Source organism: Sinorhizobium fredii (assembly GCF_002944405.1).
In the GTDB taxonomy this organism is placed as follows: domain Bacteria; phylum Pseudomonadota; class Alphaproteobacteria; order Rhizobiales; family Rhizobiaceae; genus Sinorhizobium; species Sinorhizobium fredii_C.
Genome location: NZ_CP024310.1, coordinates 1,596,816 through 1,652,947, shown reverse-complemented (window position 1 = coordinate 1,652,947; position 56,132 = coordinate 1,596,816). Strand labels below are relative to the sequence as shown.

The window sequence follows — 56,132 nt, the reverse complement described above, 5'->3', positions numbered from 1 at the left end:
GTCGAGGCTCACTTCCAGCGGCCGCCCCTCCGCGCCGTCGAGAAATTCGCGCGGCAGCTCGGGCCCGAACGCATAGCCCGCATTGCCGAGCCGGTCGGCGAGGAAGAGCAGGAATGGCGCCTTGCCGCCCTCCTCGATGCGGCTGTCGAGCACCTCGACGCCGAGATGGATGGAGCCGATGGCGGCGATCACCGCGTCCCGGCTATAGCCGGCTTCCCGGGGCGGCAAGCCCGCGGCAAGGCGGAAGCCGATCTCCGCTTCGACACGCAGGCCGTTGCGCCAGCGAAAGGTAGCCGGCTCGGCGTCGGCGTGGGCCGCGATCGGCGAGAGACGGCCGGCGACGCTCATGCCTTCGGGCGAGCGGGCCACCTTGTATCCCGCGACGCCGTCCTCGGGCGCGACGAACGCGACCTGCACGGCGATAGCCTCGGCAATGGTCGCCGGCACCGGTAACTCTGCGGCCGCGATGCGGTCCTTTGCGGTTGCAAAGCGGTGGGCGAGATCGGCGGCATCGAAAAGTGTAGCGTGGGTCATGCGGGCATTCGTTTTGGGGGGAATGGTCAGGCGGCGGAACGGGCAGGGACGCCGGTCGATGCCCGGAGAATCAGGCGGCTTTCGAGCGGCGGCGGCGGCGGCGGCTGCCGGCCGGCAAGGCAGGCGAGCAGATAGTCCGCAGCCCGCCGGCCGATTTCGGCATTGTCGACGCGCATCGTCGTGAGCGGCGGATCGGTCTGTTCTGCCATCGCCACGTCGTCGAACCCCGTGATGGAGAGCTCTTCCGGCACGCTCATGCCGAGCGCGCGCGCCTCTATGAGCGCGCCGATCGCCAGCGCGTCGTTGCCGCAGACGACCGCCGTCGGCCGTGGACCCGCCGCTTCCATGATCGAGCGCAGGCTCTCGCGGCCGAAGGCGATGCTCGCCGGCCCCTCGCGCACATGCTGCGGCCTGAGCGCCACGCCTTCCTCCGCGAGTGCCGCGCGCAGGCCTTCGACGCGCGCCACGACCCGGTCGTTGTCGATCGACGGCTGATGGATCAGCGCGAAATCGCGATGGCCGAGCTCGAGCAGGTGGCGGGCGATCCGCCGGAAGGCGGCGGCGTTGTCGAAGCCGACGCTCGGGTGAGGGGAGCCGGGCCGATGTGAATAGGTGACCACATAGGGGACGCCGCGCGCCGCGATCGTTTCGAACAGGCCGGGGCGGTGGGACTCGCCCACGACGGCCAGCGCCTCCACGCCGCGCGCCAGCATGGTGCGGACCTGGTTGGCGGCCTGGTCGGCGTTGTAGTTCGAACAGCCGATCAGCACCGTAACGCCGTCTGCGGACAGGCGCGTCTGCAGGGCGCCGACCTGCGAAGCAAAGACGTCGTTGTCGAGGGTCGGAATGAGCACCCCGGCGAGCCAGGTGCGGCGGCTGGCGAGCGCCGCGCCGGCCGGATGCGGCATCCAGCCAAGCTCGGCCGCGGCCTTCAGCACCTTTTCGCGGATGTCCGGCGCGACCTTTTCCGGCGCATTGAAGGCGCGGGACACCGTGGCGGTTGAAACGCCCGCCAGCGCCGCAACGTCGAGAGCCCGGGCGCCCGTGTGTCCGTTCCGCTCTCTTCCTCCACGTCCCATGGGAATCGATCTCTCCTCAATCGATTAGCTATGTATACGGTTACATGCCCTTTTCCAACCCATTTACTTTCCATTTGACAGGCCGTCTGAAAGTGCTATGTAAGCGCTTACATTCTGATCGGCTGTCCGGAGGCGGTGATGTGCGGAGGCGCATGGCCGGGAGAGCCTTCATCGGAGGAGGAGCCATCTTGTTCGCGATCCGCAAATTCCTGCTGAACCCCGTGGAGTTCCTGCTGGCCCTTTGTCTGGCGGCGATGCTGGTTCTCGTCTTCGGCAATGTCGTGCTGCGCTATGCCTTCAACACCGGTATTTCCGTGTCGGAAGAGCTGTCGCGCCTGCTGTTTGTCTGGGTGGTCTTTCTCGGCGCCGCGGTGACGCTGTTCGAGCAGGCGCATCTCGGCGTCGATACGCTCATCCGCCGGCTCTCCCGCAAGGGCCGGCTCCTCTGCTTCGTCCTCTCCAACCTGCTGATGCTCTATACGACCTGGCTGGTCTTCTCCGGCACCTGGCAGCAGTTCGGCATCAATCTCGGCATGACGACGCCCGTCATGGGCATCTCGCAAGCCTGGTTCTTCGTGCCGGTGCTGATCTTCACGGGTTTCGCGGCCGCCTGGTTCTGCCTCTCGCTGCTGCGTTCGCTCACCGGCCGGATCAGCGACGAGGAACTGATCGGCGTCAAGGAATCGGAAGAGGATTTCGACATCGCGCAATTGCCGCCCGGCAGCGCGCCGCCGCGCTGAGGGTTCGCCGGTAGCCGTTTCAACGCGCCGGCGCTGGCGCTTCCGAAGGTCTGCAGCCTGAATCGGAGGGACGTGATCCCCGAGCAATAGGCGGTAAAGGTTGGTCCGCGATGACAATTCTGGTCTTCATCACCGCCCTTCTCGCCGCGATGGCGATCGGGATGCCGATTGCCTATGCGCTACTGATCTGCGGCGTGGCGCTGATGGTGCAGCTCGCCATGTTCGATCCGCAGATCCTCGCGCAGAACCTCGTCGGCGGCACGGACAGCTTCACGCTGCTCGCCGTGCCCTTCTTCATGCTGGCGGGAGAGGTGATGAATGCCGGCGGGCTGTCGAAGCGAATCGTGGCGCTGGCGCTGGCGCTGGTCGGGCATGTGCGCGGCGGGCTCGGCTATGTGGCGATCATCGCCGCTTGCGTGCTCTCGGCGCTCTCCGGCTCGGCGGTCGCCGATGCGGCTGCGCTCGGCGCGCTGCTCGTGCCGATGATGGTCAAGGCCGGTCACGACAAGGCGCGCTCCGCCGGCCTTGTCGCCTCGGCCTCGGTCATCGGACCGATCATCCCGCCGTCGATCGCCTTCATCCTGTTCGGCGTCACCGCCAACCTGTCGATCTCGAAGCTCTTTATGGCCGGCATCGCGCCGGGCCTGATGATCGGCGTCGGGCTTGCGGTCGCCTGGTGGCTTATGGTGCGCAAGGAGGAGATCGAACTCCGGCCGCGCGCCAGCGGTGCGGAGCGGCTGAAGGCGCTGCGCGAAAGCCTCTGGGCGCTGGGCCTGCCGGTGATCATCATCTTCGGCCTGAAATTCGGCCTCTTCACCCCGACCGAGGCCGCCGTCGTCGCTGCCGTCTATTCGATCCTGGTCGCCACCTGCATCTACCGCGAGCTCAGCCTCTCCCAGCTCTATGCCGTTTTCGTCTCCTCCGCCAAGGTCACGAGCGTTGTCATCTTCCTCGTAGCGGCCGCCCTCGTCTCGGCCTGGCTCATCACCATCGCCGACCTGCCGGGGCAGGTAATCGAGCTCCTGTCGCCGCTGATGGACAGCCCGAAGCTGCTGATGCTGGCGATCATGATCCTCGTCGTCATCGTCGGCACGGCGATGGACATGGCTCCGACCATCCTGATCCTCGCGCCGGTGCTGGTGCCGGTGGTGCAGGCAGCCGGCATCGACCCGATCTATTTCGGCGTGCTGTTCATCATCAACAATTCCATCGGCCTCGTCACCCCGCCGGTCGGCACGGTGCTGAACGTCGTCGCCGGCGTCTCCCGTCTCAACATGGAAACGGTGATCCGCGGCGTCACGCCCTTCATGGTCGCCCAGCTCGTCGTGCTGGGGCTGATGATCGCCTTCCCCGAACTCGTCACTTGGCCCGCCGCCTGGCTGGGACGCTGAATTCCAGAAAATCGCATTTTATCAAGGAGGAAACGACATGCGTAAGACTTTGATGGCCTTGATGACCGGCCTGATGCTGGCATCCGTCGCGCCGCTCTCGGCAAGCGCCGAGATCAACGAGCAGACCATCCGCTTCGCCAGCGCCGGCGCCGAAGGCTCGCCGCTCGTCATCGGCCAGCGCAAGTTCGCCGAGATCGTCAAGGAAAAGAGCGGCGGCAAGATCGACGTCAAGGTCTTCCCGGCCGGCATGCTCGGCGGGGACCTCCAGTCGGTGACGGCGCTGCAAGGCGGGCTCCTGCAGATGTCCGTGATGAATGCCGGCCTGATGGCAAGCCTTGCGCCCGACTTCGCCATCCTCGACCTGCCCTTCCTGTTCGAATCGACCAAGGAAGCCGACGCGGTGATGGACGGCGAGGTTGGCAAGACCTTCGCCAAGGAACTCGACGACAAGAACCTCGTCGTGCTCGCCTATTGGGAGCTCGGCTTCCGCAACCTCACCAACAGCCGCCGCCCCGTCGAGAAGGTCGACGACATCGAGGGACTGAAGATCCGCGTCGTGCAGTCGCCGATCTACCTGGAAATGTTCCAGGCGCTCGGCGCCAATGCGGTGCCGATGCCGTTCCCGGAAGTCTATACGGCGCTCGAGACCGGCACGGTGGACGGCCAGGAAAACCCGGCGCCGAGCATTCTGACGGCCAAGCTTAACGAGGTGCAGAAGTACATCACGCTGACGCGCCACACCTATAATCCGATGGTGCTGCTGTTCTCGAAGCCGCTCTGGGAAAAGCTCGACCAGGAGGAGAAGGATCTGTTGCAGGCCGCCGCCACCGAGGCTGCCGCCTTCCAGCGCCAGCTCTCCCGCAATGCCGACCAGAAGGCGGTCGACGCGCTTGCCGCCTCGGGCATGACGGTCACCAAGCTGCCGCCACAGGAAATCGCCCGCTTCCGCGAGAAGACCAAGCCGGTCGCGGAGAAATTCGCCGCCTCCGCCAATCCGGACCTCGTCAAGGCGCTCAACGAGACGATCGAGCGGGTGCGCTCCGCCAATTGAACTCCTGCCATCGCATGGGGCGTGAAGGCGCGCCCCATGCTGTCCCTTCCGAATAATTCGAGGCTCTCTGTCCATGTACACACCAAACCGCCTGAAGGCCCACCTTTCCGCCGGTCACGTCGCGTTCGGATGCTGGGTCGGCGGCGGCTCGCCGACCAATGCGGAAATCCTCGGCCATGCCGGCTTCGACTTCCTTCTCGTCGATCATGAGCATGGCGTCGGCGAGACCAGCGAGATCATCGACACGCTCCGCGCCATCGAAACGACGCCCTCGCCGGCGCTGGTGCGGGTCCCCTGGAACGATCATGTCTTTTTGAAGCGGGTGCTCGACGCCGGCGTGCAGTCGGTGATGATCCCCTCGGTCGACACGGCGGAAGCCGCACTTGCGGCGGTCCGCGCTTGCCGCTATCCGCCGCAAGGGATCCGCGGCTATGCGGCCGGTGTGGTGCGCGCCTCAACCTTCGGGCTGGAGCCCGGCTATATCCACAAGGCCAACGACAACATGCTGATCGCCGTGCAGATCGAGTCCTTCACGGCGGTCGACAACGCCGAGGCGATCGCGGCGACTGAGGGCGCCGACATCATCTTCATCGGCGTCAACGATCTCGCTGGCTCGATCGGCCGCCTCGAGCAGACCGGCCATCCGGAGGTGCGCGAACTGGTTGCCCGAGCCGAGAGGGCGATCCTCGCCTCAGGCAAGATCATGGGCACGGTGCCGAACGCCGGTGCCTCCGTCGGCGAACTGATCGACCGCGGCTATCGCATCATCGCCGGGCCCCACGACGTGGCGCTGCTGCGCGATGCCGGTCTGGCGGCGGTTGCCGAGTACCAAGCGTTGCGGCAGGCGGAGAAGGGCGGCCAACAGGCGGCCGCATCCTCGCACCTCAAGAAATCTTACTGACCGGGCCGCCCGCCGCGGGGCTCTTCCGTTCCAAGGGTCTTGGGGCCATCGAGGACCACCGGGATCGCCCCTCGGCTCGTGCCGGCCTCGGCGAGCGGCAAAGCGCTTTCGACCGCGCTTCGCCAGGGTTGGTGGGCGACCTCGAGGCCGATCCGATCGCCCGCCGCCGCGCGCGGCGCGTCGCTCCGGACGCCGGGAAGATTGCGGTAGATTTCCAGATAGTCGCGCGTCATCCGCTCCGCCGTGAAGCGGCGCTCGAACGCTCCCCGCACCCTCCGCCGGTCGAGGCTCAGGACCTCGTCCATCCTCGCGACGGCGTCCTCCACCCAGTCGACGAGAATTCCCGACAGGCCGTCTTCGATGACTTCCGGGGCGGAGCCGTAGCGGAAGCCGAGCACCGGCGTGCCGCAGGCCATGGCCTCAATCATCACCAAGCCGAAGGGCTCCGGCCAGTTGATCGGGAAGAGAAGGGCCGCGGCATTGCCCAGGAACTCCGGCTTCCGGCGTTCGTCGATCTCGCCGATGAACTCGACATTGGCATGGCTTGCCACCATCGGCTCGACCACACGTTCCCAGTAGGCGCGATCCGCCTTGTCGACCTTTGCCGCGATCTTCAGCGGCATGCCGGCCCGGGTGGCGATCTCGATGGCCCTCTCCGGGCCCTTCTCGGGTGAGATCCTGCCCAAAAAGGCCAGGTAGTTGCCGGCCGGCTTCTCGGTGAACGGCAGCACCGCGGCGTCGAGGCCATGATAGACGGTGCCCCTCCAGTTCACCGGCGGGATGGGCCGGCGTTGGTCGTCGGATATGGAGACGAGGGGTATATCGGTGAACAGCCGATAGAAGGGCTGGAGATCGGATAAATCGAGGCGCGTGTGCAGCGTCGTCACGGTGCGGTCGGCGAAATCCCTGACAAGGGGAAAATGCAGCAAATCGATATGGAAGTGCAGGACGTCGAACTCCTGCGCGCGGCGGCGCACCTCCTCGAGCATGACGACGTGATGGGGAAGGAAATCGGTCACGTCCGGGTTGAGCCTGAGGGCGACCTCCGAGCAGGGCACCAACTCGGCGGAGGTGAGCGAGTCGCCGCTCGCAAAGAGCGTGACGTCGTGGCCAAGCCTGACGAGTTCTTCGGTAAGGCAATGAACAATCCGCTCCGTTCCGCCGTAAAGCTTCGGCGGAACACGTTCTGCAAGCGGGGCGATCTGGGCAATTCTCATTGCTGAACTCCTGTAACGGAGCGAAGGCGGGGGTGGGGGCGTTCGCTCGAAAAGGGCAAGGTCAATCTCCTGCAACAATTGCCGAAAGCGGCTCTTGTTCCCGAAGGGCAGCCGCCGGCTGCCTGCGGCTGCAGACGCCGCCTTCGCCTCGCAGGTGAGTTGTGCCGAGCGCCCAGAGGACTGCGCGCCGCCGCGGGCGATCGGCGATCGGCTTCAGGCATGTGAGGTACGTCGAGCGGCCCGGACCGCCGCAATCGGAACCTTCCCCATCGAAGGGACGTTTGCAACGAAACTCCCGCGAAGGTTTCAAGAATGCCGAACGAGACAGATCGACCGACCGTTCTCATCACTGGCTCGAGTGGCTTTCTCGGACAGGCGATCGCTCACGGCCTCAAGGATCGCTACCGCGTCATCGGCCTGGACGTGGCAGCCCCGAAAGGCGCGGCGGACCGTCTCGAGACGATCGAGATAGACCTCACCTCCGACGACAGCATCAGGAAGGCCGTACAGGAAATCGGCAAGCGGAGCGGCGGCCGCGTCGCCTCGGTGATCCACCTCGCCGCCTATTACGATACGACCGGCAAGACCGACCCGAAATATGACGCGGTCAACGTCCAGGGGACGCGCCGGCTGCTTGCGGCGCTGAAGGAACTGGAGACCGAGCAGTTCGTCTTTTCCAGCACGCTGCTGGTACACGCGCCGAGCCCGGCGAAGGGCGCAAGGATCAACGAGGATGCGCCTCTCGAGCCTTCCTGGGCCTATCCACAGTCGAAGGCCGAGACGGAAGCTGTGATCGCTGGGGAGCGCGGGCAGATCAAGACGGTGATCCTCAGGCTTGCCGGCGTTTATGACGAGGATTGCAGGGCCACCTTCATCGCCCAGCAGATCGCCCGCATCTTCGAGCGGCTGCCGACCGCCTATCTGTTCACCGGCGATCTTCGGGCGGGGCAGCCCTATCTCCACAAGGACGACTTGGTCGAGGCCGTCGTGCGCACCGTCGACCGGCGCTGCGAATTGCCCGCCGAAAGCGTGATGCTGATCGGCGAGGAGGAAACGCTTTCCTATGGGGAATTGCAGAAGAGCATCGGCCGGCTTCTCCACGGCGAGGACTGGCGCACCTTCGTGCTCCCCAAGGGGCTCGCCAAGACCGGGTCATGGGTGCAGACGGAGGTGCTCGATCAGGAGAGCGACATCAGGCCGTGGATGATCGAGAACTCCGACGACCATTTCGAGATCGACATATCCCGCGCCCGCAACCTCATCGGCTGGGAGCCGAAACACCGCCTCTCCCGCACGCTGCCGGAGATGATCCGGCGGCTCAAGCGTGACCCGACTGACTGGTACAAGAAAAACAAGCTCGAGCCCTCCACCGTCGCCGCGTCGGAGCCAGAGATCGAGCAGGCGAAACGAAGGCTCGATAGGCCGCTGGAGCGCAGTCACGCTGAGGTCGAGGCCGCCGTCGAGCGGCAGCGGCTTTTCACCCTCTGGGCGCCGATGGCGAATGTCGCGCTGGGTCTGTGGCTCGTCGCCTCGCCGATGACGCTCGGCCTTTTCGATCCCGTCACCGTTCCGTCACCGCCCGCCCTCGGGCACGAGATCGCGGCGGCAGCTATCCGCAATGCGCGGCTTGGCATCAGCGAGATAATGTCAGGACTGCTGGTCGTTTTCTTTGCGCTACTCGGGATGTATCGCCGCTGGTCCTGGACACAATGGATCACCGCCGCACTCGGCGTCTGGATCATGCTGGCGCCACTCGTCTTCTGGACCACCAGCGCTGCCGCCTATGGCATCGACACGCTGGTCGGGCTGCTGATCCCGGTCCTCGCCGTGATGATCCCGCCAACGCCCGGCATCAGCAGCCGGGCGCTGGCGGCGGATGACGACCGACCGCTCGGCTGGAGCTATTCGCCTTCCGCCTTCACGCAGCGCATTCCCATCGTCGCGCTTGCCTTCGTCGGCCTGTTCGTCTCACGCTACCTCGCCGCCTATCAGATGGGGCATATCGATGGCCTTTGGGACCCGTTTTTCGGCGCGGGCGGAGCTCCCGTCCGCAACGGCAGCGAAGCGGTGGTGACGTCCTGGGTCTCGAAGGGCTTCCCGATCGCCGACGCCGGCTTCGGCGCCTTTGCCTATGGGCTCGACATCCTCGCCGGCGCGATCGGCGACCGGCGCCGCTGGCGCACGATGCCATGGATGGTGCTGCTCTTCGGCCTGCTGATTATCCCGCTTGGCGTGGTCAGCGTCTCTTTCATCATCATCCAGCCGCCGCTGATCGGCGCGCTCTGCACGCTCTGCATCGTCCAAGCGGCGGTCACCGTGGTGCTGATCCCTTATTCGATCGACGAGGTGCTGGCGGCCGTTCAATATCTCTGGCGGGCGACAAAGGCTGGCGAGCCGTTCTGGCGCACCTTCTGGATGGGCGGCCCCGCCCTGTCAGAAAACCAGTCGCCGGCGCCCGATCTCGACCGACCGGCCTCCGAGCTCATCAAGGAGTTCATTACCGGCGGGGTGAACTTCCCGTGGACGCTGGTAGCAGGCGTGGGTCTCGGCGCGATGCTGATGACGACGCCGCTGATCTTCGGCAGCTCTCCGCCGCTCTATTACAGCGATCATGTGGTCGGCTGCCTCGTCATCCTGGTCGCCGTCACGGCAATGGCCGAGGTGGCGCGTCCGGTACGTTTCCTCAATGTCGCGACCGGCGCCTGGGTGGCCGCCTCGCCGTTCGTGCTTTCGGGCGGCGGCATGGTTGCAAGCGTCGCGGATTTCTTGCTCGGCCTTGGCCTGATCGCCCTCAGCCTGCCGCGCGGAACGCGCAGCGAGGAACATTACGGAGGCTGGGATCGAGCGATCGTCTGAATGGCCTGTTAAAGCGGAATCTGGTGGGAACGGGAGATCTGGGGGGAAGGTGTGACGGGGCATCTCCCCCACAAGGAGGGAGATTGGCTGGAAACGCCGCTCTGCCCCAAGCCAGCGCGCCTATGCCGAACTCAAGGCACCTGCAAGCGCATGCATTGGCTATCGATGGCGGGAGGTTCCCACTTGCTGATCTCCCCACCTGTGGGGGAGATGTCCGGCAGGGCAGAGGGGGGTGCCTGCGACCGCCGCAGCAATGATTAGCGTATCGGGCCTTGCTTCAGCCCGCCCCTCGGATCGATGCGGGGGGGCAAGCTGAGGACCGGCTTACCCCGATCATGAGACGTCCGTCAGCCCGTCCAGGCGACGCGTGCCGTACCAGCCACCGAGCCAGGCGGCGGCGGCGCCGAGCAGCAGCGAGAAGAAGCCGAGAAATGCGCCGCTGGAGACGACGGTCGCGGCCGTGTCCGCCGCATCGGAGGCCTTCCTCCGCGCATCCTCGACGGCCGAACGGTAGGTCTGCTCGTACTCCTGGACGCGGGCGCGGGCCTGATCCGGCGGGATGTTCTGGGCCCGCGCAAGGGCATCGGCAGCACGGTTGCGGGCTTCCTCCGCCTGTGTCTCGTCGCCGGTGACGAGGGCGCGGATCGACGCAACGGCCGCATCGCGCATGGCAGCCGGATCATCGCCGCCGATCGTCTCGCGGATCTGCCCCTCGATGTCGGCGAAGGGATCGTCCGCCCCTGAAAGCGCTGGTGCCGCCGTCGTGGCAACCGTCGCAACGGTGCGCCCGGCGCCGCCGACCACCGAGGAGAGGCCGCTCAGTGCGCCCCCAAGCAGCGCGCCGACCGAGGTCGTCAGCAGATAGACGACGATCAGGGTGGTCACCGCCCAGGTCGTCAGCCCGTGATAGGCCCCGGTCGTCGTGCCGGACCGCCCCGACAGCCGGCTGGCCAGATAGCCGCCGGCAAAGGCCGAAATGATGCCGGAAAGAGCGAACCAGATGCCGCTCGCGATCGAGAAGGTGCCGGGACCGGGATTGTCGCCGCTGCCGGGATCGAAGGCCGCCGCGCCGAGGCCGACGCCGAGCAGGTTGAGGAGAAGCTGGACTGCCAGTGCCAGGGCGACGCCGGCGAATATTGCCGCCCAATCGAGCTTGCTGGGCGCTATGGCAACCAAGGACTCGGCAGGCGCCGTTGCGGGACTCGTGTAGAGTGGGTCGCTCATGAAAAAGCTCCCTTGTGTTTCAGGGTGTTATCACTCCAGCAACTAACCTGTCGAAACCCAATTCGTTCCCTTCCGTTCACAGCCGATTGCCGGCAAGCGTCTAGCGGTTAGCCAGCCAGAGGATAGCGGTGAGCAGGATGCTGACGATGAGGCCGCTCGTGATCGGGATATAGATCGAGAAATTTTCGCGCACGATCAGAATGTCGCCCGGCAACCTGCCGAAGCCGATGCGCGTCAGCCAGGGCCAGAGGATGCCGACGGCCACGATGACGAGGCCGATGATGATCAGGACACGGGACATCTGTCCCTGCCTCTTTCCGAGTGTGTAGCCTTCGCGGATCATACAAGGCTAGCCGCCGGCGGACCACGTTTTTGCCGTCATCCCTGCTTGTCACAGGGATCCAGCAGTGCCGCGTCCGCGACGCGGAAGAGTCTTTCAGCCCAAAGGCATGGGCTGGGATTCCTGTGACGAGCACAGGAATGATGGGAGAGGAGAGCCCTGCCTTACTGCAACCCACGCGCCTGTGTCAGTGGACGTGCAATAGCGGTCTACTTCTGCTCTTCGCTCGCCAGCCCGTATTTCTCGAACAGGCGCGACTGGGTGCCGTCGGCGATGACCTTGTCGAGGCTCTTCTGCATGCGGCCGATCAGCTCGTCCGGTACGGAAGGATTGCAGGCGATCGAGTAGATGTCCTCGGCAAGGACGACCGTCGATTCGATGGGCGCTCCGTCGCGCTTCAGCTTGTCGAAATATTTCTCCGAGATCGGCATCAGGTCGATGCGTCCGGTGAGCAGCTTCTTGAGCGTTAGTTCCAGGTCGGTGGCGAGATCGATGCGCGGGAAGCCGTTTTCCTCGAGGATCGTCTGGGTGAAGTCGTCGCGTTGGGTGCCGACCTTGAAGGCTTTCGCCTCGTCGAGCGTCTTCGGATCGACGGGCGAGCCGGCCTTGCGGATCAGCACCGTGCGGCTTTTCAGGAGAGGCTCGACCCATTTGAAGCGGCCGTGGCGCTCCTTGTTGTGGACGGTGGTGAAGACGCAATGCATCTCCTGGCTTTCGGCCAGGAAGAGCGCCCGGGCCCAGGGCATCATCTCCATCGTAAATTTTAAGCCTGCATCGTCCATGAGAAGCCGGACCTGCTCGACCGAAGCGCCCTTGTAGACCTCGCCTTCGCGGAAATTGAAGGGAGGGTAGGATTCGGTGACGAATTTCACGTCCGCCGACTGGGCGGCGAGCGGAAAGAGAAGGCTCATCAGGAAGAAGATCTGTTTCATCGTCAGTTCCCTGGCACGGCGAGCAGCAGCCGGTGCCCTGTTTGGTGTCCGGAAAGAATGGCGGCGACGGGCTGGGGATGCCCGAGGAAATATCCTTGCCCGCAGTTCACGTCCATGGAAAGGAGCGTGTTCAGCTGCTCGTCGGTCTCGATGCCTTCGGCGACGACCTGGCAATTCAGTTCCTTGGCGACCATTTGAATGCCGGCAATGAGCTTTCGCACCCGCCGGCGGACGGTGTCACTGTCATCGGTCAGCGAGCGGGTGAAGGCCTGGTCGATCTTGATGATGCTGACCGGGAAATGGACGAGATAGCTGAGCGAGGAATAGCCGGTACCGAAATCGTCGAGAGCGATTCTCATCCCGGCGCCGCTCAGCGCGCCGAGGACGTCGCGAATGTCGGGGCTGTGATGCATCAGCACCGCTTCGGTGATCTCGACGACGATGCGGGTGGGCGGAATCCCCCATTTCATCAGTATGGAACCTGCGGCGGCCGGCAGTCTCGGGGAGAATTGCAGCGGCGAGAAATTGACCGCCAGATAGCTGGTTTCCAGGCCCGGAATGGAGGAAAGGCGGGCGAGATGGGCCACGGCCTTTTCGAATATGCGCTCGCCGATCCGCAGAATCGCGCCGGTTTCTTCGGCGACCCGAATGATGTCCGCCGGCGGCAGGACGCCGTGTTCCGGATGGTTGAGGCGCATCAGCGCTTCGAAGCCGGCGACCTTCCCGAGTTTGAGGTCGACGATCGGCTGCAGATGGACGTCGAACCAGTCCTGCCTGAGCCCGTCCTCGATATAGGTCTCGATCTTCAGTCTTTCCTGCGCAAGGCTCGCGATCAGCGGATCGAAGAGTTTCGCGCCGTTCTTGCCATTGTGCTTGCGGGAATACATCGCCATGTCCGACTTCTGCAGCAGCTCGGCGGCGCTCTTCGCCTGAGCCGGATAGAGCGCGATGCCGATGCTGGCACTCAGCGATAGCGCGTTGCCGTCGACGACGACCGGCTCAGCGCAGGCGGCGGCGATGCGCTCGGAGATCTGCAGCGCGGCGTTCTCAGCCTTCGGTGCGGAGATCAGCACGACGAATTCGTCGCCGCCGAGGCGCCCGACCTTGTCCTTGCCGCGCAGTTGCGTGCGGATGCGGCAGGCGATCTGGCGCAGCACCTCGTCGCCGGCGGCATGGCCGAGATTGTCGTTGATCGGCTTGAAGCGGTCGAGGTCGATCAGCAGGCAGGCGAGTTCTCCGCCGTCCGCGGCCGCCTGGCGGATCGCCGCGTCGAGCGCCGTCTCGAAGCCGGGGCGGTTGAGGAGGCCGGTCAGATGATCGGTGATCGCCTGCACATGGTTGCGCTGTTCGGCGGTTTTCAATTCCGTGACATCGGTCATGACGGCCAGCGACAGCGTGTCGCCCGCCTCAAGGGCCTGCACCTCCTTGATCAGCACGTCGATCAGCCGTCCGTCGGCGCATCTGAACTTGACGGTGACTGAGGCGCCTTGCACGTCTTCACTCGCCTGGCGTTTGCGGTTTTCGTAGGCGGGCCGCGTCGCCGGGTCGAGAAAATCGGCGAAGGCGTGGCCGATGACACTTTCGCGATCGTAGCCGGTGGCGAGCAGCCAATAGTCGCTGACCGCCGTCAGGCGATCGTCGTCGTCGATGGAATAGAGCTTCGCCGGCGTGAGGTTGTAGAGGCGTGTCGTCTTCTGATGGGCGCGTTTGAGATCGTTTTCCTCCTGGGCGAGGCGCGCCTGCATCTCGTTGAAGTTGGCGGCCAGCATGCCCATTTCGTCCGCCGATACCCAGTCGACCATATGGCGGGACCCGAGCCGGCGCGTCGCCTCGATGGCGTGTGTCAGGCGGAGCAGCGGCCGCGTCACCATCAGACGGTTGCCCAGGATGGCCGCCGCGGTGATGATCACGATCGCAAATAGAAAGATGCCGACATAGACGGCATCGTCGAACTCGAAATCGGAGCGCAGGTCGCGCTGGCGCAGCGCGATTTCCAGGCTGCCGACCGTTTTGGTGCCATCGACCGAGCGGTAATGGACGGCGGTGGACAGGATCTCACCGGGCGGATCCCTGTCGCGGGAGCGCTCCGGCAGCCTGACGTCGAGCCCGCCGGCGACCTCGTGGACCCGGACCGAGACCACGGAACGGTCCGCGAGGATCGTGCCGGCGATCTGCCGGACGCTTTCCTCGTCGAAATCCCAGAGCGGCTTGCCGAGCGCCAGCGAGTTGGCCTTGAGCAGGACCTGGCCATGGTCAATGACGTCGCGATAGGCGCGCTCGTTCGAGAGATAGAAGAAAAGCGCGAATAGCGGGGCGATCAACAGCAGGAGAGCGCTGGAAACGATCAGTATGAAGCGGCTCTCTACCGAATGCGTATTCATCTCAATGCCCAGGACCACACCGCATCGAAGGCCGACGCGAGGTGCACCGCGGCCTTGCCCATTCCCGGTCCGATCTCCGCTCTGCGGCAGGCGCCGAAGCGCTCCGTCGCCGACCCGTCAGCCCTGCAACCGAGAACGAACCGGGCCCATGGTCCATTGAAAACATTAGACTTCCGTAAATAATGCGCCTCGCCGCTAGCCCAATCGCGCTGGAATATCCGAATTGCGCAGATGTCGGGGGCGTATTATCGAAATCGGGCTGGATTCTCGACGCCGGATGGCGGCCGGGGCGGCTTTGTGCGGCGTCCGGCCCAGCATCGACTGGACATGCTCGGCTTTGCGCGCACCGCGCGCCATGTCAAACTCGGCCGAATCGACAGGCGAAAGGACAGCACATGGCACAGGAAAAAGTGGCCCTTGTAACGGCAGGCGGCAGCGGCATGGGGGCGGCGGCGGCGCGGCGACTGGCTGCGGACGGCTATAAGGTCGCAGTTCTGTCCTCCTCCGGCAAGGGTGAGGCGCTCGCCAATGAACTTGGCGGCGTCGGGGTAACCGGCTCGAACCAGTCGAACGAGGACCTGAAGACGCTCGTTGATCTTGCCTTCTCGACCTGGGGTCGGATCGATGTGCTCGTCAACAGCGCCGGTCACGGGCCGCGCGCGCCGATCACCGAAATCAGCGACGAGGATTGGCACAGGGGCCTCGACACGTACCTGATGAACGTCATCCGCGCCGTGCGGCTGGTGACGCCGATCATGCAGGGCCAGGGCTGCGGCTCGATCATCAACATCTCGACGGCTTGGGCCTTTGAGCCCTCGGAGATGTTTCCGACCTCCGCGGTCTTCCGCGCCGGGCTCGCCGCCTATACGAAGATCTATGCGGACAGCTATGCCAAGGACAATATCCGCATGAACAACATTCTGCCGGGGTGGATCGACAGCCTGCCGGCGACCGATGCCCGCCGCGACAGCGTGCCGATGAAGCGCTACGGCACGAGCGAAGAGATCGCCGCCACCGTCGCCTTCCTTGCTTCCGAGGGCGCCAGCTATATCACAGGCCAGAATATCCGGGTGGATGGCGGGCTTACCCGCTCGGTGTAGATCGAGTGATCCTGACGTAAGAGCCAGGATTGGGATTTCGGCTCTCGAGGGAGTCCGGCGTGATTCAGGAGATGGTGATGATAGCAGGCGGCTGTTTGTGCGGTGCGGTGCGCTACGGGTGCGAGGGTGATCCGGATTGTTCATTGGTCTGCTATTGTCGGGATTGCCAAAGGGCTTCCGGTTCGGGCCATGTCCCGGCGATGAGCATGCCACGCGAGAGGGTAACGATTAGCGGCGAGACAAGAGGCTACGCGGCTCCCGGAGGGAGCGGAAAGATGACGGTCCGCCACTTTTGCCCCACCTGTGGTAGTCTTCTCTTCAGCACGCCGGAGGTAATTCCCGACTTCGTAAACATCTACGCGGGCACGCTCGACGATCCCTCGGTGTTCAAGCCGACCTGGTCATTCTTTCCGCACAGCCATGCTCCTTGGGATCGGGTGCCGGACGCCTTGCCAGAGCTACCGGGTCCCACCTGACAGTGCGCTCGCGAGTCTAACGCGCGCCGAGTTTTTGGCCTTTGTCTGCCAACGGCGTCGGCACGCCCGTAATCATGCCCAAACATTGGCTCCATCCATAAGGTCGAGCGCCTAGTCTTCACGACAGCCCGCCTCCGAGCAAAGCGCGCGAATGAAAGCAAGCAGCGCCTCCTGCGGGTTTGACCCTTCTCCGTCGAGCACCGTTACGCCCCAATGGCTCAGGACCGCCTTCTGCACCGGATTGGGCTTATACATGAAGACGTACGATCGCGGCCGATCTCTCTCATAGCCGGATCCCCGCCAGGTGCTCCAGATTCGGTGCAGGAGCAGCCTGATATTGAGATCCGACATGCTGTATCCGATGAAGAGCACCGTCGCCCCGAGGGCATCACTGCGGAAGCGCACATCGAGCGGCGAGTCGAAGGACAGCCGGTCGAAATAGTCGGTCTCGGTCAGGACGAGCGTTTCGACATCGTCGAAGTCGCCGTGATATTTGATGATCTGAGTCGCCCCCGCAGGAGCGGTGGCCATGTCTCTCGCGTGGCTGACCTTAGAATGGGGCTTGCCGTGGACCTCGTAGGCCACCTCGAGATTGCTGTCGTAGTTGGTGGTGTAGATGATCGGGAAATCGAGGCTGACAATCAGCCGATGCAAGTCGGATTTCCTGATGCTTTCTGGAGAGACGTGCCAATTCTCACGCATCCATGTGCAGAGTGCATCTATATTCCCATGGTCCAGCCGGTAACACTCGGCAATCGTTTGATAGGTGACGTCCTGATCGTTCATCACGGAGCAGTCGAGATGGAGGTCATCCAGCATATGGTCGATCAGCGTTCTCCAGGATGGCAAGCCGACGCTCATCGACACGCCGGCGCCCACGAACAACACCGCATGCCGCCCGTTCAACGCCGAGGCAATGGCCTCCAGATGCTCCTTCATTTTCACTCCCGCCTTCCGTCCGGCAGCCTTCAACCCGGTCCGCGGCAAGTTGTTCCATCGGGCGAAGCCGCGCTTCTACGCCGCCCGTCGCCTCCACAATCAATGGCTGAAGTAAGTACGAACAGCAGAGCAACGGTTCGGGAACGAAGTGTCATGGCTTACTCCTTATGGATTAGGGCAAACGCCGGCCGGGCAAGAACCTCCAGGGAACAAACTTTTCGCCTCGCGGTTGGCCAGCGGAAGGGACTGTGAATCTGGAGAACAGTCGATGAAAGGCATTCTTATCAAGAGCGCTCTTGCCTTGAGCCTGGGCGTCGCCTACGGGCCGGCGCTCGCGCAGACAGAGCAGCCGGCGCAGGGGCAAACGACCACGTGCCCGGAGGGCACGGAATGTCCGCAGGGCGGCGCCGAACAGGGCCAGCAACCCGATGCTGAGGGTGGAGCGACCCAACAGGGCGGCGAAGCGACCGGCGAGGGCCAGCAGGGCCAGTCGGGCGAGCAGCAGGCGCAGCCCGAGCAGGGCGGCACCGACCAGCAGCAACAACCGGATCAGCAGCAGCAAACGGAAACCGACACGCAGCAGCAACAACAGCAGCAGCAAGGCCAGGACAGCTCCGATCAGCAGCAAGAGACCGAGGGCGGCGCCTCCCAGTCCGGCACCGAGCAGAAGCCGGCCGAGGGCGAGACCGAGCAGCAGCAGCAGTCCGGCGGAGGTGAGCAGCAGAAAACCCAGGAGGGTCAGGCCTCCGGCTCGTCCACGGATGTCAACGTGACGGTGGAGCAGAAGACCGAGATCACCCAGATCATCAAGGAAGAAAAGGTCGAGCCCATCGACCTCGACTTCGACGTATCCGTCGGCGTCGCCGTTCCGGAAACCGTCAAGGTCAAGCTGAAGCCGGTTCCGGCGCGCATCGTCAAGATTGTGCCGAGATACGAGGGCTATCTGTTCTTCGTCCTGGCGGACGGCCGGATCGTCATCGTCGAACCCTCGTCGCTGAAGATCGTCATCATCCTGGCGTAGCAATCGGCACATATCGATGCTCGCCGGATCGACCAGCGGGCATCCCTTCCAGGGAAGGATGGAGGAGGGTGGATGAAAGACAATTGGCAGGACCAGAGACGAATTCCGGCCCGCCCCGAGCCGCGGCGCGACTATGCATGGCATGGCGGATCGTTCCGCGAGAGGGGATCTGACGAGGAGCGGCGGGGTCGCCGCGGCGACCGGCGCTACAACGGCGAATGGTTCGCGGACGCGTTGCGACGCTCGGACCGCGGCGGAGGCGATCCCTATGGCCTCTCGGGTCGAGATCTGGCGCACCGCATCGAGGAACTCGGTTCCTTCGACCCCTATGAGAACGTGCCGCCCTTCCGGGACCGTTCCGGTCAGGAGGGCTGGCCCGGCGGCCGCAGGACCCACTATGAAGTGGGGAGCTTCCGGGGAAAGGGCCCCCGCGGCTACAAGCGACCAGATGCGCGGATCGCGGAAGACGTCAACGACCGGCTGACCGAAGATCCATGGCTCGATTGTGCAGAACAACATAAGGGTGAGACGCGCCGGCGTGTCATGATCTCCGGCCCGCACCGCATGTCGCGTTCCCTCAATATCCCTCTTGACCATCATGTTATCGATAACATAAGCTCCGCCTCAATTGGCTTTGGGAGGAGCGCATGGATGGTCAAACGCTGCTGGAGTTCCGCTCCATCACCAAGGAGTTCGGCGGCACCAAGGCGCTCACCCAGGTCTCGCTCGATCTCGAAGCTGGTGAAATCCTCGCGCTTCTCGGAGAGAACGGCGCCGGCAAGTCGACGCTGATCAAGACGCTCGCCGGCATCTACCGGCCGGATGGTGGTGAAATCCGGTTCCGCGGCGAGCCCTATGTCAACCAGCCGCCGAAGCCGAACAAGCGCCAGCCAGTAGCCTTCATCCATCAGGACCTCGGCCTCATCGAATGGATGACGGTCGCCGAGAATGTCGGTCTGGCGCAGGGCTTCTCGATGCGGACGCGGCTGATCGACTGGCGCCGAACGGAGGAGCGGGCACGCGAGGCGCTGCGTCTCGTCGGCTGCGATTTTGAACCCTCGACGCGCATCCAATCCCTGACCCGCACGGAAAAATCGCTGGTGGCGATCGCCCGCGCCTTGGCTGTGGAGGCGGACGTGCTGGTGCTCGACGAACCGACGGCGAGCCTTCCGGCCGACGAAGTGGAGCGGCTCTTCGATGCCATCCGGCCCCTGAAGGAGCGCGGCGTCGCGATGATCTACGTCTCGCATCGGCTCGACGAGATCTTCCGCATCGCCGACCGGGTCGCGGTGCTGCGCGACGGCCGCCTCGTCGGCCAGAAGCCGGTTGCCCAGACGACGCCGGACGAGCTCATTGAGATGATCGTCGGACGCAAGGCCGACCAGCTCTTCGTCAAGGCGGAGAGCCGGCCGGGCGAAGCGGTGGTCAGCGTCCGGCAGCTCGCCTGCCAGGGTGTCGGGCCGGTCTCCTTCGATGTGTTGAAGGGCGAACTCATCGGCCTCGTCGGCCTGCGCGGCGCGGGCCAGGAACTGGTCGGCCGCGCGCTGTTCGGCTGCCAGCCCTTTTCGGGAACGGTGACGATCGGCGGCGAGACCCCCGATCTGACGAGCCCGGTGGCGGCTATGCGCTCCGGCGTCGGGCTGATTGCCCGCGACCGCACGGAGGAATCGGTCGCCATGTCGCTGTCGCTGCGCGAGAACACCTTTCTCAATCCTGGGGCCTCGGGCCGGGGGCTGCTTTCGGTTCTCGCCCCCGCCAAGGAGGCCGCCCTGGCGAAAGCGATCGGCGACAGCGTCGGGCTGAGGCCGAACGACCAAAGCTTGCCGATTGAGGCGCTGTCCGGCGGCAATCAGCAGAAGGTCGTGGTCGGGCGCTGGCTCGCGACCGGCCGCAAGCTGCTCGTCGCCGAAGATCCGACGGCGGGCGTAGATGTCGGCGCCAAGGCCGACATCTACCGGCTGATCGCTCGCGCCCACGAGGCTGGGCTCGCGGTCGTCGTGGTTTCGACCGATTTCGAGGAAATCGCCCATATCTGCCATCGCGCCCTGGTCTTCTCGCGCGGACGCATCGTCCGGGAGCTGAAGGGCGAAGAACTGACGACCTCGGCGGTGATCGCCGCCGCCTCGGCCTCCGAAGCCGCCTGAGTTCAGGGAGAAGAAAATGCAGTCGATTGAATCCACCGCTCTTGAACCGACAAGAGGCGAGCTTGCCGGCCTCAGCCTGGCGCAGAAGCTGATCCGCTTCCTGCCGGTCTATGGCCTCGTCATCTTGACGCTGCTGCTGATCGTGCTGTTCTCGCTGCTCCTGCCGCAGACCTTTCCGACGGTGCTCAATGTCCGCTCGATCATCTCCGACAAGGCGATCATCGCGATCCTGTCGCTGGCGGCGATGATCCCGATGGCCTCCGGCCGCATCGACCTGACGGTCGGCTACGGCATCGTCCTCTGGCACATCCTGGCAATCAGCCTGCAGACGATGTTCGGCGTGCCCTGGCCGGTCGCCGTCGTCATCGTGCTGCTGCTCGGCGCGCTGACCGGTTTCCTCAACGGCCTGCTCGTCGAGGTGGCGCGGATCGACTCCTTCATCGCCACGCTCGGCACCGGAACCATCCTCTATGCGCTGGCGCTCTGGCACACCGGCGGCCGACAGGTCGTCGGCGTCCTGCCGGAGGGCTTCTATTCCATGAACGGGACGATGCTGCTCGGCCTGCCGATCACCGGCTTCTATGTGCTCGTCCTGGCGCTGGCGCTGTGGCTGGTGCTCGAATATCTGCCGATCGGCCGCTATGTCTACGCGATCGGTGCGAACCCCAAGGCGGCGGCGCTGAACGGCATTCCGGTGCGCCGCTTCGTCATCGGCGCCTTCGTCTCCTCCGGCACGCTCGCCGCGCTTGCCGGCGTGCTGCTCGCCTCGAAGCTTAGGATCGGCCAAGCGAGCGTCGGCCTCGAATATCTGCTGCCGGCACTGGTCGGGGCCTTCCTCGGCTCGACCACCATCAAGCCCGGCCGTGTCAATGTCTGGGGCACGATGATCGGCGTGATCATCCTCGCCGTCGGCATCTCCGGCATCCAGCAATTCGGCGGCTCGTTCTTCGTCGAACCGCTCTTCAACGGCGTCACCTTGCTCGTCGCGATCGGCATCGCCGGCTACGCGCAGCGCAGGAGGGGAACGGTGACGCGCAAGCCGTCGGCGGCCGTCCCGGAGCCGGCTGGAACGAAGTGAACTCAAAAATCTGCATCGATAACGAACCCAAGGGAGGACGGGTATATGAAACGCAGGACTTTCATGACAGGCACGGTGGTGGCAATCGCACTGATGGGCGCCAATGTCGCCTTTGCCGATCCGATGGCCGATGCTCAGGCAATCGTCACGAAATATGCCAACCAGGTGACCGTCTGGGACGGGCCGACGGCGGGGCCGAAGGCTCAGGAGGGCAAGACCATCGTCGTGCTCGCCGGCGACCTCAAAAACGGCGGCATCCTCGGCGTCACCACCGGCGTCGAGGAGGCTGCGGCCGCGATCGGCTGGGAGGTAAAGGTGATCGACGGCGCCGGCTCGATCGGCGGCCGCACGGCGGCTTTCGGCCAGGCCATGGCGCTGAAGCCGGCCGGCATCATCATCAACGGCTTCGACGCCGTCGAGCAGGCGCCGGCCCTCGAACAGGCCAAGGCCGCCGGCATTCCGCTCGTCGCCTGGCATGCCGGGCCGGTGATCGGGCCGGACGATAAGACCGGGCTCTTCGCCAATGTCAGCACCGACGCGATGGAAGTGTCGAAGGCTGCCGCCAACTGGGCCTTCGTCGACGCCAAGGGCAAGCCCGGCGTGGTGATCTTCACCGACTCGACCTATGCGATCGCCATTGCCAAGGCCGACAAGATGAAGACCGAAATCGAAGCGCTCGGCGGCAAGGTGCTCGAATATGTCGACACGCCGATCGCGGAGACGTCGCAGCGCATGCCGCAATTGACCACCTCGCTCCTGCAGAAATACGGCGACCAATGGACCCATTCGCTGGCGATCAACGACCTCTATTTCGATTTCATGGGACCGTCGCTTGCCGCCGCCGGCAAGGGCGGCACCGACGCGCCGATCAACGTCGCCGCCGGCGACGGTTCGGAATCCGCCTATCAGCGCATCCGCGCCGGCCAATTTCAGAAGGTCACGGTTGCCGAGCCGCTCAACCTGCAGGGCTGGCAGCTGGTCGACGAACTGAACCGCGCCTTCGCCGGCGAAAAATGGTCGGGCTACCTGTCGCCGCTGCATGTGGTGACCGCCGACAATGTCGAGTTCGACGGCGGCCCGAAGAACACCTTCGATCCCGACAACGGCTATCGCAACCATTACAAGAAGCTCTGGGGCAAGATGTAATCTCCCAGGACTGGGGCACCGCGAATGGTGCCCCTTTTTTTGCTATGCGGCTACGGTGGTATTGCCCTGCACCACCTTGAGCGTCGCCTGCCAGGCCCCCGGCACCTCCTTCGCCGCGATCATCTGCAGCAGCGCCTGTGCCGCCTTCTCGCCGATCTCCGTTCGCGCCATGTCGATCGTCGTGAGCCGTGTTCGGACGGCGTTGGCCAGCGATGTGCCGTTGAAGCCGACAACGGAAATCTGGTCGGGCACCGAAATCCCGGCCTGGTGCAGGTAGGAAAGACCGCCGAGCGCCATGGCGTCGTTGAGAAAGTGGATGGCATCGACGTCGGGGTGCGCCCGCATCAGCTCTTCCGTCAGAAAGCGTCCGGTGACGGCCTGGCGTGGCCGGTCGTCGCAAGTCACGCGCAGGAGATCGATGCCTGCCGCGGCAAGAGCCGACTTGAGAGAAAGATAGCGGCGGCGGGCGCAGAGATCCTTGTCGAGCTCGGCGCCCACATAGGCAATGCGGCGTAGGCCGCGCTCAAGGAAATGCTTTGCCACAAGCAGTCCGGCCTCCTCGTGCGACGGGCCGGCGCTGAAATCCAACGCCCCGGCGTCGCAATCCCAAAGCTGGATCGCCGGGCAGTTTCGCCGGGCTAGCAGCTTTTCCGCCTCCGCGCTCCGCGCCATGCCGCCGTTCAAGAGGAGGCCGGCCGGACGGAACGACAGCATGGCGCGGATGAGCTCGGTTTCGGTCTGCGGGTCGAACAGCGATTCGCCGATGAAGGTCTGAAAGCCCTCTGGCCGAAGCGCCGCATTGATGCCGCTCAGGACCTCCGAAAAGACGATGTCGCTGATCGACGGAATGATCACCGCCACCATTCGGCTCTTGCGGGAACTCAGCGTCCCGGCAAGATGGTTTGGCAGATAGCCGAGCTCGTCGGCGGCTTGCTTCACCCGCCGGCGCGTTTCCGCCGAAATGTTTCCGGCGCCGCGCAGCACCTTTGAGACGGTCATCCGGCTGACGCCGGCCCTGACCGCCACGTCGTGAAGCGTGATCACCTTTCCGCGCAGGTTCACTCGATCCTCCTTTTCGCCAAATATCGCTTCGCCGATTGACGAGCGGCTTTGTTATCGATAACATCAGCCTAAGTTAACGATAACCTTCGGCGCCTTTCAAGGGAAAACAGCCGGAAAGAATGAGTTGTTTGCCTGCGGGCGTCGCATCGGCGCTCGCGGCGAGATGGTGCCGCTGCGCCTGCGAAGGCCCGGCGGCAAGAGGGCGATGTTCGGACTTCGAGAGCCCGCGAGGAGCGGGCAGAGTCCGGCAATGACGATTTACCAAGTGGAGGAGAAACCATGACGATTTCAAATTTTCTGCGCACAATGGTGGCAGCCGTCGGCATAGCCGCGGCCGGTCTCGCTTCGGTCGCCGAGGCGCAAGCAGCCACGCTCAATGACATCATCTCGCGCGGCACCGTCCGCATCGGCGTGCTGACGGGCGCGCCGCCGATGGGCATGGTCGACGAGCAGGGCAATCCCACCGGCTACGACGTCGACGTGGCGAATCTGATCGCCGGCTATTTGTCGCTTCCGGTCGAACTCGTCCCGCTGACGCCGCCGGCGCGAATCCCGGCGCTGCAGACCGGCAAGGTCGATTTCCTCGTCGCCACGCTGGCGCCGACCGGCGAGCGCGCCAAGACGGTGATGTTCACCCAGCCCTACAGCGCCTTCAACATGGACATCATCTCCGGTGCCGACCAGAAATTCGCCAAGTTGGCCGATCTCGAAGGCAAGCGCGTCGCCGTCAACCGCGGCTCGTCGCAGGAAACGGCGCTGCGCAAGGCGGCGGTCCCAAGCCTGGAAATCGTTGTCTACGAGGATGATTCCACCAGCGCCCAGGCGCTGATCGCCGGACAGGTCGATGCGGTCGCGCTGCCCTCGACGGTCGGCGAGGCGATCATCAAGCAGCGCCCGGATGCCGGCCTGCAGGTCGGCTTCACCTTCTTCCAGCAGGGCAATTCGATGGCGACCCGGATGGAGGACTATGAGATCCGCCAGTGGCTCAACACCGCCATCTACCTGATGAAGATCTCCGGCGATCTCGACAAGATCGCCACGAAGTGGACCGGCCGGCCGATGCCGGCGCTGCCGACCTTCTGATTGCGTCTCTCAAAGATTCGCCGGCGATACATCCGGCGAATCTTTCAACGTCGACGGAGTCTTCATGTCCTATACGTTTCAGTTCGGCGTGCTGGCCCAATACCACGACCAGCTCCTCAGCGGCATCTGGCTGACGATCAAGATTTCGGTGCTGTCGATCATCCTCGGCTGCGCCGCCGGCATCCTGCTTGCCTCTGTCCGATCCATCTGGGGCGGTGCGGTCCGCTTTCTCGTGGATGCTTATGTCGAGATCATCCGCAACACGCCCTTCCTGGTCCAGTTGTTCATCGTCTATTTCGGCCTGCCGGGGCTCGGCCTGCGCGTCGGGGCCGACACGGCCGCGCTGATCGGCATGACGATCAATCTTGCCGCCTATTCGACCGAGATCATCCGCGCCGGCATCGAGGCGGTGCACAAGTCTCAGATCGAGGCCGGCGAGGCGCTCGCGTTCACCCGCTTCCAGATCTACCGCCACGTCATCATCGTGCCGGCGATCGCCAAGGTCTATCCGGCGCTCTGCAGCCAATTCGTGCTGATGATGCTGGCCTCCAGCATCTGCTCGGCGATCTCGACCCAGGAACTCGCCGCCTCGGCCGCTTTCGTCGAATCGCAGACCTATAGGTCCTTCGAAATTTATATCGCCGTGACGCTGATCTATCTCGTCCTGGCGCTGGCGCTGCGCGCCGCCCTTGCGGCTGGCGGCATGTGGCTCTTCGGCCGCCGCATCGCCCGGCGAACGATGACGGCCCTCCCGGAGGTGCAGGCATGACCTTCAAGACCTTCGGCCTCGACCAGTTCGGCTTTCTGCTGTTTTCGCTGCAATGGACGCTCCTGCTGACGGTGATCGCGCTGATCGGCGGCGGTCTCCTCGGCTTCGCCATGGCGCTCGCCCGCACGTCGCGGCTGAAGCCGCTGCGGCTTGCCGCCGCCACCTATATCCAGGTGATCCAGGGCATCCCGGTGCTGATGATCCTGTTCCTCTCCTACTACGGCCTCAGTCTGGCCGGCTTCGAACTGCCGCCGCTCATTGCCGCAGGCGCCTCGATGACGATCTACGCCTCTGGCTATCTGGCGGAGATCTGGCGGGGCTGCATCCAGGCCGTGCCGAAGCAGCAATGGGAGGCATCGGAATCCCTCGCCATGACCCGGCTGCAGCAATATCGCTATGTGGTCCTGCCGCAGGCGATCCACATCTCTCTGCCGCCGACGGTCGGCTTTGCCGTCCAGGTGGTGAAGAACACCTCGATCACCTCGATCATCGGCTTTGTGGAACTCGCCCGGGCCGGGCAGCTCATCAACAATGCGACGTTCCAGCCGTTCCGCGTCTTCCTCGCGGTGGCCGCCCTCTATTTCGTCGTCTGTTACCCATTGTCCCAGCTCTCGCGCTTGCTGGAAAGGAGGCTTCATGCCGGAAGTAGTCGTTGAAAACGTCCACAAGAGCTTTGGCGCTCTCGAAGTCCTCAAGGGCGTGTCGCTGTCGGTGGGGCGCGGCGAAGTCTTTGCGCTGATCGGACGTTCGGGCTCGGGCAAGAGCACGCTGCTGCGCTGCATGAACGGGCTCGAGAAGATCAATTCGGGCAAGATCGAGATCGCCGGTCACGCGCTCGGGGGCGATGCCAAGGCGCTGCGCAAGCTGCGCACCGATGTCGGCATCGTCTTCCAGAGCTACAATCTCTTCCCGCATCTGACGGTCGGCGAGAACATCATGTTGGCGCCGCGGATCGTCAAGGACGTGGCGAAGGCGAAGGCGTGGGACGTTGCCCGCGAAGTGCTGCAACTCGTCGGGCTGTCGGAAAAGTTCGATTCCTATCCGGACCAGCTTTCCGGCGGTCAGCAGCAACGCGTCGCCATCGCCCGCTCGCTCGCCATGCGGCCGAAGGTGATGCTTTTCGACGAGGTGACCTCGGCGCTCGACCCGGAACTCACCGAAGAGGTGCTGATGGTGATGGAACAGCTCGCCCGCGACGGCATGACCATGATCCTGGTGACGCACGAAATGGGTTTCGCCCGCCGCGTCGCCACTCAGACCATCTTCATGCACAAGGGAAAGATCTGGGAACAGGGGCCGTCAGCGGCTCTCTTCGCCGATCCGCAAACGCCGGAACTGCGCCAGTTCGTCAAATCCGACGTCAAGTGAGGGTTGCCGCTTCGGTCGGGGCCCTCCGGAAGCGCATGTCGGCGCATTTCTCGCCGACATGCATTTAATCCGCCACGACGCTCCAAGTGTCGTCCGGGTTGAAACGGTCGATGAACGGCACGATCGCTTCGGTGCTGGCCCCCAGATCGCGCTCGTAGACAATGCCCTGCTGATTGACGAGGAAGGTCTTAACGCCCGTCTCGGCATAGCGGACCGGCCAGGCGATCAGCGCGAAGCCGGCGATCATGTTGTCGTTGATGACATAGTCGTACCGGCCGCCGGCGATGTTGTCGCCTTGTGACGTAAGGATGCGGTAGCGATAGCCGAAATAGCCTTCGCCGGCCTTGGCCTTTTCCAGCGCCGCCTCGCTGATGGCGTCACCGACCGGGCTCTCGCCATCGCCCTGCTCCGCCGGCCAGTAGAGGCCGTCGGTCTGGCCGGCGGTGCTGATCAGCTTCTGGGCGTATTCGAGGACGCCGTCAGCGTCGCGATCCCGACTGGCATAGTCCTTCTGCGCCTCGACATAGGCGCGCACCGTCTCGATCGCCTCGAGCTCGTTCTCGCCGACGCGTCGGTTGACGATCTCCTCAAGCCCGATATAGGTGTCGAAGGCCCATTTGCCGTCCTCGCCTTTGCTGACCGGGAAGGGCAGCGGCCAGAGCCGGTCGCCGATCTCGATGATCTTGCGGCCCTCGAGATCGCGCACTCGCATGTTGCGGGCCGCGCCCTCGCGAATCTGCGCGAAGGTGTCCATCGCCCCTTCGCCGGTCCTGAGCTTCGCCGCGTCGAGGCCGAGCAGCTTGGCGACCCCGTCGAAGTCATTGGCGGCAAGCGCCGATTTGAGCGCCTCCACCGCCTTGGCCGGATCGTCGAAGGCCGGCGGATCCTCCTGCGCGGCATAGTCTTCGATATTTTCCGGCGGCTTCACCTGCGCGAAGCTCAAATCGATGGATGCCACCGCGAGCGTGACCCCGATCGCCGTTCCGATAAGAAGAGAATGAAAGAGCTTGCTCATGATCGTTCTCCCTCGTCCGCTTAACGTCTGCCGCCGCGTCCGCCACCGCGGCCACCCCCGCGGCCCATCGGCGGCCTGCCGCCTCCGCGGCTCATTTGCGGCCGCCCGCCGCCACGATGGCCGCCACCCATGCTATGGCCGCCGCGCCGCGACGAAGCCATCTCGCGCCGGCCGTGATTGACGTTGCCGAGGCCCGACGGCTTCCTTGGCCGGTTCTGCGCCTTCGAGGCCATCTTCTTCTTGCCGGCCGGCCGGTTGACCGAGGACTTCTTGCCCTTCGGCCGGTTGACGCTCGGCTTGCCGCCGTCGGCTCTCGCCTTCGCCACCGCCTGCCCGCCGCCGGGGCGTGTTGAGGGCCGCGCGGACGCTTCCCGTCTCGGCTGCGCCTTAAGTCCCTCGAGCGTGCTCTTGCGCACATCCTTGAGCCCACCGCCGCTGCCGCCCGGTCGCGCCTGCGGCCGGTTTCGGTTGATCTCGGCGGCGCGGTTGCGCAGGTTGTTGTCGCCCCTGGCCTTGATGTTGTTCTTGATGTTCGTCCGGTCGAACTTGTTTAGCTGGTCGCGGTCGAAGCTGAGCTTACTGCGGTCGACATTCTTCCAGTCGATGTCGTTGAAGTTGAGCTTGCCGTCGAAGTCGATGTTGTTGAAGCACTTGTTGCAGTCGACGTCGATGTCGCCGTCCCAGTCGCCGCCCCAGACACCCCAATCGTCCCAATCGACGATGGCGCCGAAGATCGCTCCGGTGACGGCACCGGCGAAGAAGGCGGCGCCCGGATACCAGTAGGCCGGATAGGGCTCGTCATAATAGTCGATCGGCACCGGCGCATAGTCCGGCTCGTAGAGCATCTCCGGCGGGTACTGCGGCACATAAATGGTTTCCGGGCTCGCCGACTGGATGATGATGTTGTCACCCTCCTCGACCACCTTGATCTTGTCGTCGGTCTTGATGATGTCCTTGGCGACGGCCTCGTCGCGCAACTGCTGAATGGCGATCAGCACGTCCTTCTGCTGGTTGGCGATCGCCTCGCCGAAGCTCTGTGTCCATTCGAGATCCTCGCTCATCATCTTGACGATCTCGGGATAGTTGAGCAGCGAGATGACGCTGCCGTCCCAGCTTTCCTTCGGTTTCAGCTCGGGCTTCTTCTTGCGGGCCTCGAGGAACCGCTCGGCTTCGACGATCTGCAGCGGATAGAGCGAGGCGGCCGAGACCAGCGCCACCAGCTCGTCCGGATAGAGGGCGATCGGCGCGACCAGGACTTCGAGTTCGTCGTCGCTGAGCGGCTCGGGCGCCGCCTCGGCCGGCGCAGCCGGTGCAGGGGTTTCCTTCTGCTGGGCCAGAACGAGACCGCCGGGTGTCAGGAGCGCCAGAGCAACTGCCGTGGCGCGGCAAAGCACGAGAATCCGCTGTTTGTCCATTTTCCTACCCCCGGGGCAAGAGCTTTCGAACGGATGCGCGGTGCGACGGGTGGGTGCACCGTCGCGCCGGGCTTTGCTCATGGCTGAGCGTTGGTTGCAGGATTTTTCGGGGGCGGCTTTACTGGTCTGTTGATTGTACCCGTGGCGCCCGGATCCGGCCTTTGTGCCGCGTCTCTTCGTTTGAGGAGATACTTGTTGATGGGCTCTCGCTGACCGTCGATGATGCGCTGGTTTATGTCGATGCCATCGTAGTACTCGTCTGCGGCCGTGGGCGCCGCGGCACCTAGCACCAGCGAAAAGACAATCACCGCCGCTCGATTTGTCGGAGTCTTGTACATTGTCAAATCCCTCCTGCGTGCAGGCAATTCTTCCTTTTATTATGTAACCGGAGGGCCAGTCGTTGATCGCAATCAACAGGGGACAAAATTACCGCTGCGCCTTGGCAAACCGCCGAGGTTTGAAGGAAAACCGACGGGGTCAGCCGTCATTTGTCTCAAATCAATGACATGCCGACGGTCCATTCCTAAAGTTGACGGAGTGGAACGGGCGCGTCTCACCGAACGCCCAATGCCGCTATGCCCGACGAGCTGAATCGCATGGATGCAACGACCGCATGCGACTTGGAGGGAGACATGACGATAGCGCAAGAGGGCACCTTCAAATCCGAGGCGCATTCCGACAAGCTGACGCTCCTGCCGCTTACCGCGCTTGTGGTGGGGTCGATGATCGGGGGCGGCGTTTTCAATTTGCCGTCTGATATGTCGCGCGCCGCGGCCCCCGGGGCGATACTCATCGGGTGGATCATTACTGGTTTCGGCATGCTGATGCTCGCATTTGTCTATCAGACGCTGGCAAACCGCAAACCGGATCTCAACGCCGGCCCCTATGCATACGCCAAGGCTGGGTTTGGCCCGTTCGTGGGCTTCATCAGTGCTTGGGGATATTGGCTCAGCGCTTTCCTTGGAAATGTCGCCTATGCTGTGGCCATCTTTTCCGGACTGTCTTTCTTCATCCCGGTGTTCGAAGATGGCAACAATCTCGTTTCCATTGTCGGCGCCTCGTTCTGCCTCTGGGCCATTCATTGGCTCGTGCTGAAAGGTGTCAAGCAGGCTGCCTTCGTCAACATCGTGACGACCATCGCCAAGCTCGCGCCGCTCTTCCTTTTCGTCCTGATTGCAATCGTCGCGTTCAATTGGGACAGGTTCACGCTCGACTTCTGGGGCCGTGGTGGTGCCCTCGATGCCCCCGACCTCGGCAGCGTCATGGCGCAGGTGAAAAGCACTATGCTGGTCACCTTGTGGGTCTTCATTGGTATAGAAGGGGCGAGCGTCTACTCGGCGCGCGCGGCCCGGCGCTCCGACGTTGGCCGGGCGACGGTAATCGGTTTTATCGGAGCGCTTGGAATCTACGTCCTCGTGTCCTTGCTTTCGACGGGCATATTGAGCCAGCCTGAACTCGCCGGCCTCAAGGTGCCGTCAATGGCCGGGGTGCTGCAGCCGCTCGTCGGACAATGGGGAGCAGCCCTGATCAATGCAGGGTTGATCGTCTCCGTCGGCGGCGCATTCTTGTCATGGACGTTGCTTTGCTCGGAAATTCCGTACACCTGCGGCCGCGATGGAACATTCCCGAGATGGTTCGCCGCTGACAATGAAAACGGCTCGCCGGTAAACTCACTTTGGGCGACCAATATCCTGATTCAGCTTTTCCTCGTTCTGAGCTTCTTTTCCAAGAGCGCCTACCAGTTCTTCTATTTCATCGCGTCGGTCGCCATACTGCCGCCCTATGTATTTTCCGGAGCCTACGCGCTTAAGCTCGCATTGAGCGGAGAGACTTACCAACAGGCGGCGTCCGGCCGAAGCAAGGATATCGCCATAGGTGCCCTGGCAACGCTCTATGGCATCTGGTTGGTCTATGCTGCCGGGCTCAGCTATCTGTTGATGTGCTCGATCCTGTTCGCCCCCGGCCTCCTTGTCTATGCGAGGGCTAGGCAGGAGCGAGGTGAACGGGCCTTCGCCGGTTTCGAAATCTGGCTCGCGGGACTGGTCGTCCTGCTCGCGATCCTTGCTGCCTATCTGCTGTGGATCGGAAAGATAAGCCCGCTCTGAGCATGGTGGGTCAAGTTGCAAAGACTCCGGTTCAAGGAGGAAACGCGAATGCGCAACTTTGGTGTTCATTCGGAAGTCGGTAAGCTCAGAACTGTGATGGTGTGCAGGCCATCCTTGGCGCATCAACGACTGACCCCGGCCAATTGCCACGACCTGTTGTTCGATGATGTCATCTGGGTCCACGAGGCTCAAAAGGATCACTTCGACTTTGTCCTGAAGATGCAGGAAAGAGGGATCGAAGTACTCGAGCTCCATGATCTGCTGGCAGAAACGCTTGCGGATGCGGATGCCCGCACATTCGTCCTCGATCGCCGAATCACGCCGAACGTGTTGGGCTCTCAGATTGCCGAAGCCATGCGCCCTTGGCTCGACGAGATGGATTCGAAACAGCTCGCCGCTTACCTCATCGGTGGAATTGCCATTGAGGACCTCCCCGAGGGCAGGGGCAAGAAGCTGATGGTTGGCGCCTTCGGGGGGCTGGAATTCGTCATCCCCCCCATTCCGAACACGCTTTTTCAGCGTGATCCATCCTGCTGGATCTATAACGGTGTGACATGCAATCCGATGTTCTGGCCGGCGCGCCGTGCCGAAACACTGGTGCAGCGCGCGATCTACAAGTTCCATCCGACCTTCAAGGGAGGCGACTTCCACATCTGGTGGGGCGACTCGGACGAGCAATTTGCCAATGCGACGATGGAGGGCGGCGACGTCATGCCGATCGGCAACGGCACCGTGCTCGTCGGGATGGGGGAGCGGACGACCTATCAGGCCGTCGGGCAAATGGCGAAGACCTTGTTCAGGAACAAGGCAGCGACCCAGGTCATCGGCTGCCTGATGCCGAAGAGCCGGGCCGCGATGCATCTCGATACGGTGTTCAGTTTCTGCGACCGTGACGTCGTGACGCTTTTCGCCGAAGTGGTGGACCAGATCCGCTGCTACAGCATGCACCCCGTCGATGACGACGGCAATTTCGAGGTGCGCGCCGAGGAGCGTCGGATGCTCGAAGTTGTCAGCGAAGCTCTGGGCCTGCGGAAGCTAAGAACCGTCGCCACCGGCGGCAACGCCTATGAGGCGGAGCGAGAGCAATGGGACGATGGCAACAATGTTGTTGCGCTCGAGCCCGGGGTGGTCGTTGCCTACGACCGCAATACGCACACGAATACGCTTCTCAGGAAGGCCGGCATCGAGGTCATCACGATCCGCGGCGCTGAATTGGGTCGGGGCCGAGGCGGCGGCCACTGCATGACATGCCCGATCTGGAGAGAGCCGGCTCACTGAAGAATTCCCCATCCTGATTGGCAAATGGAGCAGCATCATGAGTTTCAATCTCCGCAATCGCTCGCTTCTCACGGTGCAGGACTATACACCTCGCGAGTTTCGTTACCTGCTTGATCTCGCGCGCGATCTGAAACGCGCAAAATACGCGCGCACGGAACAGGAGCATCTAAAGGGCAAGGAAATCTGCCTGATCTTCGAGAAGACTTCGACGCGGACGCGCTGCGCCTTCGAAGTGGCCTGCTCGGATCAGGGGGCGCACGTGACCTATCTCGATCCGGCTGGCTCGCAGATTGGACACAAGGAGTCCTTCAAGGACACGGCCCGCGTACTGGGACGCATGTACGATGCAATTGAATATCGCGGTGCTTCCCAGCACGGCGTTGAGACCTTGGCCAAATATGCCGGTGTGCCCGTCTATAACGGCCTAACCGATGAGTATCATCCCACTCAGATGATCGCCGACGTCATGACGATGCGTGAGCAAAGCGACAAACCAATCAGCGACATCAAATACGCCTATGTCGGTGACACGCGGTCCAACATGGGACATTCGCTGTTGATCGTCGGTTGCCTGCTGGGCATGGACGTGCGGATCTGCGGGCCGAAGTCGCTCTGGCCGTCTGAAGAATTTCAGACCATCGCGAATAGGCTGAAGGATCGCTCGGGAGCGCGCCTGGCGATCACCGACGATCCGCAGGCGGCCGTGGAGGGCGTCGATTTCATCCATACCGATGTCTGGGTATCGATGGGGGAACCGAAGGAGGTCTGGAAGGAGCGAATCCAGCTCCTTACGCCATACCAGGTCAATGCAGGATTGATGCAGGCGAGCGGCAATCCGCAGGTCAAGTTCATGCATTGCCTTCCCGCCTTCCATGACACCGAGACGACCCTCGGAAAGCAGATCGCCAGCGAATACGGAATGGAAAATGGCCTCGAAGTCACCAACGACGTTTTCGAGTCCGAGGCGAACATCGCTTTCGAGCAGGCGGAAAATCGCATGCACACGATCAAGGCGCTGCTGGTCGCAACCTTGGGGGACTGAAGATGCGTGTCGTCATCGCATTGGGGGGCAATGCCCTCCTCAAACGCGGAGAGCCGATGACCGCGGAGGTGCAAAGGCGCAACATCAAGATTGCGGCCGAGGCAATAGCGCCGATCGCTGGCGAGCATCAGCTCGTGATCACGCATGGCAACGGCCCTCAGGTCGGACTGCTTGCACTTCAGGGCGCCGCCTACAAGGCGGACGAAGCCTATCCGCTCGACGTCCTTGGCGCGGAGACGGAGGGTATGATCGGCTATATGCTCGAGCAGGAGCTTGGCAACCTGCTTCCGTTTGAAGTGCCGTTCGCAACTTTGCTCACGATGGTGGAGGTGGACGGCAACGATCCGGCTTTCCAAAATCCCACCAAGTTCGTCGGGCCAGTGTATGAGGCTGACGAGGCGGCGGCGGTTCATCAGGAAAAGGGATGGATCTTCAAGCAGGACGGCAACAAATGGCGTCGCGTCGTCCCGTCTCCCGTTCCCAAGCGGATTTTCGAGATCCGGCCGATCCGCTGGCTTCTCGAAAAGGGGACCATCGTGACCTGCGCCGGCGGCGGCGGCATTCCAACCATGTACGTACCGGACAAGGAGCGGACGCTCGCCGGCGTCGAAGCGGTTATCGACAAGGATCTCTGCTCCGCGCTGCTTGCCCGGGAGCTTTCGGCGGACCTGCTCATCATGGCGACCGACGCCGACGCCGTGTTCACCGATTGGGGAACGGAGAATCAGAAGGCAATCTTCAAGGCCAATCCGGACAAGCTCGGCGCCTATTCGTTTCCGGCCGGTTCGATGGGGCCGAAGGTCGAAGCCGCCTGCGAGTTCGCCAGGCAGACCGGAAAGACCGCCGCGATCGGGGCACTGCAGGACATTGCTGCAATCCTGCATGGCAAACGGGGCACGATTATCAACCCGAATTTTCCGGATATGACCTGGCACGAGCGCGACCCAGCGCCAGTCAGGGGCTGACCATGAACGACATCGTCCGCGACGACACTGCAAGGCCGCCGTCGCTGGTCGACGCACTCATACCCTGTATCGCGCTGGTGATCCTTCTATCGCTTTCCTTCTCCCTTTTTGGCGACGACGCATCCTCCGGTCCGAACCAGATCGCCTTGCTTTTCTGCGGTATCATCGCGGCGTGCGTCGCCTACAAGAACGGCCTGCCCTGGGCAGGCATTCGCCAAGCGGTTGTCGACGGCATCGCAGCCGGTTTGCCGGCGATCCTCATCCTTCTCGCCGTCGGGGCACTGATCGGCACCTGGGCGATGAGCGGCACGATCATCGCGATGATCTATTACGGGCTGAAGCTGCTGAGCCCGACGTACTTCTACGCGACCACCGCGCTTGTATGCGCTGCGGTCGCCTTCAGCATCGGCAGTTCTTGGACGGTGGCAGGGACGATCGGCATCGGGCTTATGGGTGTCGCCGCCAATATGGGCCTGTCGCCCGCGATCACGGCCGGAGCGGTCATATCGGGCGCCTATTTCGGCGACAAGGCCTCGCCACTGTCGGACACGGTGAATCTGGCGACCGCTACGGCGGGATCGGACATCTACAGTCACATCCGCGAGTCGCTCTGGACGTCGGTACCGACGCTGTCGGTTTGTCTGCTCATCTTCGGGCTCCTTGGGCAGCCGGCCGATTTCGATGCGACGCAAGCCTTGGCAAAGATCGACAGCAAGCTCAGCGTCTCGCTCTGGTCGTTCCTTCCCCTGTTGCTGGTCCTGCTGTTTTCCCTATTCCGCCTGCCACCTTTCGTGGCGATTTTCATCGGCGCTCTTGCGGGTGCAGTCCTAGCGGTTTTGCATGATCCCGAGCGCGTCGCAGTATTTGCCTCAGTGCCGGATCTGCCCTTCGGTCTCGCACTGCTCAAGGGTGCTTGGGCGGCGCCAGCCAACGGCTACGTCTCCGCGACGGGGGAGAAATCCATCGACCTCATCCTGACCCGTGGGGGCATGTCTAGCATGATGAACACGGTCTGGCTCATCGTCGCGGCCCTTGCTTTTGGCGCGGTGGTCGAGCATGCCGGTTTGCTGAAGCGGCTGATCGAGCCACTGGTGAGGCGGACCAAATCGGCCGCCGGCCTCATCTCGACGGTCGTCGGCACATCGATAATTTCGAACGTTGTCACGTCGGATCAATATATTTCCGTCGCATTGCCGGGCAGGTTGTTCGGGCCGTCATTCGCGAACCGCGGGATGGCACCTGTCATGCTCTCGCGAGTGGTGGGAGATTCGGCGACCGTGACATCGCCCCTTGTGCCGTGGAACAGTTGCGGCGCGTATATGGCAGCAGCTCTCGGAGTTCCGACTGCCGTCTATGCCGGGTTTTGCTTCTTCAACATTCTGAATCCTTTGGTCGCCATCGCATTTGGATTTCTCGGATGGCGAATGGTGCGGATGAGGGTGCCGGAGACGGGGCACACAAGCCCGGCTCCCGTTTGAGTAAGCATCGGGCGGAAATTCCATGGCTGCCAGAGGGCAAGACCGTGGGCCTGGTGCGAAGCATGGGACATTTTGTGCCTCGCGTGAGGCTGGCCTTTCTTGGTCTTGACTTGAAGTGGAGCAAAGCGATGACGGATCAGAAGGATCTCAATGCCGATAGAAGACCTCCAACCGCGGAAGAGCTTCGCAAACAGGTGCTCGAACGGGAAATGGAGGAAATGGACAGGGAAAGGAAGCTCAAGGCGATCGAGGAGCAGAAACACGCTGACTTCGCTGCCGACTTCTTGAAGAAACACGTGACGGAAGAAGAGATCGCCATGGTGCGCCGTCTCGTCGCCAATGCCGTCAAGGCAGGCAAGTTCGAGGCGATGGTCTACAGCTTTCCGTCCGAACTCTGCACCGACAGCGGTCGGGCGATCAACAGCGCCGATCCCGACTGGCCGCAAACTCTGCAGGGCAAGGCGAAGGAATTCTTCGAACGCTATCAGACCTTCGGCAAGCCGCAGGGCTACAAGTTGAAGGCGATGATCATCAACTTTCCTGGCGGCATGCCCGGTGACGTCGGGCTGTTTCTAAACTGGGCTCCGGACAAGGTCTGAGCCTCAACCTCAAAGTCCATTTGGCGCACGGCGGGTGTCAAAGACACCTGCCGTCTCTTGCTGCCAGCTGACGGGACGCGGTGTGCCCGTCTCGCCTCAGAACACGTTCGGCACGGTGCGGCGGATATGGTTGTCCGGGACGTAGTCGTCGGGCCGCTTCTGGCGCTTGCCGAGTTCAGGTTCGGCAAATTTCACCCGATCGTATGGAATAGAGGACAGGAAATGCGAGATGCAGTTGATGCGCGCGCGCTTCTTGTCGTTGGACGGCACGATCCACCAGGGCGCATAGTCCGTATCGGTCATGCGGATCATTTCGTCATAGGCGCGCGTATAGTCCCACCAACGGCGATAGGATTCGACATCCATCGGACTGAGCTTCCACTGGCGCAGCGGGTCGTCGATGCGCTGCCGGAAGCGGCGTTCCTGCTCCTCCTCGCTGACATCGAGAAAGTACTTGAGCAGGACGATGCCGCTTTCGATCATGGCGGCCTCGAAGCGTGGCGCGAGCTCGAGGAAGCGGCGCGCCTTTTCCTCCGAACAGAACCCCATGACGCGCTCGACGCCGGGCCTGTTGTACCAGGAGCGGTCGAAGATCACGACTTCGCCGGCCGCCGGCAGATGCTGGATATAGCGCTGCATGTAGATCTGCGTCTTCTCCCGGTCGGTGGGCGCCGGAAGTGCGGCGACGCGAAAGACCCGCGGGCTGACACGTTCGGTGATCCGTTTGATCACCCCGCCTTTACCCGCCGCGTCGCGTCCTTCGAAGACGACGACGATACGGGCTCCGGTCTTCTTCACCCAGGCCTGCAAATGGGCGATTTCCTCCTGCAATCTCGCGAGCTCCTTCGCATAGTCGCCGCTCGGCCTCGTCTCGACCGCAGGCGCCTCGGCGAGCCTCCTGTCCTTGTTCTTTTCCTTGCCTTTCTTTCCGTTTTTGCCATTCTTGACCATGTTGCTCCTCCCAGGCTGACCACAGCCTCTTAAATTCACCGGTCTGCCCTGCGGGCGCAGTAGAGGACAGCTCTACTGCGCGGCTGTTTCCGCACTGCTTTTCTCGAAGGCGTCAAGCGCGTCATCGAGGTCCTCGAAGATCATCCCGGGCCCGATCTTGGCGATCACGCCGGCACGTTCCAGAATCGCGCGGGCTTCGAAATGCAGCTCAGCGATCGCGAGTGCTATGCCGCGCCTGTCGAGATCGTCATAAAGCTCATCGAGCATGGCGGCTGCGGAACTGTCGATCTGGGCGATGGCGCTCGCGTCCATGACGAACCAGCTTGTGTCCGCGGGCAGCGTATCGATCACCGCGCGCAGGCGCGCCTGGACGTAATCGGTGTTGAAGAACAGCAGGCTGCCCTGGACCATGAAGAGCGTTAAACCTGGCACCGGTCGCGCCGCCGGGTTGCGGTGGAGCTTGTAGAAGCCGTCATGGCCGGCAAGCCGGCCGAGCAGGGCGTCGCGCGGGAACATGGTTTTCTGCAAAACGTAGACCAGCGTCGCGGCGATCGCCGTCACCACGCCCTCCAAAACGCCGAAGCTGATCGGTCCGGACAAGGCGATCAGCGCGAAGACGAATTCGATGCGGCTGATGCGCCAGATTTCTTTCAAGGCGGAAATATCGATCAGGCTGAGTGCGGTTGCCACCAGCACTGCACCGAGCGTCGGGATCGGCAGGATGCGCAGGACATCGCCGAAATAGAGGAGAACCGCCAGCAATGCTGCCGCCGCGACGATGCTCGCGATCTGCGACCGGCCGCCGACGCTGAAGTTCACTGCGGTGCGCGAGTCCGAAGCGGTGACGGGAAAGGTCCCGAAAAGCCCGGCGGCGATGTTCGCCGCACCGAAGCCCTCGAGCTCGCGATTGGGATCGACCAGGTAGCCGCCCTTGGCCCCGAAGCTGCGGGCAGCGATAATGCCGGAGCCGAAGCTCACCAGAAAGATGGCCCCGGCGCCGAGCAGGAGGGCCTGGAAAGGGAGGCCGGAAGCCGCCGGCAGCGTCAGCGACGGCAGCTCGCGCGGAATATCGCCGACCACCTTGATGCCCTGCCCCTCGAAATCGAACAGGGCCGATGCCAATACTGCGAGCGCGACAACCAGCACCGGTCCGGGAATGCGCGATCGCATGAGGCGTGCCGCCTGCAGCAGCGCGAAAGACACGGCGGCAAGCAGCAGCGACGGCCAATGGATCGATCCGGCCTTGCCGAGCAGTTCGAGGACCGGAGCGATGAGGCCGTCAGCTTCGATATCGACGCCGGTGACCCGGTCGATCTGGCCGATCAGGATCGAAAGCGAGATGCCGGCAAAAAAGCCGATCAGGATCGGGCGCGACAGGAACGTCGCAAGCACGCCGAGCCGCACGACCCGTGCGATCAGGCACAAGGCGCCAACGGCAAGCGCCAGCAACGCGGCGACAGTCACCCGATCCTCGGTCACGCCGGGCGTGGCGTAGACCGTGGTGAGCACCGCGGCCAGCACTGTCATGGTCGCCGCGTCCGGCCCGACGATCAGGCGCTGCGACGGGCCGAAGAGGGCGTAGGCGACGAGCGGCGTGATGCTTGCGTAAAGGCCGGTCTCCGGCGGCAGGCCGGCGATGGCCGGATAGGCGATGGCGCTCGGCAGGCCGACCGCTGCGATCGCCAATCCGGCCGAGAGGTCGCTGCGCAGCCAGTTCGCCTGATAGCCAGCAAGGTTGGCAATGAGTGGCAGGCGAGGGAGGGTGAGTTGCATCCCCGTCACCTCCGCATCAATGTCCCGTCAGGACCAGCGTCTGGACGGGCAAGAGCAGCGCCTGCAGGCGGAGGATGGCCGCGTGCACAAGCCCCACCGCGTCAACGATATGCAAATACAGCCAGCGCGTCGTGCTGATCCCCGGCGCATGCAATTCGTCGTGATTGCTGGTGTAGGCGTTCGCGATGCAGCTGCTGCCCGGCGGGATTCCGGCAAGCTGGCCCCGATAAAGCGGCTCCAGATAGGTGGTCAGGGTGCCGGGGCGCGCCAGCTGCTGTACGTCGACGAGCTGGTCCGTCGGCCGATACTGTCCGGCGGCGATGACGTCCTGAACCTCGGTGACCACCATCGGAATGATGGTGAACGGCTTGCCGACGCAGGTCGCCTCGGCGATCATCCCGGCTTTCATCACCTGCGCCTCGATCTGACCGAAGCCGGCGATTAGCCCAATGCGCCGGTCCTCCGGCACGAGGATACCGGCCGAGCGGATCATCGGATTGACGATGTCGCCGGGCCTGAGCGTAAATTGCTGCACGGTGCCGGCTACGCCGGCACGTACAGTCGTCTTGTCCAGTTCCACCTGAGCCTGGGCAAGTGCCGCTTCCGCGCTCGCCTTCTGCGCCGGCAGAAGCGAGGCGATCTTCGTCTCCAGCGTCTGCTTGTTCGAGACAGCGGCGGCAAGCCCGCCCTTGCGGCCATCCGCGGCGACCTGCAGCCGCTCGATTTCCCGCCTAGCAACAATATTGGGATTGCGCGTGTTCAGTTCGACCTGCGTCTCGAGTTCGTTTAGCGCCTGGAGATAGGCGCCCTCGGCTTGAGCGATCAGGCCATCGGCCGAGGCAAGTTCGCTCTGCGCCACGGTCATCTCGGCGTCGATTTCCGCAACGCGGCGGCGTGCGGTCTCGAGCGCTGCCTGCTGCTCCTTGTTGTCGAGGCGGAAGAGCGGCGCGCCGGACGCCACCTTCTCGTTGGTGCCGACAAACACCTCCGCCACGCGGCCGTTGGATTCGGGTAGGATCGTAACGGTGCGGAACACCGCGGTGACGTTGGTGGTCGAAGGATGGAAGTAAAAGATCATCGTGATCAGCGAGACGGTCAGGATCACGCAGGCGGTAATGCCGTAACGCAGCTCGAACCACATCGAGTAAAGATTGATCTCCCGGCCGATGCGCTTGCCCTGGACATAGCGGCGAAACAGGAAGTCCGGAAAGATGGTGAGCAGCGAACAGATCAGGAATTCGAGCATGGTTCAGCCCCTCCGCTCCGCCTTTTCGTCGGCCGTGGCTGGCTTGATTTCGAGCGGCACCCATTGCGGCGGCTCCGATGGCGGGTTGTTCGGTCGGGGTTCGATCGGCGCCGCCTCGGAATAGGGTTGGCTTGCCTCCGCCTCTTCCAGTTCCCCGTCGCGACGGGCAATCCTCGCCAGCGAACGGGCCATCGATCTGACCGGGGACGAGAAATCCGGGAACTCGATCATGGCGAGCAGCAGGGCCGCGATCCAGAAGAGATGATTGTGGGTGAAGAGCGCGATCAGGCCCAAGGCGCCGACGATCTGCAACTGCGCTTTGCTGGCACCATGCGCCATGTGCTCCGGAAGCGCGTGCAGGCGGAGGTACAGAATGCCGACAAGGAAGATCATCAGCAGGACGAAGACGGCCATCACGTTGAAGAGGACGTCGGTCTGCCCCGGCGCGGTGATGAAAGGCGGCAAATGGTCAGCCGCGGCCGGATGCAAAGATTCTTCCATCTATGCGCTCCTCCTGAAGAAAGGCCATGTATTCGGTTGCTGCGCGAAAGCGGTACGCTCGAATACGAATAGAGAAAGCTCGGGACGGATGGCCTTGATTATTCAAGCATAATGATACGCGAGATGTGCCCGCTGGGCATTGATCGCAGTCAATATTCCCCCGTGGCCAGCCTTCTCCATCAGCATCGATGCGGAGCCGGCTCTTCTCATTGCTATCTGTAAGAGCAGAGACTCGGATGGGGAACGTCGAATGGCGTATGCTACGGTATGTTACTGCCATGGCGCCCTAGTCGGCGTAGCATCTCCCGGAGTGCGTTGGAGCCGTGAGAAACGAAAATGGATGTCGATCCATCCCGAGTGAATCCGGTCAGCGACGACATGGTCGGACGATCATCCGTCGAGGCTAAGATCACGGAGATCGCCAGGATCGGCATCATCGGGCTGTTCGCCTATTGGTCCCTAACGTTGATCGCGCCGTTCGCGGTTATTCTCGTCTGGGCGGCGATCCTGTGCGTGGCACTGTATCCGGCCTACTCCGCCATTTCGGCCATGCTCGGTGACTGGCCGCGGCTGGCGGCGGGCCTGATCACGATGGTCTGTCTGGTCATCATCGTCGGTCCGCTCGCGGCCATTGCCCTCAGCTTTGCGGAAGGAGTCCAGGCGCTGCTCGCAAGGCTCGACGATGGTGCGTTGCAACTGCCAGTACCACCCGAGAGTGTCCGCAACTGGCCGCTCGTCGGCGAGCGCATCCATGCTGCCTGGAGCATGACGGCCGGCAACCTCGAAACCGTTTTGAGACAGTTCGAGCCGTCGCTGCTGCACGCGGGGAGCAAAGTTCTCGGTAAGATCGCCAGCCTGGGCGTGGACTTGCTCGGCTTCGTGATTTCAGTGCTTGTCGCCGGCCTTCTTTTCCGGTCCGGAGAGCGTCTTGCCGAAATGGCGGAGGGTTTCGCCAGCAGGATGGGTGGCGACAGGGGCATCGGCTTCGTGCGCCTGGCGGCGGCGACGATCCGCAACGTCGCCCGCGGCGTCATCGGCGTTGCGCTGCTACAGGCCTTTCTCTGCGCCTTGGTGCTGAGTCTGTTCGATGTTCCGGCACCCGGCGCAATAGCCTTCGTCGTCCTCATCCTCTGTATCGTTCAAATCGGGCCCGCACTGGTCTTGCTGCCGGTAATGACCTGGGCCTGGCTGGAGATGGATTTCGGCCGGGCCATCCTGCTCACACTCTTGCTGATGCCGCTTCTCATCATCGACAACGTCATGAAGCCGATCCTGGTGGCGCGCGGACTGTCGACCCCAACGCTTGTCATTCTACTCGGGGTGCTCGGTGGCACACTCTCTTACGGGCTGATCGGCCTCTTCCTTGGGCCGATCATTCTCAGTGTGTTCTACGACCTGGTGATGATGTGGATGCATCCGGATTCAGCGGCAGGAAAGCCTCTGCCCGAGTCTTCACGGCTTTCGTCAGTTACTCGGAACTGACACGCCGGCCTCGCGCAAGCCTTCGATGAAGTGCTGCTGGTCCTCCGGGCGACGAATCCGCAAGGCGACCTCCTTTCGGATATTGTCGAGGAAGCCCGGAACGTTTGCTTCGAGCCATTTTCGTTCTTCGTGTGCCTGGTCCGTCTTGCCGAGTTTCCCAAGAATTGCAAGCAAGATGACCCGATAAATCGGATTGGCACGAAGGTCGGCCAAGCGTGCCCAGCGCTCCGCGTCCGCGTAATCGCCCTCGATATAGGAGCAGACTGCCAGGGCTGCCTCGAAATATCCGACCGGGCCGGGATTTCTCGTGACTGTTTGCGACAGGTACGCGCAGCCGACCCGCCATTGGCCCGACAGGGCGAGCCGAAAACCGTACTCGCCGGCAAGCTCGGTGTCGTTGGGATTGATGGCAAAGGCGCGAGCTCCGACGGCCAGGGCAGCATCGAATTCGCCCCGGAAGTAGAGGGTGAGCATCTGCGCCTGCAGGGCGCGCACGTCCTGCGGATCGAGTTCCACGGCGCGCACCGCTGCCTCGATCGCCCGCTCCAGCGAGACCGGCGACGTCCGATCGAGACGATAGCGGAACCGGAGCTCGTCGATGTAGGTCATCGACAAAAGCGCCCAGGCCGTAGCGTAGTTGGGGAATTCCCGGGTCGCCAGCTCCAGGCATTCTTGAACCGAGGCATGCGTTTGCGGGTTCAGATCGCTGCGATAGCCGTAATAGGCGAGCGTGCATGCATAGGCTTTCCAGTCGTCCGGAACGAACTGGGTGAACTGCGTGGCGTTTGCCTGGAAGACGACGCCATATGGTTGTGCCACTGCGGTCGCCACAGCAGCGGCGGCTTTCTCCTGCAGGTCGATGATCTTATGCGTCTCGAGGCTTTCGTCGTAATTGTTGGCCCACACCACCGACGCGTCGGAACGCTTCATGAGTCTGATCCCCAGCCGCAGCCTGTCGCCATCGAGCCGGACCCGCCCCTCCAGCGCATAAGCTGGACCATCGGTCGCTTGTCGCAGGTGATCCGGATTATCACGAGTGACGACGACGATCTCCTTGAACCGGGCGATCTTGTCGACGACCTCGTCGGCGAGACCCCGCGTGATCATTGCCGATTGCGGCGTCGCGGAGAGATCCTCAAATGGCAGAACGACCAATGTCGGGATGTTCGGCCTGACACGGGCCGTATTCGAGCCATTTCCTGTAGTAGTGCCGGGTTGAAGCAGGGCATATGCCGCAAGACCGCCGAGGGCAAAGGCGATGGCTGCTATCCCGACCCGGATCCATGGCTGCCGGGAGGGCTCTATTGAAGAAATCGGTCCGGCAAACGCAGAAGAGCGAAGAGAGGTTTCGGTATGCGCGTCGACGTGCCTTTCGAATGTCGGCACATAGGCGCCCTTCGGTATCTTGATAACGATGGAATCGTCGCGGCCTGCGACCAGATAATAGCGTTCGAGCGCGCGCCGTATACGGCCAGCTTCGATGCGGACGGCCGGGTCCGTCTGAGCGTCGAAGGAGGAGTCTCGGCCAAAGACTTCGGTTGCTATCGAATAGGCCTTAATGCGGTCGGAACGGCCTGCAACCGTTTCCTCGACGACATAGGCAAGGAATTTTCGAGCGCGATCCGGTGCATCGAACTCGGCGCTGAGCCGAATTCGATCGAGCTGTGCACGAATTTCCGCGTCAGTGGGTAGAGCAGTACTCGGTTCGACCCGGACGCGACCGTGGCCCGCGATTACCATGTCCGCCCCCCCAAGTCGCTCACAACGTATGATTGTGTCGGCGGCGCTGTAAGCTCCTGTATTCTACGTCCTTACCCGGGCAAAGCGCAATATACTGAGAGGATAAATTAAAGTTGTATTTCATTTCGGACTCGAGGGGTGGAGCGAAATGATCAGGCGATCGGCGGAAGGCGACGACCAACACGGCCTGGCAGCGGCACTGCGCCGATTTCCGGCGCGCTCGCTGCAGATCAGGGAGTTGTCGATCCGTGACGAGAGCTTCAGAGGAATGTGCGAGGACTTCGCAGCTGCTGAAAGCGCGCTTGCTCACACCGATCAGCTTCCTTTCCATGTTCGTGAGGAACGCCGTGCGGAGTTCAAGAGCCTGGTAGAGAGCCTGGCGGCAGAGATCGAGCAAGCGCTCGGGCTGGCGAAGGGTCTCATCTAAGTTCCGGGTCGGCCCTTGGCCTCGATGTCAGAGCCGAAGCCGGGACAGTGTGTCCAGTGGTTCAGCGCTCGCGGAGCACAAGTAAGATTCGCCGTTCGCAGAGGTCGTCCTGCGCAGGGGCACATTGTTGGGAGTGGAACAATGCATAGTCCGGTATTGGCGCCGTCGGGGCGGCAAATAAGTGGCGTCGCCGTAAGGCTTCGTGATCAGGGCGAAGTGGAATCGCGGCCGCTAAGCAGTTTCCTGGACGGAGAGAGCATTTACTCTTCCGGGGAGACTGCCGGCCAAGCCTATCGGGTCGAATATGGGGCCGTCCGCGTGTACCGTGTACTTGCGAACGGCCGGCGACAGATTCTTGCATTCTATTTCGGGGGGAGCTGGTTTGGCCTGCAGAACGAGTGCCGGCACCGTTCCACCGCCGAAGCGATCGGCAGCACCGGTGTAAAGAGCATCAATCTCCAGAAAAATCCGCATGTTTGGCAGGGGCTTTTGCCCGCGGTGCTGGAGAATTTCCTATCTTCCCAGGAACACCAACTCGTCATCGGCCGCCAAAGTGCAGTCGAAAGGGTCGCCGCCTTCTTGCTCGAGATGTCGCAGCGTTCCGGTCCTTCGCATCGATTCGAATTGTTCATGCCGCGTGTCGACATCGCCGATTACCTCGGGTTGACGATCGAGACCGTTTCGCGTTCGCTTACAAAATTGAAGAACAAGGGCATTATTAAATTACACGGTGCCCGCGGCATCGAGATCGTGGAATATGGCATGCTTGAGCGCTTGTGCCTTTAGGTCCTGACGACTGCATGTGCCCTTAAATCGTACGCCATTTGAGGACACATCCAGCAATCCAAAGTGCTACAGCGTCTTTTGTGCGTCGGATAAGGCGCACGGCGCTGTAGGATTGTGCGCTACCGGCTGGTCTGGCGCAGGATCAGGTCGGGGCGGATCGTCACCCGGCCCGGCCGGTCGAGCTTGCCGTCGAGCACATCCAGGATCAGCTCAGCCGTCTTGGCGCCGATCTCGCTGGCAAAGGCGTTGATCGTGGTGAGGCTCGGCACGGAGATTGCGCCGATCTCGTAGTCACCGAATCCGCCGATTGCGACCTTGTCAGGCACGGCGATGCCGCGACGCTGGCATTCGGTGAGCGCCCCGAAGGCGGAAAGATCGGAGACGCAGATTACCGCCTCGGTATCCGGAAAGCGCTCGAGCAATTGCCCCATGGCGTTCGCGCCTTCGCGCATGGAGATCGGCGGCGGGCCGGCGGCAATCAGGCGCGGCGCCTCGAGCCCGTGATCCTTCATGGCAGCGATGAAGCCTGCGCGGCGATCGGTGCCACGCGTGTCTCGGTCGGCGTCGCCGCCGATAAAGGCGATCTTCCGATAGCCGACGCTGACGAAATGATCGACCATTTCGCGGACGGCAAGCGCGTTTGAGAAGCCGACGACATGGCCGATCGGTTCCTCGGGCAGGTCCCAGGTCTCGATCACCGGGATGCCGGCATTGGAGAGAAGCTTGCGGGCCCGCGGCGTATGCTTTCCGCCGGTCACCACGATCGCTTCGGGCTTGCGCCGCAGCAGCTGCTCGATCAGCCGCTCTTCCTCACTGACGTCGTAATTGGTGTAGCCGAGCAGGATCTGCAGGCCTCTTTCCGAGACCCCGTCGGAAAGCGCCCGCACCGTGTCGGCGAAGTTGGCGTTGTTGATCGACGGGATCGTCACCGCGATGAAATCGGTGCGCTGCGAACGCAGATTGGAAGCCGTGCTGTCGAACACATAGCCGAGCTCCTCCGCGGCGCGCAGCACCGCCTCGCGGGTCTCCTGGCTGACGGAACTGTCACGCTTGAAGGCGCGCGAAACGGTCATCGGCGAAACGCCGGTTCGCCGGGCCACGTCGGCCATCGTCGGGGGCTTGCGGATATTGTGCATCGACATCCATGTTATCGTTACCAATCCAACTACACCCGGATTTTCGACGGAATGCAAGCCTCTCGTGCATGCCATATTCTGTCGCATCACGCTCTAGGTTCAGGACCAATCAGTTTGGCATTAATTCGCCCGCAGCCGCCAGCTCGACAACGGCGCGTCAGGGGCAACTTTGCGCCGGAAGCGCGCCTTCAATAGGCGTTGTCGGTCGGCGCATCATCTGCTGCGGTGCGGCTCATTTGGGTGCGGCGATGCGAATGGGACGTGTTCCGACCGGAGCTCCGGTCGCGCGGTCTATCGTAATGGGATCGATCTCCGTGCCCGTCTCGGCGTCGAAGAAACGAGTCACGTCACCCCCGCCGCGGTGCTTGCGTCCCCAGGCGCCGATCGCAAACAGAACGGGCAAAAAGTCGCGGCCGGCTTCCGTCAGCACATATTCGTCCCGTGGCGGACGATCGGAATAGCGGCGTTTCTCCAACAGCCCCTCGTCGGTCAGTGCCGAAAGCCGCCCCGTTAGCATCGTCGGTGCGATGCCGAGGCTCTTGCGGAAGTCATCGAAGCGGGTCAGCCCGGCATGGGCATCGCGCATGATCAGCATGCTCCATGCATCCCCCACAAGCGCCAGGCTGCGAGCGATCAGACAAGGTTGGTCCGAAAAATTCTTCATGTCGATATCTTTTTAGTAGTGACTTGATACGAATTTGATAGTAACTGATCGCACATCGATCTTCCATGACAAAATGAAAGCGGACACCGATGAAGACAGAACGCGGCATCGCCCTGGTTACAGGTGCTTCCTCCGGCATCGGGCTGGTGACGGCACAGGCGCTGCGGCGCGATGGCTACCATGTCTTCGGGACCAGCCGAAAGCCGATGCCCGGTACCTCCGATGGCATTACGATGCTGGTTTGCGACGTGACCGACGATGCATCCGTAGAGCGGGTCGTCGACGAGGTTCTGAACCGCGCTGGGCGGATCGATCTTCTCGTCAACAATGCCGGGATTGGGCTACTTGGCGGTGCCGAGGAATCCACGACGACACAGGCGAAGGCCGTATTCGACGTGAATGTATTCGGGACCATGCGCATGACGAACGCGGTCTTGCCCCTGATGAGGCGGCAGCGCAGTGGCCGAATCGTCAATCTCAGTTCCATACTCGGCCTGATCCCCGCCCCCTATAACGCACTCTACGCATCGACTAAGCACGCCATCGAAGGCTATACGGAGTCTCTCGACCACGAAGTGCGAACGCAGGGAATCCGCGTCGTGCTGGTCGAGCCCGGCGTGACCCGCACGTCCTTCGAAGAGAACATCACGCGACCGGACCGGCCACTTGCCGTCTATGATAAGGCTCGCGCTGGCGCGGAGAGGCTGATGCGCGAGATCGTCGCGAAGGGCGATGAACCCGAGGTGGTAGCTAGAGCCGTCGTAAAGGCCGCTAATGCGGCATCGCCCAAACGACGCTACACCGCCGGAAAAGCGGCAGGACAGGTCCGCTTCATGCGCCGCTTCCTGCCCGAGTCCTTCGTCGACAAGAGCCTTCGGAAGTTCAACAGACTTCCCGATTGAGCTTTCAACTGCTGGCGCTGCCGGCTCACCTAAAGAAACGAAAGTTAGACTGATGAAATCATTCCTCATCGATCGCTACACGAAAGGCGGCGCACTGCGGTTCGGTGAAGGTCCCGAGCCGGAGTTGCGTGACAACGACGTCATGGTCGAGATTCATGCCGCCGGCGTGAACCCCTTGGACAACAAGATTAGGGACGGAGAGTTCAAGCTCATCCTGCCCTACCGCCTTCCACTCGCGTTGGGCAACGATGTAGCGGGCATCGTAGTCCGGGTCGGAGCCAAGGTCCGGCAATTCAAGGCCGGTGACGCGGTCTATGCACGTCCGGCCCAGGATCGCATCGGGACATTCGCAGAGTATATCGCCATCGACGAGGCCGATGTAGCAATGAAGCCGAACAATTTGACCATGGAAGAGGCCGCGTCCATTCCGCTTGTCGCGCTGACAGCATGGCAGGCGCTGGTCGAGCGGGCCAACGTGCAGAAGGGACACAAGGTCCTGATCCTTGCCGGCTCGGGTGGCGTGGGGACGATCGCGATCCAGCTTGCCAAGCATCTCGGAGCATATGTCGCCACCACCGCGAGCACAGCAAATATCGCCCTTGTGAAAAGTCTCGGCGCAGACGTCGTGATCGATTACAAGAACGACGACTTCGAGAGAGTGCTGCAGGGCTACGACGTCGTGCTGAACAGCCTCGAGAAGGAGACGCTGGAAAAATCCCTCCGCGTGCTGAAGCCGGGCGGGAAGCTGATCTCGATTTCCGGTCCACCCGATCCGGATTTCGCGACGCAGAACGGCTCTGGCTGGCTGCTTCAACTGGTCATGCGCCTGCTGAGCTTTGGCATCAGGAGACAATCGAAGCGCCGGAGGATCAGCTATTCGTTTCTCTTCATGACAGCGAACGGCGGGCAGCTCGGAAAGATCACTTCCCTGATCGAGGCGGGTGTCATACGTCCCGTGCTGGACCGGGTCTTCCCGTTCGAGAGAACCAACGAGGCACTGGACTATGTCGACACGGGTCGTGCGAAGGGGAAGGTCGTCGTCACTGTGAAATGACGTCTGGACCGCTGCGCACACACCTTCCTCTCAAGCATAATGCGCAGCGGCCGTCGTCATTTTCTGGCCTTGATTGGTGCGTCCGGAGATCAAGGCTGCAACTGGGAAGGCCAGCACGGAGCGGCACGTGGCGGGTGCCGCTCGCGGGTCGCTCAAAGGCGGTATTCGTTCGCCTGGGTGACGTGGTGGTGGATGCGGCCTTCGAAGAAGCGCGCCAGCACCTCTTCGGTCGCGGCTCTCGCCGCCGCCCGCGCCGGGCTCGCCAGCGCCTTCTCGACCGTTGCGAGATCCGGATAATTGATCGCCAGGATCATCGGGATCTCCGGCGCCCCTTCGTCGCGCGCCTCGGCGAAGGTGACGCGCACGTCGAGCGCACCCGGGAAGGCCTTCCACTTCGGCAGGATGTTTTCCAGCACCGCGGCCCGGAAGGCATCGGTCTCGCCCTCCTTCACCTTTCCCTCGAACAGCGCGTAGCGGGTGATCATTCGACAATCTCCTTGTTGGGTCCCCTGAAATATTCCATCAGCGCAGCCTGGTCCTCGCCGCCGAGGCCGGCCGCCGTCAGCATCCGGTGCACTTCCGCGCAGGTTGCGGTGAGCGGCATGGCCGTGTTGGTGCGGCGGGCGAGGTCCTGCGCGCCGTTCAGATCCTTGACCATGTTGTCGATCCGGCCGGTGCGCCGGTAATCCCTGGCGACGAAGCGCGGCATGTATTCCTGCAGGATGGCGCTATCGGCCCTCCCGCCCTTCAGCGCCTGCGGGATCTTCGCCGCGTCGACGCCCGCGTCGAGCGCCAGTTGCGTCGCCTCGGCGACGGCGAGGAAATTCAGGCCGCAAAGGACCTGGTTGATCAGCTTGGTGGTCTGACCGGCTCCGGACGGCCCCATATGGGTATAGTTGGAGGCGACGTGCTTCAGCACCTGATGGGCGTCCGCCACGTCCTCCTCCCTGCCGCCGGCCATCAGCGTCAGCTGCCCGACGAGCGCCTTCGGCGCGCCGCCGGAAAGGGGGCTGTCGACCCAGCGCAAGCCGTGTTCGGCGGCTTCCGCCGCCAGCGCCTTGGTGGCTTCCGGATCGATCGAGGACATGTCGATGATGAGGGTTCCGGCTTTGGCGCCCTTGGCGACGCCGGTCTCGCCGAAGACGGCGATATGGACGATCTTCGCCGAGTTGAGGCTGAGGATGACCGTATCGGATGCCGCCGCCGCTTCCGCCGCGCTCGCCGCCGCTCGTGCCCCCTTGTCGACCAGTTCCTGGACTTTGGCCCGGTCGAGGTCGAAGACCGTCAACTGATTGCTGGTTTCGACGAGCCTCGTCCCGATGGCGCCGCCCATGGCTCCGGCACCGATCAACGCAACCCTGTTCGTCATTCTCGCAGTCCTCCCAGTTGGGCAGCGATCGCCTCGACGACCGCCTCGAGCGGCTGGTCGATATCGACGCTGATGGCATTTTCGTCCGGTCCTGGCGGCTCGAGCGCCGCGAACTGGCTGGCAAGCAGCGCCGCTGGCATGAAATGGCCCTGCCGCTCCTTCATCCGCCTCTCGATCACCTCGACCGTTCCGGCGAGATGGATGAAGGTGACCGGCCCGCCGGCTGTATTTTCAATATGTTGCCGGTAGGCGCGCTTCAGCGCCGAACAGCCGATGATCGTGGGGCCCGTTCCGGCGGCAAGCGCCTCGCCGACACGGGTCAGCCATGGCCAGCGGTCCTCGTCCTGAAGCGGGATGCCCTGGCTCATCTTGGCGATGTTTGCCGCCGGATGCAGGTCGTCGCCGTCGAAATAGACGGCGCCGAGGCGCGTGGCGAGTGCGGCGCCGACCGAGGACTTGCCACAGCCGGCGACCCCCATCAGCACCATGCGCTGCGGGATATCAGAGAGATGCGGTGATGCCGCCGTCGACATAGAGCACGTGTCCGTTCACGAAAGAGGAAGCATCCGAGGCGAGGAAGATGCAGGCGCCGACCAGCTCCTCCACCTTGCCCCAGCGGCCAGCGGGCGTACGCTTTTCGAGCCAGGCCGAGAAGTCCGGATCGGCGACCAGGGCGGCGTTGAGCGGCGTATCGAAATAGCCCGGCGCGATCGCATTGCACTGCAGGCCGTATTTCGCCCAGTCGGTCGCCATGCCCTTGGTGAGATTGCCGACCGCGCCCTTGGTGGCGGTGTAGGGGGCGATGCTCGGGCGGGCAAGGGCAGTCTGGACGCTGGCGATGTTGATGATCTTGCCGGCGCCTCGCTTGATCATGTGCCGCGCCACCGCCTGGCCGACATTGAAAACCGTCGAAATATTAGTCCTGAGCAGCTTCTCGAAGGCGTCGGCGGGAAAGTCCTCGAGCGGCGTGCGGTGCTGCATGCCGGCATTGTTGACGAGAATGTCGATCGGCCCGACCTCGGCCTCGAAACCGTCGACGGCACTTCGCGCGGCTCCGTGGTCGGTGGCGTCGAAGGCGAGTTTTTTAGCGCCGGCAATGCAGGCGGTGGCTTCGGCGAGCTTTGTCTCATCCCGCCCGTTGAGGACGACTTCTGCCCCCGCAGCGGCGAGGCCGCGGGCGAGCGCAAAGCCGATGCCCTGCGAAGAGCCGGTGACAAGCGCCCGCCGGCCTTTCAGATCGAACAGTTCAAGGGCCATTTTTCCTCCGGCATTTCGTCTCGACAACTCGAATTCATCTGTTTATGTTATCGATAACATTCAATGTCAAGGGACGGAGTTTCTGAATTGAACAAGCCGCATATTCTCCAGGTCGGCCCCTATCCGGAGTGGGACGAGGTGCCGCTGAACGACGCCTTCACCGTGCACCGCTATTTCGATGCCGTCGACAAGACGCGCTTCCTGGCCGAGGTCGGGCCGAGCGTGAAGGCGATCGCCACCCGTGGCGAACTCGGCGCAACCCGTGCGATGATCGAGGCCTGCCCGGGGCTCGAAGTGATATCCGTCTATGGCGTCGGCTTCGATGCGGTCGACCTTGCCGCCTGCCGCGAGCGCGGTGTGCGCGTCACCAACACGCCTGACGTGCTCACCAACGACGTCGCCGATCTCGGCGTCGCGATGATGCTCTGCCTGTCGCGCGGAATGATCGGCGCGGAAAGCTGGGTGAAGGACGGCAGCTGGGCGACACAGGGCCTCTATCCGCTGAAGCGTCGCGTCTGGGGCCGGCGCGCCGGCGTGCTCGGCCTCGGCCGGATCGGTTACGAGGTCGCCAAGCGCCTCAAGGGCTTCGACATGGACATTGCCTATTCCGACGTCGAGGCGAAGTCCTACGCATCCGAATGGGAATTTGTCGCCGACCCGGTGGCGCTTGCCGCCCGCTCGGACTTCCTGTTCGTGACGCTCGCCGCCTCGGCCGCGACCCGCCATATCGTCGGCCGAGAGGTAATCGCCGCGCTCGGCCCCGAGGGCATGCTGGTCAATATTTCCCGCGCCTCCAACATCGACGAGGAGGCGCTTGTGGAAGCGCTGGAAAACCGCACGCTCGGTTCGGCGGCGCTCGATGTCTTCGAAGGCGAGCCGGCGCTGAACCCCCGTTTTCTAACCCTCGACAACGTCCTGCTTCAGCCGCACCATGCCTCCGGTACGATCGAGACGCGGAAGGCCATGGGTAAGCTGGTGCGCGACAATCTCGCCGCACATTTCGCCGGCCAGCCGCTGCTGACGCCTGTATTGTAAGGAGCCTCCGATGAAAGCGATCGTCGTTCGCGGCGCAAAGGACCTGCGCATCGAGGAGCGGGCCGTCGAGGCGCCCGGCGCGGGCGAAGTCCAGCTTCGCCTTGCCGTCGGCGGCGTCTGCGGCAGCGACCTGCATTATTACAATCATGGCGGTTTCGGCACCGTGCGGCTGCGCGAGCCGATGATCCTCGGCCACGAGGTCGCGGCTTATGTGGAAGCGCTGGGACCTGGCGTCGACGGTCTGAAGACAGGCCAGCTCGTCGCCGTATCGCCGTCGCGGCCCTGCCGGACCTGCCGCTATTGCCAGGAGGGGCTTCACAACCAGTGCCTCAACATGCGCTTCTACGGCAGCGCCATGCCGTTCCCGCATATCCAGGGCGCCTTCCGCGAGGTGCTTGTCGCCGATGCAATCCAATGCGTGCCAGCCGAGGGCCTGACGCCGGGCGAGGCGGCGCTCGCCGAACCGTTGGCGGTGGCGCTGCATGCGACGCGGCGGGTCGGAGAAGTGCTCGGCAAGCGGGTTCTCGTCACCGGCTGCGGACCGATCGGGGTGCTTGCGATCCTCGCGGCGCGCCGCGCCGGCGCGGCCGAGATCGTCGCCACCGACCTGTCCGACTTCACCCTGGCGCTCGCGAAGAAAGCCGGCGCCGATCGGGTCATCAACATGAAGAGCGAGCCGGATGCGCTCGCTCCCTACGGCGCTGACAAGGGCCGTTTCGATGTCCTTTATGAGTGCTCCGGTGCAGCACCAGCGCTTGCCGCCGGCATCGCCGCGCTTCGCCCGCGCGGCATCATCATCCAGCTCGGGCTCGGCGGCGACATGAGCCTGCCGATGATGGCGATCACCGCCAAGGAGCTCGATCTGCGCGGCTCCTTCCGCTTCCACGAGGAGTTCGCGACCGGCGTCGGGCTGATGCAGAAGGGACTGATCGACGTCAAGCCGCTTATCACCCACACGGTGCCGCTTGCGGACGCAGTCAGCGCCTTCGAACTGGCGAGCGACCGCAGCCAGGCGCTGAAGGCGCAGATCGCCTTTTCCTGACGGACGCTGCCGTCGCCGCGACGGCGAGGCAATCTGCGGGCAACCGGAAGATGCGCCGCCGCCAGATGTCGTGGCACACGATCATAGGGAATGGAGCTTGGCTGATTCCCTCCGCCCTCATCCCTGTGCTTGTCACAGGGATCCAGCAGCGCCGCGTCTGCGGCGCGGCTGACTCTTTCAGCCAAGGACTTGGCTGGCTGGCACCTGTGACAAGCACAGGAATGAGGATTGAAGTGAAGCGCCGTACGCTGGCCGACCCAGGTGCTATAGCACTCTGTATCGATGCAACACTCGGCTGCGAGGAAACCGCAGGCGAAAATCGGGAGGAAAATCGGAATGTCGTTCTTCGAGGCGGTCGACCCCAGCTTCAAGTCCTTTGTCATGGGCAATGCCCCTCTCAAGCAGATCGCGACAGGCTTCGACTGGGTCGAAGGGCCGGTCTGGTTCGGCGACGCCGGCTGCCTGCTCTTCTCCGACATCCCCAATAATCGCATCCTCCGCTTTTTGCCGGGGGTCGGCATCTCGACGTTCCGCAGCCCCTCGAACTATGCCAACGGCCATACGCGCGACCGCGAGGGGCGGCTCGTCAGCTGCGAGCACGGCACGCGGCGCGTGACGCGGACGGAGTTCGACGGATCGATCACGGTCATTGCCGACAGCTACCAGGGCAAGCGGTTGAATTCGCCCAATGATGTCGTGGTGACGTCGGACGGTTCGATCTGGTTCACCGATCCGCATTACGGGATCATGACCGACTACGAGGGCTTCCGCGCCGAGCAGGAACTGCCTTGCCAGGTTTACCGGGTGCGCCCATCCGGTTCGATCGAGGCGGTCCTGACGGATTTCAACTGCCCGAACGGCCTCGCCTTCAGCCCGGACGAGACCCGGCTCTACGTCGCCGACACGGGCCGCATGTTCTCCTCGGACCCGCAGCATATCCGCGCCTTCGACGTCGGCGCCGATGGCGCGCTTTCGGGCGGCGAGGTGTTCCACGCGATCACGCCCGGCGCCGCAGACGGGATTCGCGTCGACAGCGACGGGAACCTCTGGTCCTCGGCCGGCGACGGCGTGCATTGCATCGCCCCGGACGGACATCTGATGGGCAAGATCCTCGTGCCGGAACGGGTCTCGAACATCTGCTTCGGCGGCCGCGCCAAGCATCAGCTGTTCATCACGGCGACGACCAGCGTCTATACGATCGCGCTCAACCGCAAAGGCGTGCAGCATCCCTGATACGGGACGCTGCCCGCGCCCGTCAGGTCGAACTCCCCGCCGTCCAGCGGTGCCATTCGGCCTCGCTGCCGTGGAAAACATTGAGGTCGATGCGGCCGTCGACGCCGTGCGACAGGCCGGAGCCGGAATATTGCCAGAACAGCCACTTGCGGCCCGGATAGACCTTCGACGGATGGGCGGCGACAGAGCGCAGCCAGAAGGGATGGTTGGGGAACGCGTCCCTCAGATTGTCGCGATAGAAATCCGGCGCGGTGTAGATGACCGGGCGCTGGCCGTAATGCCGCTCCAACTTGTCCATGAAGACCTGCATCTTCTCCCGCACCCGCTCGGGTGAAAGGCGCCGCTTGCAGCTCGATTCGCCGTTGTATTCGACGTCGATGACCGGCGGCAGGGCATTGGCCTCGCGCGGCACGTTGCGGATGAACCAGTCGGCCTGTTCGCCGGCCGTCCGGCACCAGTAGAAGAAATGGTAGGCGCCGCGCTTGATCCCGGCTTGCTCGGCCCGGCGCCAGTTTTTCTTGAACATCGGGTCGAGATGGTCGCCGCCGTCGGTCGCCTTGATATAGGCGAAGTTCGCGCCTTGAGTCCGGAGCTTCTCCCAGTCGATATTCCCCTGCCAGCGCGACACGTCGACGCCGTGCACGGCCATCTTCCTCGGCGACCGCTTGCCAAAATTGATCGGCTTGGCGTCGCGGAAACGATGGCTGTAGACGCGCGACCGGGTGCGCGGCGCCTCCTCCATGGCGGGATTGTCGGGAACGACCATTGCGATTGGCCGCTCCATCGGAACGGGCATGCCGGCTTC

Annotated in this window: 53 protein-coding genes (2 of these 53 cut by a window edge); 29 read left to right on the top strand and 24 right to left on the bottom strand. The window is 63.3% G+C overall.

All coding sequences use genetic code 11. From position 1 onward, the window contains the following. Together NXT3_RS31325 and NXT3_RS31320 are read right to left on the bottom strand one after the other, a co-directional pair. Positions 1-534, bottom strand: the 5' portion of a protein-coding gene (locus tag NXT3_RS31325) for a hydratase (protein ID WP_097526924.1). The gene continues 219 nt to the left of window position 1, outside the view; 534 of the gene's 753 nt are visible here — the first part of the coding sequence; its start codon is at positions 532-534; its stop codon lies off the left edge, out of view. Between the two features lie 26 nt (positions 535-560). Continuing rightward, positions 561-1,613 carry a LacI family DNA-binding transcriptional regulator gene (locus tag NXT3_RS31320; protein WP_097526923.1) on the bottom strand — a complete coding sequence of 351 codons (1,053 nt, stop codon included), beginning with the start codon at positions 1,611-1,613 and terminating at the stop codon, positions 561-563. Positions 1,614-1,801: 188 nt separating this feature from the next. Between NXT3_RS31320 and NXT3_RS31315 the strand changes: the two genes are divergently transcribed. The 4 genes from NXT3_RS31315 to NXT3_RS31300 all read left to right on the top strand — a co-directional run bounded on the left by NXT3_RS31315 (position 1,802) and on the right by NXT3_RS31300 (position 5,696). Continuing rightward, a complete protein-coding gene (locus NXT3_RS31315; RefSeq protein ID WP_199773432.1) occupies positions 1,802-2,353 on the top strand; it encodes a TRAP transporter small permease in 552 nt (183 codons plus the stop codon). A 110-nt stretch (positions 2,354-2,463) separates the two neighbouring features. Next, positions 2,464-3,744: a TRAP transporter large permease gene (locus NXT3_RS31310; RefSeq protein ID WP_037421249.1), complete on the top strand. Its 1,281-nt coding sequence runs from the start codon at positions 2,464-2,466 to the stop codon at positions 3,742-3,744. Positions 3,745-3,781: 37 nt separating this feature from the next. Further along, complete coding sequence (locus NXT3_RS31305) at positions 3,782-4,795, top strand: TRAP transporter substrate-binding protein (RefSeq protein ID WP_097526922.1); 1,014 nt, start codon at positions 3,782-3,784, stop codon at positions 4,793-4,795. Between the two features lie 73 nt (positions 4,796-4,868). Next, entirely contained in the window at positions 4,869-5,696 is an 828-nt protein-coding gene (locus NXT3_RS31300; protein WP_104841356.1) for an HpcH/HpaI aldolase family protein, read from the top strand. On the opposite strand, the gene NXT3_RS31295 is transcribed toward NXT3_RS31300, so the two are convergent. After that, complete coding sequence (locus NXT3_RS31295) at positions 5,690-6,913, bottom strand: glycosyltransferase family 4 protein (protein ID WP_037421240.1); 1,224 nt, start codon at positions 6,911-6,913, stop codon at positions 5,690-5,692. The two genes, NXT3_RS31300 and NXT3_RS31295, sit on opposite strands and share 7 nt — an antisense overlap. Before the next feature lie 312 nt (positions 6,914-7,225). Between NXT3_RS31295 and NXT3_RS31290 the strand changes: the two genes are divergently transcribed. Further along, positions 7,226-9,769, top strand: a complete 2,544-nt coding sequence (locus tag NXT3_RS31290; protein WP_104841355.1) for an NAD-dependent epimerase/dehydratase family protein — start codon at positions 7,226-7,228, stop codon at positions 9,767-9,769. Positions 9,770-10,102: 333 nt separating this feature from the next. On the opposite strand, the gene NXT3_RS31285 is transcribed toward NXT3_RS31290, so the two are convergent. The 4 genes from NXT3_RS31285 to NXT3_RS31270 all read right to left on the bottom strand — a co-directional run bounded on the left by NXT3_RS31285 (position 10,103) and on the right by NXT3_RS31270 (position 14,646). Then, positions 10,103-10,993, bottom strand: coding sequence for a hypothetical protein (locus tag NXT3_RS31285; RefSeq protein ID WP_037421234.1), 891 nt, complete (start codon positions 10,991-10,993; stop codon positions 10,103-10,105). A gap of 100 nt (positions 10,994-11,093) precedes the next feature. Continuing rightward, positions 11,094-11,294, bottom strand: coding sequence for a DUF2905 domain-containing protein (locus tag NXT3_RS31280; RefSeq protein WP_037421311.1), 201 nt, complete (start codon positions 11,292-11,294; stop codon positions 11,094-11,096). A gap of 248 nt (positions 11,295-11,542) precedes the next feature. After that, complete coding sequence (locus NXT3_RS31275; RefSeq protein WP_104841354.1) at positions 11,543-12,265, bottom strand: substrate-binding periplasmic protein; 723 nt, start codon at positions 12,263-12,265, stop codon at positions 11,543-11,545. A gap of 2 nt (positions 12,266-12,267) precedes the next feature. Further along, the gene (locus NXT3_RS31270) at positions 12,268-14,646 is read right to left on the bottom strand and encodes a putative bifunctional diguanylate cyclase/phosphodiesterase (protein ID WP_104841353.1); all 2,379 of its coding nucleotides are present in this window, start codon (positions 14,644-14,646) and stop codon (positions 12,268-12,270) included. Positions 14,647-15,041: 395 nt separating this feature from the next. On the opposite strand from NXT3_RS31270, the gene NXT3_RS31265 reads away from it, so the two are divergent. Both NXT3_RS31265 and NXT3_RS32880 read left to right on the top strand, forming a co-directional pair. Further along, positions 15,042-15,746 carry an SDR family oxidoreductase gene (locus tag NXT3_RS31265; protein ID WP_104841352.1) on the top strand — a complete coding sequence of 235 codons (705 nt, stop codon included), beginning with the start codon at positions 15,042-15,044 and terminating at the stop codon, positions 15,744-15,746. Positions 15,747-15,817: 71 nt separating this feature from the next. Beyond that, entirely contained in the window at positions 15,818-16,222 is a 405-nt protein-coding gene (locus NXT3_RS32880; RefSeq protein WP_337442191.1) for a GFA family protein, read from the top strand. Between the two features lie 111 nt (positions 16,223-16,333). On the opposite strand, the gene NXT3_RS31255 is transcribed toward NXT3_RS32880, so the two are convergent. Next, positions 16,334-17,161, bottom strand: coding sequence for an SIR2 family NAD-dependent protein deacylase (locus tag NXT3_RS31255; protein ID WP_104841350.1), 828 nt, complete (start codon positions 17,159-17,161; stop codon positions 16,334-16,336). 268 nt (positions 17,162-17,429) lie between these two features. On the opposite strand from NXT3_RS31255, the gene NXT3_RS31250 reads away from it, so the two are divergent. The 4 genes from NXT3_RS31250 (at position 17,430) to NXT3_RS31230 (ending at position 22,550) form a co-directional block, all read left to right on the top strand. Next, positions 17,430-18,182: a DUF1236 domain-containing protein gene (locus NXT3_RS31250; protein ID WP_104841349.1), complete on the top strand. Its 753-nt coding sequence runs from the start codon at positions 17,430-17,432 to the stop codon at positions 18,180-18,182. Positions 18,183-18,829: 647 nt separating this feature from the next. Further along, positions 18,830-20,326 carry a sugar ABC transporter ATP-binding protein gene (locus tag NXT3_RS31240; RefSeq protein ID WP_104841348.1) on the top strand — a complete coding sequence of 499 codons (1,497 nt, stop codon included), beginning with the start codon at positions 18,830-18,832 and terminating at the stop codon, positions 20,324-20,326. A gap of 16 nt (positions 20,327-20,342) precedes the next feature. After that, positions 20,343-21,404, top strand: a complete 1,062-nt coding sequence (locus NXT3_RS31235) for an ABC transporter permease (protein ID WP_037421217.1) — start codon at positions 20,343-20,345, stop codon at positions 21,402-21,404. Between the two features lie 45 nt (positions 21,405-21,449). Beyond that, positions 21,450-22,550, top strand: coding sequence for an ABC transporter substrate-binding protein (locus NXT3_RS31230; protein ID WP_104841347.1), 1,101 nt, complete (start codon positions 21,450-21,452; stop codon positions 22,548-22,550). A gap of 42 nt (positions 22,551-22,592) precedes the next feature. Here NXT3_RS31230 and NXT3_RS31225 read toward each other — a convergent pair whose 3' ends face one another. Further along, entirely contained in the window at positions 22,593-23,612 is a 1,020-nt protein-coding gene (locus NXT3_RS31225; RefSeq protein WP_104841346.1) for a LacI family DNA-binding transcriptional regulator, read from the bottom strand. A gap of 279 nt (positions 23,613-23,891) precedes the next feature. Here NXT3_RS31225 and NXT3_RS31220 point away from each other — a divergent pair, with 279 nt between their 5' ends. The 4 genes from NXT3_RS31220 to NXT3_RS31205 all read left to right on the top strand — a co-directional run bounded on the left by NXT3_RS31220 (position 23,892) and on the right by NXT3_RS31205 (position 26,832). Further along, entirely contained in the window at positions 23,892-24,695 is an 804-nt protein-coding gene (locus NXT3_RS31220; protein ID WP_104841345.1) for a transporter substrate-binding domain-containing protein, read from the top strand. Positions 24,696-24,759: 64 nt separating this feature from the next. Next, entirely contained in the window at positions 24,760-25,464 is a 705-nt protein-coding gene (locus NXT3_RS31215) for an amino acid ABC transporter permease (RefSeq protein WP_104841344.1), read from the top strand. Then, the gene (locus NXT3_RS31210) at positions 25,461-26,120 is read left to right on the top strand and encodes an amino acid ABC transporter permease (protein ID WP_037421203.1); all 660 of its coding nucleotides are present in this window, start codon (positions 25,461-25,463) and stop codon (positions 26,118-26,120) included. Before NXT3_RS31215 ends, NXT3_RS31210 begins: the two co-directional genes overlap by 4 nt. Continuing rightward, a complete protein-coding gene (locus NXT3_RS31205) occupies positions 26,101-26,832 on the top strand; it encodes an amino acid ABC transporter ATP-binding protein (protein ID WP_037421200.1) in 732 nt (243 codons plus the stop codon). The genes NXT3_RS31210 and NXT3_RS31205 overlap by 20 nt, the downstream gene beginning before the upstream one ends. Before the next feature lie 64 nt (positions 26,833-26,896). Here the strand turns inward: NXT3_RS31205 and NXT3_RS31200 are convergent, their stop codons facing one another. The 3 genes from NXT3_RS31200 to NXT3_RS31190 form a co-directional block, all read right to left on the bottom strand. Beyond that, positions 26,897-27,847, bottom strand: coding sequence for a DUF2950 domain-containing protein (locus NXT3_RS31200; RefSeq protein WP_037421198.1), 951 nt, complete (start codon positions 27,845-27,847; stop codon positions 26,897-26,899). Positions 27,848-27,867: 20 nt separating this feature from the next. Beyond that, complete coding sequence (locus tag NXT3_RS31195; RefSeq protein WP_104841343.1) at positions 27,868-29,262, bottom strand: DUF3300 domain-containing protein; 1,395 nt, start codon at positions 29,260-29,262, stop codon at positions 27,868-27,870. Between the two features lie 77 nt (positions 29,263-29,339). Beyond that, on the bottom strand, positions 29,340-29,600 hold the full coding sequence (locus NXT3_RS31190) for a hypothetical protein (protein ID WP_037421181.1): 261 nt from the start codon (positions 29,598-29,600) through the stop codon (positions 29,340-29,342). A 294-nt stretch (positions 29,601-29,894) separates the two neighbouring features. On the opposite strand from NXT3_RS31190, the gene arcD reads away from it, so the two are divergent. The 6 genes from arcD to NXT3_RS31160 all read left to right on the top strand — a co-directional run bounded on the left by arcD (position 29,895) and on the right by NXT3_RS31160 (position 36,729). Next, complete coding sequence (gene arcD / locus NXT3_RS31185; RefSeq protein ID WP_050988283.1) at positions 29,895-31,367, top strand: arginine-ornithine antiporter; 1,473 nt, start codon at positions 29,895-29,897, stop codon at positions 31,365-31,367. Between the two features lie 48 nt (positions 31,368-31,415). Further along, positions 31,416-32,645 (top strand): arginine deiminase, encoded by a 1,230-nt coding sequence (arcA, locus tag NXT3_RS31180; RefSeq protein ID WP_037421179.1) that lies wholly within the window; start codon positions 31,416-31,418, stop codon positions 32,643-32,645. A gap of 37 nt (positions 32,646-32,682) precedes the next feature. Further along, a complete protein-coding gene (locus NXT3_RS31175; RefSeq protein ID WP_037421176.1) occupies positions 32,683-33,687 on the top strand; it encodes an ornithine carbamoyltransferase in 1,005 nt (334 codons plus the stop codon). A 2-nt stretch (positions 33,688-33,689) separates the two neighbouring features. Continuing rightward, positions 33,690-34,652 carry a carbamate kinase gene (gene arcC / locus NXT3_RS31170; protein ID WP_104841342.1) on the top strand — a complete coding sequence of 321 codons (963 nt, stop codon included), beginning with the start codon at positions 33,690-33,692 and terminating at the stop codon, positions 34,650-34,652. A gap of 2 nt (positions 34,653-34,654) precedes the next feature. Further along, on the top strand, positions 34,655-36,130 hold the full coding sequence (locus tag NXT3_RS31165; RefSeq protein ID WP_104841341.1) for a Na+/H+ antiporter NhaC family protein: 1,476 nt from the start codon (positions 34,655-34,657) through the stop codon (positions 36,128-36,130). A gap of 128 nt (positions 36,131-36,258) precedes the next feature. Then, positions 36,259-36,729, top strand: a complete 471-nt coding sequence (locus NXT3_RS31160) for a hypothetical protein (protein ID WP_037421167.1) — start codon at positions 36,259-36,261, stop codon at positions 36,727-36,729. 96 nt (positions 36,730-36,825) lie between these two features. On the opposite strand, the gene ppk2 is transcribed toward NXT3_RS31160, so the two are convergent. The 4 genes from ppk2 to NXT3_RS31140 all read right to left on the bottom strand — a co-directional run bounded on the left by ppk2 (position 36,826) and on the right by NXT3_RS31140 (position 41,200). Beyond that, positions 36,826-37,680 (bottom strand): polyphosphate kinase 2, encoded by an 855-nt coding sequence (gene ppk2 / locus NXT3_RS31155; RefSeq protein ID WP_037421164.1) that lies wholly within the window; start codon positions 37,678-37,680, stop codon positions 36,826-36,828. 72 nt (positions 37,681-37,752) lie between these two features. Beyond that, positions 37,753-39,453, bottom strand: coding sequence for a SulP family inorganic anion transporter (locus NXT3_RS31150; protein ID WP_104841340.1), 1,701 nt, complete (start codon positions 39,451-39,453; stop codon positions 37,753-37,755). 16 nt (positions 39,454-39,469) lie between these two features. Then, positions 39,470-40,699: an HlyD family secretion protein gene (locus NXT3_RS31145; RefSeq protein ID WP_037421158.1), complete on the bottom strand. Its 1,230-nt coding sequence runs from the start codon at positions 40,697-40,699 to the stop codon at positions 39,470-39,472. Positions 40,700-40,702: 3 nt separating this feature from the next. Further along, entirely contained in the window at positions 40,703-41,200 is a 498-nt protein-coding gene (locus NXT3_RS31140; RefSeq protein WP_037421155.1) for a hypothetical protein, read from the bottom strand. Positions 41,201-41,536: 336 nt separating this feature from the next. Between NXT3_RS31140 and NXT3_RS31135 the strand changes: the two genes are divergently transcribed. Further along, entirely contained in the window at positions 41,537-42,682 is a 1,146-nt protein-coding gene (locus NXT3_RS31135) for an AI-2E family transporter (RefSeq protein ID WP_097539861.1), read from the top strand. Here the strand turns inward: NXT3_RS31135 and NXT3_RS31130 are convergent. Beyond that, a complete protein-coding gene (locus NXT3_RS31130; protein ID WP_104841339.1) occupies positions 42,665-44,422 on the bottom strand; it encodes a hypothetical protein in 1,758 nt (585 codons plus the stop codon). The two genes, NXT3_RS31135 and NXT3_RS31130, sit on opposite strands and share 18 nt — an antisense overlap. Before the next feature lie 148 nt (positions 44,423-44,570). Here NXT3_RS31130 and NXT3_RS31125 point away from each other — a divergent pair, with 148 nt between their 5' ends. Then, on the top strand, positions 44,571-44,849 hold the full coding sequence (locus NXT3_RS31125; protein WP_097526901.1) for a hypothetical protein: 279 nt from the start codon (positions 44,571-44,573) through the stop codon (positions 44,847-44,849). Between the two features lie 141 nt (positions 44,850-44,990). Next, entirely contained in the window at positions 44,991-45,635 is a 645-nt protein-coding gene (locus NXT3_RS31120; RefSeq protein WP_037421146.1) for a helix-turn-helix domain-containing protein, read from the top strand. A gap of 119 nt (positions 45,636-45,754) precedes the next feature. Here NXT3_RS31120 and NXT3_RS31115 read toward each other — a convergent pair whose 3' ends face one another. Next, a complete protein-coding gene (locus tag NXT3_RS31115; RefSeq protein ID WP_037421187.1) occupies positions 45,755-46,771 on the bottom strand; it encodes a LacI family DNA-binding transcriptional regulator in 1,017 nt (338 codons plus the stop codon). Between the two features lie 232 nt (positions 46,772-47,003). Beyond that, positions 47,004-47,435 (bottom strand): winged helix-turn-helix transcriptional regulator, encoded by a 432-nt coding sequence (locus NXT3_RS31110; RefSeq protein WP_037421143.1) that lies wholly within the window; start codon positions 47,433-47,435, stop codon positions 47,004-47,006. An 89-nt stretch (positions 47,436-47,524) separates the two neighbouring features. Here NXT3_RS31110 and NXT3_RS31105 point away from each other — a divergent pair, with 89 nt between their 5' ends. Together NXT3_RS31105 and NXT3_RS31100 are read left to right on the top strand one after the other, a co-directional pair. Further along, complete coding sequence (locus tag NXT3_RS31105; protein ID WP_097526900.1) at positions 47,525-48,337, top strand: oxidoreductase; 813 nt, start codon at positions 47,525-47,527, stop codon at positions 48,335-48,337. A gap of 52 nt (positions 48,338-48,389) precedes the next feature. After that, positions 48,390-49,391, top strand: coding sequence for an NADP-dependent oxidoreductase (locus NXT3_RS31100; protein ID WP_104841338.1), 1,002 nt, complete (start codon positions 48,390-48,392; stop codon positions 49,389-49,391). A 152-nt stretch (positions 49,392-49,543) separates the two neighbouring features. Here the strand turns inward: NXT3_RS31100 and NXT3_RS31095 are convergent, their stop codons facing one another. The 4 genes from NXT3_RS31095 to NXT3_RS31080 are packed head-to-tail and all read right to left on the bottom strand — an operon-like array spanning position 49,544 to position 52,017. Next, positions 49,544-49,876 (bottom strand): hypothetical protein, encoded by a 333-nt coding sequence (locus NXT3_RS31095; protein ID WP_037421134.1) that lies wholly within the window; start codon positions 49,874-49,876, stop codon positions 49,544-49,546. Then, complete coding sequence (locus NXT3_RS31090; RefSeq protein WP_104841337.1) at positions 49,873-50,760, bottom strand: NAD(P)-dependent oxidoreductase; 888 nt, start codon at positions 50,758-50,760, stop codon at positions 49,873-49,875. Before NXT3_RS31090 ends, NXT3_RS31095 begins: the two co-directional genes overlap by 4 nt. Continuing rightward, a complete protein-coding gene (locus NXT3_RS31085; protein WP_097539867.1) occupies positions 50,757-51,293 on the bottom strand; it encodes a gluconokinase in 537 nt (178 codons plus the stop codon). Before NXT3_RS31085 ends, NXT3_RS31090 begins: the two co-directional genes overlap by 4 nt. Then, positions 51,262-52,017: an SDR family oxidoreductase gene (locus NXT3_RS31080; protein WP_097526897.1), complete on the bottom strand. Its 756-nt coding sequence runs from the start codon at positions 52,015-52,017 to the stop codon at positions 51,262-51,264. The genes NXT3_RS31085 and NXT3_RS31080 overlap by 32 nt, the downstream gene beginning before the upstream one ends. A gap of 87 nt (positions 52,018-52,104) precedes the next feature. Between NXT3_RS31080 and NXT3_RS31075 the strand changes: the two genes are divergently transcribed. The 3 genes from NXT3_RS31075 (at position 52,105) to NXT3_RS31060 (ending at position 55,327) form a co-directional block, all read left to right on the top strand. After that, positions 52,105-53,052: a 2-hydroxyacid dehydrogenase gene (locus tag NXT3_RS31075; RefSeq protein WP_037421123.1), complete on the top strand. Its 948-nt coding sequence runs from the start codon at positions 52,105-52,107 to the stop codon at positions 53,050-53,052. A gap of 10 nt (positions 53,053-53,062) precedes the next feature. Continuing rightward, on the top strand, positions 53,063-54,094 hold the full coding sequence (locus NXT3_RS31070; RefSeq protein WP_104841336.1) for an L-idonate 5-dehydrogenase: 1,032 nt from the start codon (positions 53,063-53,065) through the stop codon (positions 54,092-54,094). Positions 54,095-54,430: 336 nt separating this feature from the next. Continuing rightward, entirely contained in the window at positions 54,431-55,327 is an 897-nt protein-coding gene (locus NXT3_RS31060) for an SMP-30/gluconolactonase/LRE family protein (protein WP_104841335.1), read from the top strand. A gap of 22 nt (positions 55,328-55,349) precedes the next feature. Here the strand turns inward: NXT3_RS31060 and NXT3_RS31055 are convergent, their stop codons facing one another. Then, positions 55,350-56,132, bottom strand: the 3' portion of a protein-coding gene (locus NXT3_RS31055; protein ID WP_104841334.1) for a glycoside hydrolase family 25 protein. 270 nt of this gene lie beyond the right edge of the window; 783 of the gene's 1,053 nt are visible here — the last part of the coding sequence; its start codon lies off the right edge, out of view — the gene reads right to left on this strand; its stop codon occupies positions 55,350-55,352.

Bases quoted from the DNA above. Each gene is read 5' to 3' on its own strand.
- NXT3_RS31320 (WP_097526923.1), bottom strand. From the start codon at position 1,613: ATGGGACGTGGAGGAAGAGAGCGGAACGGACACACGGGCGCCCGGGCT.
- NXT3_RS31310 (WP_037421249.1), top strand. From the start codon at position 2,464: ATGACAATTCTGGTCTTCATCACCGCCCTTCTCGCCGCGATGGCGATC.
- NXT3_RS31305 (WP_097526922.1), top strand. From the start codon at position 3,782: ATGCGTAAGACTTTGATGGCCTTGATGACCGGCCTGATGCTGGCATCC.
- NXT3_RS31300 (WP_104841356.1), top strand. From the start codon at position 4,869: ATGTACACACCAAACCGCCTGAAGGCCCACCTTTCCGCCGGTCACGTC.
- NXT3_RS31295 (WP_037421240.1), bottom strand. From the start codon at position 6,913: ATGAGAATTGCCCAGATCGCCCCGCTTGCAGAACGTGTTCCGCCGAAG.
- NXT3_RS31290 (WP_104841355.1), top strand. From the start codon at position 7,226: ATGCCGAACGAGACAGATCGACCGACCGTTCTCATCACTGGCTCGAGT.
- NXT3_RS31285 (WP_037421234.1), bottom strand. From the start codon at position 10,993: ATGAGCGACCCACTCTACACGAGTCCCGCAACGGCGCCTGCCGAGTCC.
- NXT3_RS31280 (WP_037421311.1), bottom strand. From the start codon at position 11,294: ATGTCCCGTGTCCTGATCATCATCGGCCTCGTCATCGTGGCCGTCGGC.
- NXT3_RS31275 (WP_104841354.1), bottom strand. From the start codon at position 12,265: ATGAAACAGATCTTCTTCCTGATGAGCCTTCTCTTTCCGCTCGCCGCC.
- NXT3_RS31270 (WP_104841353.1), bottom strand. From the start codon at position 14,646: ATGAATACGCATTCGGTAGAGAGCCGCTTCATACTGATCGTTTCCAGC.
- NXT3_RS31265 (WP_104841352.1), top strand. From the start codon at position 15,042: ATGGCACAGGAAAAAGTGGCCCTTGTAACGGCAGGCGGCAGCGGCATG.
- NXT3_RS32880 (WP_337442191.1), top strand. From the start codon at position 15,818: ATGGTGATGATAGCAGGCGGCTGTTTGTGCGGTGCGGTGCGCTACGGG.
- NXT3_RS31255 (WP_104841350.1), bottom strand. From the start codon at position 17,161: ATGAAGGAGCATCTGGAGGCCATTGCCTCGGCGTTGAACGGGCGGCAT.
- NXT3_RS31250 (WP_104841349.1), top strand. From the start codon at position 17,430: ATGAAAGGCATTCTTATCAAGAGCGCTCTTGCCTTGAGCCTGGGCGTC.
- NXT3_RS31240 (WP_104841348.1), top strand. From the start codon at position 18,830: ATGGATGGTCAAACGCTGCTGGAGTTCCGCTCCATCACCAAGGAGTTC.
- NXT3_RS31235 (WP_037421217.1), top strand. From the start codon at position 20,343: ATGCAGTCGATTGAATCCACCGCTCTTGAACCGACAAGAGGCGAGCTT.
- NXT3_RS31230 (WP_104841347.1), top strand. From the start codon at position 21,450: ATGAAACGCAGGACTTTCATGACAGGCACGGTGGTGGCAATCGCACTG.
- NXT3_RS31220 (WP_104841345.1), top strand. From the start codon at position 23,892: ATGACGATTTCAAATTTTCTGCGCACAATGGTGGCAGCCGTCGGCATA.
- NXT3_RS31215 (WP_104841344.1), top strand. From the start codon at position 24,760: ATGTCCTATACGTTTCAGTTCGGCGTGCTGGCCCAATACCACGACCAG.
- NXT3_RS31210 (WP_037421203.1), top strand. From the start codon at position 25,461: ATGACCTTCAAGACCTTCGGCCTCGACCAGTTCGGCTTTCTGCTGTTT.
- NXT3_RS31205 (WP_037421200.1), top strand. From the start codon at position 26,101: ATGCCGGAAGTAGTCGTTGAAAACGTCCACAAGAGCTTTGGCGCTCTC.
- NXT3_RS31200 (WP_037421198.1), bottom strand. From the start codon at position 27,847: ATGAGCAAGCTCTTTCATTCTCTTCTTATCGGAACGGCGATCGGGGTC.
- NXT3_RS31195 (WP_104841343.1), bottom strand. From the start codon at position 29,262: ATGGACAAACAGCGGATTCTCGTGCTTTGCCGCGCCACGGCAGTTGCT.
- NXT3_RS31190 (WP_037421181.1), bottom strand. From the start codon at position 29,600: ATGTACAAGACTCCGACAAATCGAGCGGCGGTGATTGTCTTTTCGCTG.
- arcD (WP_050988283.1), top strand. From the start codon at position 29,895: ATGACGATAGCGCAAGAGGGCACCTTCAAATCCGAGGCGCATTCCGAC.
- arcA (WP_037421179.1), top strand. From the start codon at position 31,416: ATGCGCAACTTTGGTGTTCATTCGGAAGTCGGTAAGCTCAGAACTGTG.
- NXT3_RS31175 (WP_037421176.1), top strand. From the start codon at position 32,683: ATGAGTTTCAATCTCCGCAATCGCTCGCTTCTCACGGTGCAGGACTAT.
- arcC (WP_104841342.1), top strand. From the start codon at position 33,690: ATGCGTGTCGTCATCGCATTGGGGGGCAATGCCCTCCTCAAACGCGGA.
- NXT3_RS31165 (WP_104841341.1), top strand. From the start codon at position 34,655: ATGAACGACATCGTCCGCGACGACACTGCAAGGCCGCCGTCGCTGGTC.
- NXT3_RS31160 (WP_037421167.1), top strand. From the start codon at position 36,259: ATGACGGATCAGAAGGATCTCAATGCCGATAGAAGACCTCCAACCGCG.
- ppk2 (WP_037421164.1), bottom strand. From the start codon at position 37,680: ATGGTCAAGAATGGCAAAAACGGAAAGAAAGGCAAGGAAAAGAACAAG.
- NXT3_RS31150 (WP_104841340.1), bottom strand. From the start codon at position 39,453: ATGCAACTCACCCTCCCTCGCCTGCCACTCATTGCCAACCTTGCTGGC.
- NXT3_RS31145 (WP_037421158.1), bottom strand. From the start codon at position 40,699: ATGCTCGAATTCCTGATCTGTTCGCTGCTCACCATCTTTCCGGACTTC.
- NXT3_RS31140 (WP_037421155.1), bottom strand. From the start codon at position 41,200: ATGGAAGAATCTTTGCATCCGGCCGCGGCTGACCATTTGCCGCCTTTC.
- NXT3_RS31135 (WP_097539861.1), top strand. From the start codon at position 41,537: ATGGATGTCGATCCATCCCGAGTGAATCCGGTCAGCGACGACATGGTC.
- NXT3_RS31130 (WP_104841339.1), bottom strand. From the start codon at position 44,422: ATGGTAATCGCGGGCCACGGTCGCGTCCGGGTCGAACCGAGTACTGCT.
- NXT3_RS31125 (WP_097526901.1), top strand. From the start codon at position 44,571: ATGATCAGGCGATCGGCGGAAGGCGACGACCAACACGGCCTGGCAGCG.
- NXT3_RS31120 (WP_037421146.1), top strand. From the start codon at position 44,991: ATGCATAGTCCGGTATTGGCGCCGTCGGGGCGGCAAATAAGTGGCGTC.
- NXT3_RS31115 (WP_037421187.1), bottom strand. From the start codon at position 46,771: ATGCACAATATCCGCAAGCCCCCGACGATGGCCGACGTGGCCCGGCGA.
- NXT3_RS31110 (WP_037421143.1), bottom strand. From the start codon at position 47,435: ATGAAGAATTTTTCGGACCAACCTTGTCTGATCGCTCGCAGCCTGGCG.
- NXT3_RS31105 (WP_097526900.1), top strand. From the start codon at position 47,525: ATGAAGACAGAACGCGGCATCGCCCTGGTTACAGGTGCTTCCTCCGGC.
- NXT3_RS31100 (WP_104841338.1), top strand. From the start codon at position 48,390: ATGAAATCATTCCTCATCGATCGCTACACGAAAGGCGGCGCACTGCGG.
- NXT3_RS31095 (WP_037421134.1), bottom strand. From the start codon at position 49,876: ATGATCACCCGCTACGCGCTGTTCGAGGGAAAGGTGAAGGAGGGCGAG.
- NXT3_RS31090 (WP_104841337.1), bottom strand. From the start codon at position 50,760: ATGACGAACAGGGTTGCGTTGATCGGTGCCGGAGCCATGGGCGGCGCC.
- NXT3_RS31085 (WP_097539867.1), bottom strand. From the start codon at position 51,293: ATGTCGACGGCGGCATCACCGCATCTCTCTGATATCCCGCAGCGCATG.
- NXT3_RS31080 (WP_097526897.1), bottom strand. From the start codon at position 52,017: ATGGCCCTTGAACTGTTCGATCTGAAAGGCCGGCGGGCGCTTGTCACC.
- NXT3_RS31070 (WP_104841336.1), top strand. From the start codon at position 53,063: ATGAAAGCGATCGTCGTTCGCGGCGCAAAGGACCTGCGCATCGAGGAG.
- NXT3_RS31060 (WP_104841335.1), top strand. From the start codon at position 54,431: ATGTCGTTCTTCGAGGCGGTCGACCCCAGCTTCAAGTCCTTTGTCATG.